Source organism: Haemophilus seminalis (assembly GCF_006384255.1).
Classification (GTDB): Bacteria; Pseudomonadota; Gammaproteobacteria; order Enterobacterales; family Pasteurellaceae; genus Haemophilus; species Haemophilus seminalis.
This window is the reverse complement of sequence record NZ_VCED01000006.1, coordinates 58,557-116,227: the sequence shown is the minus strand read 5'-3', so window position 1 is coordinate 116,227 and position 57,671 is coordinate 58,557. Positions and strand designations below refer to the sequence as shown.

The following is a 57,671-nucleotide window of genomic DNA, read 5'->3' as shown; positions in this document are numbered from 1 at the left end:
CGCGTGTAACCTCTCCATTGGCGAATAATTTTGCACCGTTATAAGCATTCGGTATACCTACCTTTTCTAATTTTGTACCAATTTCAATTGCCCTTTTAGCACGTAGTATTTTTTGACTTTCCAAAAGTGCGGTAATTTTTGGATGCATTTTATTAAAATTTAACCCAACGATATGAATTCCGCGCCCCTCCCAGTTGGTTGAAATCTCAACGCCTGTAATTAGTTTGATCCCTATTTCTTTTGCCGCTAATTGTGCCTCATCAATGCCATCAACTGTATCATGATCGCATAATGCTAGTACATTTACGCCTTGTTCATGAGCACGTAGAACTACTTCACGAGGTGAAAGTACACCATCAGATGCCGTACTATGGCAATGTAAATCAAATATTTTTGTCATTATTTTATGTTTCTTATTAATTCCGCAACCAATTTAGGACCATGATAAATTAGCCCCGAATAAATCTGCAGTAATGTTGCCCCAACGTTCATTTTAGCTTGTGCATCTGATACGCTATCAATACCACCACAACCAATAATTGGGATACGCCCTTGTAATTCTTCATGTAATCGTTTGATAATGGCTGTACTTTTATATTGTAAGGGTTTTCCGCTTAATCCACCTTCTTGTTCTGAATATTTTAATCCAGTGACATTGTCACGGGAAATGGTCGTATTTGTGGCAATCACCCCATCGATTTTATGACGGATTAACCCATCTGCAATTTGGACAAGTTCAGCATCATTCAAATCTGGTGCAATTTTCACTACAATAGGTACGTACTTATTATATTGTTTAGCTAAGACTGATTGGCGAGATTTAATCTCTTTTAATAAATCATCAAAATAATCACCATATTGTAATTGACGCAAATCTGGCGTATTAGGTGATGAAATATTCACTGTAATATAACCTGCATAATTATAAGCCTTATTTAAACAGAAAATATAATCGTCCTTGCCTCTTTCCAATGGGGTCCATTTATTTTTGCCAATATTAATGCCTATCACCCCCTTATAATGGGTGTTTTTTACATTTTCAATCAGATAATCAATACCCTTATTATTAAATCCATTATGGTTAATGATACCCTCAGCTTCTATTAAACGAAATTGACGAGGCTTTGCGTTACCATCCTGAGCAAATGGTGTTACCGTACCCACTTCAATAAACCCAAGCCCCAGCATGCCGAAACCATCAATTGCCTCACCATTTTTATCCGCTCCTGCCGCCAAACCAACAAGATTAGAAAAATTTATTCCCATTACTGTTTTAGATAAACCTTTCGGCGCATCAATGAGTGATTTAAAAAGTGGATAAAATAATGGATGAGCAGTCATTTTTAAACACTGAAGAGTAAAATCATGGGCTTTTTCAGCATCCATTTGGAAAATGGCATATCGAAATAATTTATACATACGCGTTTATCTCTCAGGATAGTTTACTGTAATAAAGAAAGGAGAATTTTTAATAAAGCTTACTTAATCATGTGTATTTTAAGGTTAAGGATAATAATCTGCAAATAAAAAGGGCATATCTCACTATGCCCTACATAAATTATCTAGTATTAGATTGAACGTTTAACTTCAACCACTTCAAATACCTCGATTTGGTCACCGATTTTTACATCGTTGTAGTTTTTCACGCCGATACCACATTCCATACCGTTACGAACTTCAGATACGTCGTCTTTGAAACGGCGAAGAGATTCTAATTCCCCTTCAAAGATAACGACGTTATCACGTAATACACGGATTGGGTTATTACGTTTCACTACACCTTCGGTCACCATACAACCTGCGATTGCACCAAATTTCGGATGACGGAATACATCACGAACTTCAGCTAAGCCAATAATTTCTTGTTTAAATTCAGGCTCTAACATACCGCTCATTGCAGCTTTAATTTCATTCAACAATTCATAGATGATTGAGTAGTAACGTAAATCAATGTTTTCCGCTTCAATGACACGACGCGCAGACGCATCAGCACGAACGTTAAAGCCAACAATAATGGCATTAGATGCTGCAGCTAAAGTTGCATCAGTTTCAGTAATACCACCTACACCAGAACCAACAACTTTAACTTTTACTTCATTGGTAGAAAGCTCATTTAACGCTTGAACAATCGCTTCTACGGAGCCTTGTACGTCCGCTTTCACAATGACGTTCAATTCAGCCACATCGCCTTCAGACATATTGCTAAACATATTTTCAAGTTTCGCTTTTTGCTGACGAGCTAATTTCACTTCACGGAATTTACCTTGACGATATAACGCCACTTCACGTGCTTTTTTCTCATCACGTACAACGGTTGCTTCATCACCCGCTGCTGGCACACCTGAAAGACCTAATAATTCAACCGGAATTGAAGGACCTGCTTCATCCACTTCTTTTCCGTTTTCATCACGCATTGCGCGCACACGGCCATATTCAAAACCACAAAGTACGATGTCACCTTTATGTAATGTACCTGATTGAACCAAGATAGTTGCTACAGGGCCGCGACCTTTATCCAAGTAAGATTCAATGACTACACCACTTGCCATGCCGTCTTTTACAGCAGTCAATTCAAGCACTTCAGATTGAAGTAGGATTGCATCTAATAAATCATCAACCCCTGTACCTTTCTTCGCAGATACTGGAACGAATTGCACATCACCACCGAATTTTTCAGAAATTACATCATATTGTAATAATTCTTGCTCAACACGGTCTGGGTTTGCTTCTGGTTTATCGATTTTATTTACTGCAACCACTAAAGGTGCACCCGCTGCTTTTGCGTGTTGAATCGCTTCGATAGTTTGAGGCATCACACCATCATCGGCAGCAACAACAAGAACAACGATATCTGTTGCTTTTGCACCACGCGCACGCATAGATGTAAACGCAGCGTGTCCTGGAGTATCTAAGAAGGTGATCATTTTGCCATCATCCATTTCTACGTGATACGCACCGATATGTTGGGTAATCCCCCCTGCTTCACCTGCTGCCACTTTCGCTTTACGAATATAGTCAAGTAAAGAGGTTTTACCGTGGTCAACGTGACCCATGATGGTTACAACTGGTGCACGTGTTACTTTTTCTGCGTTTACATCGCGATCGCCTAATACCGCTTCTTCAAGCTCATTTTCATTACGAAGAATCACTTTATGGCCAAGTTCTTCTGCTACTAATTGAGCGGTTTCTTGGTCGATAACTTGGTTGATTGTCACCATTTCGCCCATCTTCATCATCGTTTTGATGATTTCAGTCGCTTTTACAGCCATCTTGTTCGCTAATTCAGCAACGGTGATGGTTTCACCAATGACAACATCCGCTTTTACAGCTTGAACTGGTTTAGTAAAGGCTTGTTGAAGTGCGGCACCTTTTTTGCCGTTTTTACCTTTACCAAACTTAGCGTCTTTTTGATTTTTACGATTAGATTCGCGCTCGTTTTTCAAGTTTTTGCTATTTTCATCGTCACGACCGCCTTTTTTCGCTTTCGCTACTTTATTTTTGCCACGGCCACGATTTTCGTTACGACGATCTTCTTCATCTTCTGCTTCAAGTGCGTATCTTGAACTTAAGTTGTAATCAGAATAGTCTTCAGAAGAAGATTCATTGTCTGAATCATCTGCTTCAGCATAACGTTTCGCTTCTTCTGCTGCACGGCGAGCTTGTTCTTCTGCTTTTTGACGAGCTAATTCTTCAGCCTTACGACGAAGTTCAGCTTCTTCTGCTTTACGTTTCTCTTTTTCAGGATCAATCGATTTAGCTTTAGAATCTACCGCACTTTTTGCTGGCTTAGCTGTTTCTGCTTTCGCTTTTTCAGCTTTTGCTTTTTCATCAGCTTCTTTCTTAGCTGCCGCTTTTTCAGCGTCTAAACGAGCTTTTTCTTCTGCTGCTTTTTGTTCCGCAATTTTTTTCGCTTCCGCTTCTTGCTGCGCTTTTAATTTTGCTTCTTCTTGTTGAGCAATATCAGTTTTTACTGTGCGTTTTTTACGTACTTCTACTTGTACTTCTTTGCTTTTACCGCCAGTTGTTGTGCTGCTAACTGTTGTTTTTGTTCTGCGTTGAATGCTTAATTTTTTTGGCGCATCAGCCTTAACATCTTCAGTCATTACTACTCTCCTTATTCTTCGCCAAACCAACAGATATTACGTGCAGCCATAATTAAATCAGCTGCCTGTTCTGCTGTTAATTCTTCAATATCTGCTAAATCATCTACACCCTGTTCGGCGAGTTCTTCGAGAGTAGTAATTTGTTTTTCAGCTAATTTGAATGCCACATGGCGATTCATGCCATCTAAATTCAATAAGCGATCTTCAATATTTGCTTTTTTTAATGCCTCTTCTTCAGCAACTGCTGCAGCTGTAATCGCATTTTTAGCTCGAGTTTGAAGTTCTTCTACAAGATCTTCATCTTCTAAACCATCAATTGCTGTCAATTCATTCATTGGCACATAAGCAATTTCTTCTAAACTTGTGAAGCCTTCTTCTACAAGGATTTGTGCAAATTCTTCATCAAGCTCTAAGGCATTAATAAATAAATTTAACACCTTATTATCTTCTGCTTGATGTTTTGCATTTAAATCATCAGTGGTCATTACGTTTAGTGTCCAACCGGTTAACTGTGTTGCTAAACGCACGTTTTGACCATTACGACCAATTGCTTGTGCCAGGTTAGCTGCTTCAACTGCAATATCCATAGAATGATTATCTTCATCAACGATAATAGAAGACACATCAGCTGGTGCCATTGCATTGATCACGAATTGTGCCGGATTATCATCCCAAAGTACGATATCAACGCGCTCACCACCAAGTTCATTGGTAATGGCTTGAACACGCGCACCACGCATACCTACACAAGCGCCAACTGGGTCAATTCGTTTATCATTTGATTTCACAGCAATTTTAGCGCGGGAGCCAGGATCACGAGCCGCCCCACGAATTTCAATCATTTCCTCGCCAATTTCAGGCACTTCAATACGGAATAATTCGATCAACATTTCTGGTTTAGAACGCGTCACAAATAATTGTGCATTTTTGCCTTCAGGGTTCACTTTATAAAGCACACCACGTACGCGGTCACCTGGACGGAAATTTTCACGAGGAAGCATATCTTCACGGGCAATAATGGCTTCTGCTTTATTTCCTAAATCTAGGATAATATTATCACGAGTAACTTTTTTCACCGTGCCAGTTACAATTTTACCTTCTTCTGAACGGAATTGTTCAACCACTTTTTCACGCTCTGCTTCACGAATTTTAGTGCTAATGACCTGACGTGCTGTTTGCATTGCAATACGATCAAATTCGATAGATTCGATTTGATCTTCTACATAATCGCCAATTTGAAGATTTGGATCTTCAAATTGTGCCGCTTCCAAAGTGATTTCTTTCGTTGGCACTTTGACTTCGTCAACAATTAACCAACGACGGAAAGTATCAAAATCACCTGTTTTTGGGTTGATTGATACACGAATATCAGTTTCGTATTCGTATTTTTTCTTGGTAGAGAGCGCAATCGCACTTTCTAACGCTTCAAAAATTTTCTCACGTGGTAATAACTTTTCATTGGATACGGCTTCTGCCGCCAGTAAAATCTCTTTACTCATTTTTTCTTTTACTCCTTTTAAAATTTTGCAACAACATTCGCTTTTTGAATGTTACCAAAGACTAAAACTTGTTCCTGACCATCCACGATTAAAATAACCATATCGTTTTCAATACGCTCTAACTTACCTTGCCATTTACGGCGTTCCATCACTGGAATTCGCAAATGCACGGCGATATCTTGCCCAATATAGCGTTCAAATTGTGACAAGGTAAATAGCGGACGATCTAAACCTGGTGACGACACTTCTAGATTGTATTTATCCGCAATTGGATCTTCCACGTCTAAAATTGCGCTCACTTGACGACTTACATCTGCACAATCATCGACAGTCACGCCACCTTCTTTATCAATAAATAAACGCACAGTCATAAAACGGCCTGCACGTTGACATTCAATACCCCAAAGTTCACAGCCTAAATCCTCTACTGCGCCTTGTAGCATTTCTTGTAAATTTTGTTCTAATGTAGCCAATTTCTACTCCTATACTATAGTGTCAGTTTTTAGTCAAAATTACTTCTTTTGATTAATCTAAAAACTTCTACAAAAAATTTTAGGCATAAAAAAAGGGTTAGGTTCACAGGAACCTAAGCCCAGTTTTTATTAAATTTCTTATAGAAAAAAACCCCAATACTGGGGTTCTTTTACTGAACTTATTATTGGTTGCGGGGGCCGGATTTGAACCGACGGCCTTCGGGTTATGAGCCCGACGAGCTACCAAGCTGCTCCACCCCGCGTCCGAAATATGGGTTCCATTATAGTAATAAAAATTTAAAATGCAAGAAGTTTTACAAGTTCCTTAAAAACTTTGTCAAAACTTACCGCACTTTTCATCATCACTAGAATCGAATACCAGAGCCAATCCCTAGTCCTAATCCAACGCCGTTGCTTCCGCCGCCAGCACTGACGCCATCACCTACAGTACAAGCAGCTAATATGCTTGATAATACAATAATAAAAAGTGTTTTCTTCATCATTTTTCCTTTATTAATAAAATTTCAAATAATCGATAAACGGCAATTAAGTCTGTCTTTGCAATAGGTTTAAAAGGTAACAAAAGATAGTAAATCCAGCGAAAACGCTGCAAATATATAATCATATTATGCCAATTTTCGGAATCACAATGCGCTTGATAATACAAGGCAACTTTTTGAATAAAAGTATTCGAAATATCTTCTTCTCGACATAAGCTATCAAAGAAAAATAGCATATCTCGAACGATTAACCAATTTTGATTTTGACTACTTGAACGAGATTCAAAATCAAGAAAAGTAACTTTTCCCTTATCCCAAGTAATATCTCGAATAGCAGGACGGCCATGTACCAGATTTTTAGCATGTAAATCAATCAAAGCGAGACAAGCATCATAAATGATAGAAAATTTTTGCTGATTATTTGCACTCTTATCACATAACCATTGTGATAAAGTGATTCCCGCATCTTCCAATACAAAAAAATCCTCATTATGATAAGAGACTTTTGGAACAGGTGCTTTTTTTTCAGCAAGATTCAACAAAGTTTGTAATTCCTTTTTAAAAGATTGCTTCGGATACGGTTTCAATAGTAGCCAAATCCCCTTCAACTTTTCAGGTTGCTTCAACCAAAATTTCTTGCCTTCATATTGAAAAGGATAAATTCTTTCATCACGATGAGCTATAACTAATTGATTAACATATTCTTTAAATTCAGGGCTCATTACTACATCACTCCATTGCTATTTGTGGTATATTTGTCCACCATTTTATTTTGCTTTTAACTTAACTAAAAATTAAATATGAAAAAAATTAAATTATTATTTCTTACGTTAACGTCTATTTTAGCAGTATCCCCTAATATATCGGCCTCACCTTTTTCAATAACTGAATCTCAAATTAATCAATATCTACAAGAGAAGGGCGCTATTGCGGATAAATTTGGCTTACCCAGATTATTTTTTCTTGATTATCAAGTAAGAAATTTGAGTACCAAAATTGGACAAACTAATGATAAACGCGTAGAAATGAGCGGTACTTTAGAGGGTTTATTTCAATTTGGCAATAAAAAATTGCCCGGGAAATTAAATCTGACCTTCGATACAATTCCTTATTATAATCCTGAAGAAGGCGCGGTTTATTTAAAGAAAATGCGTATTTTACGTTGGTCAGGAGAACCACAGCAATATATGCAACAAATGCAAACAATCATGCCTTTTTTAAATGAGAATATCGCTAGATTACTGGAGAACATTCCTGTTTATACATTAGATAAAAACAATATGCGTGATGTTCTTATCAAAAAATTTGCAAAAAAGATTTTAATTGAACAAGGTAAACTTACATTGGATACAGGAATTTTTTAAATAACAAGTAGTACTCTTTATTAAGAATTTTATTTAACCAATTCCGTTTTCATATACATCAAACGTTCAATATTTGTTAAATAATGCCCTAATTCCTGTTCTTCTGGTTTATGTAAATAAGGTATTTGTCCTAATAAAGGTGCCTCAATGTGCTTCTCTAAAAGACTAATTATTTCGGCATAATGACCTAATAAAGGATTAATACGATTGGCTACCCATCCTAATAAAGGTACGCCTAGCTGTTGAATTGCTTGAACTGTTAATAAAGCATGATTAACACAACCATCTTTAATTCCCACTACAAGCACTAAAGGCATTTTATGGGAAACAATCCAATCTGCAAAACTTTTTTCCTCTGACATCGGAGTCACTAATCCAAAGGATCCTTCTACCGCAACAGACTGATACTGAGAAGTTAAACGCATAAGATCCTGATTAATCTTCTCTAACTTAATTCTCGTTCTATCTTCTGTAAGCATCGGAAAACGATGAGTAAATGTATAGCTATTAATATCTTGATACTTTACATCCTGATTTGTTGAAGCCATCAATGTTAAAACATCAGAATTGCTGAAACTGTCATAATCTGAATCATTTTTCTCAACTTGAACTGTAGGATACCCCCCCTCCTCACCACAGCAGGCAATAGGTTTATATCCTACTATTTGAACACCCTTATTTTGTAAGGCTTGTATAATTGCTCGACAAGCAGTGGTTTTTCCCACATTAGTATCAGTCCCAGCAACAAAAAAGCTACTCATTTCGTTCTCCTTAAAAAAGTGCGGGCGATTTTAAAAGAATTTTTGAAGAAAGAAATTGAGGTAACGCAAACTTTTGCTTTTTAGATTTAAAAATAAACAGATTATTTGATCTCACTCAAACTATTAAATAAACCATCATCCTGTTTAGGTATCTGTAAATAAAATCCCTGTTGTTTAATTTTTTCCAAAATCTCTTGATTATCTACAGAATACAATCTTTTTGAGCCTAATAAATTAAACATCATCACGATTTCAGGTTTACCAAATTGCTCTAACAGTGCTTCTGGCAAAGAAGAAAAATCATCGCGTTTTTCTAAATATAAATAACTTCCTGGTTTCTTTTTACTTTTATAAATTGCACACAACATAAATTAATCTATTCCTTTCATATTAATATATGTTTTTAATGCAATTTTATCTTCTATACTAAGAAATGATGCATTAATAGCATTATTCAGCAATTTTTTTGCTTCAAATTCAGTTAATTGATAATCAGACTCTAATAATTCAAATTCCTGTTTAATTTCAGTTTGCGATACGGTCATATTATCTGTATTTAGCGTTGCCATAATCCCCTTTTGTAAAAAAATTCTAAGTGGATAATTTTTTAAATTATCAATTGCTTTTGTCTGTAAATTACTACAAGGACACATCTCTACTGCAATATGTTTTATAGCTAAATCAGACATAACTTGCTCAGACTCTACCGCTCGAATACCATGTCCAATACGACTAGCACCAAGATTGATTGCCTGTTGCACATTTTCGGCCCCAGCTGCTTCACCTGCATGAATCGTAAAAGGAATACCAAGTTGATTAGCAAGCTGAAATTCTTGGGAAAAATTTTGGGTTGGATAACCTGCCTCTGGTCCAGCTAAATCCACCGCAACGACCCCAGCATCTTTTATAGTCAGATATTTTTTGGCTATATTAATAGTTTCTAAGTTATTTTCTAAAGAGCCAATTCCTCTTAAACAACATAAAATTAAATTTACTTTAAAAAGTGCGGTATTTTTCAGTCCTTGTTTTAAGCCAACTAATGCGGCTTCCACCACTTCTGATTGATTTAATCCCTTTTTTGTATGAAGTTGTGGTGCAAAACGAATTTCAGCATAAACTACACCTTGTTTATCTAGACGTTTTACCAAGTCAAAAACCGCAGAAGAAATGGAATCTTGTGTTTGTAATAAAGAAACGGGAATTGCAAAACAATTTAAATATTGATTTAAATCACTACAATCTTTGGGCGCTGAAATTAATCTAAGAAGTGATTCAATGTCATTTACAGGTAAGTTGATGTTTTGTTTTTCTGCCCACTCAAAAATCCATTCAGGAGAAAGCGAACCATCCAAATGAAGATGGAGGTCTATCAAAGCATATTTTGATATATTTTTCATCATAATGATCCACCAAATAAAAATTGCGCTAGATTTTATTGAGAAACAGTAAGAAGATCAACACAGGAAAAAACGGGCTGCAATTGCAGCCCTAGTCAATTTTTTTATTTTACTTCTTTAAATAAAATCTCACTTGGGATGACGGAACCTTGCCAGTAAAGTTCTGTAGAGACTTTTTCGGCAAGTTGCAGGAACGCTTGTGAAATTTCATTTTCAGGCACTCGCACAACAGTTGGGTTGCCCGCATCTAAATCTTCACGGATACGAATGTGTAAAGGAAGTTGAGCTAATACTTTTACATTGTATTTTTCAGCCATTTTCTCTGCACCGCCTGTACCAAAAATTGCTTCGTGATGACCGCACTCGCTACAAATATGCATTGACATATTTTCCACAATACCCAACACTGGCACGGAGACTCGCTCAAACATTGCAATACCTTTCACCGCATCAAGCAAAGCAATATCTTGCGGGGTTGTCACTACCACGGCACCAGTCACAGGGATTTGTTGTGATAAGGTAAGTTGAATATCACCAGTACCTGGAGGCATATCGATAACAAGATAATCTAAACTATCCCATAGGGTTTCATTTAATAATTGACTTAATGCGCTACTCGCCATTGGGCCGCGCCAAATTGTTGCGCTATCTTCATTCATCAAAAAGCCAATGGAATTTGCAGATAAACCATGTGCTTTAATTGGGGTGATGTGTTGATTATCTGGCGAAGTCGGACGTTGATCCGCTGCGCCTAACATATGTGGAATAGAAGGGCCATAAATATCCGCATCTAAAATTCCGACACGTGCACCTTGTGCTTGTAATGCTAAAGCTAGATTAACAGAAACCGATGATTTCCCTACACCACCTTTACCAGAACTCACAGCAATAATATTTTTCACACCCTTTACAGCAGGTTGATTATTTGCACGTTTAAGTGTAGCGATTTGATACGAGATCGCCCATTTAATTGCTTTGCAATCTGTTGCTTTCAACAACGCATCTGAAACCGCTTGTTTTAACTGTTCTGCACCAGAATTCCATGCAAAAGGTAATTTCAATTCAATGCGTAAAGTATCACCGCCCTTTTCCACTTTTTTCAAAGTATTAAGCGCAATCAGATCCTTTTGCAGAGTTGGATGCTGAAATTGTTGGATAATCTGCTGAACTTGATTTTGCTGCTCGGCAGTCAAATTATCAGAAAAGTATGTTGCCATAATAACTTCCTGTTTAGTAGAGTAAATTTGTCGGGCATATTTAATCACGGAAAGTGCGGTATGTTAAGTTAAAGTTTTTCAAACCGAATAAAAAACCTGTTTCTGATAACCGATTTCAGAAACAGGTATTTACTCAAATAATGGACTAAACTCAAATCATTCCATTATACAAGCTGTTTTTAGCCCTTTATGACAAGCCTGTTTAAATTTTTCTTTTGCCACCCCAAGGTTTTTTGAGATATGTTGTCCGTTATAATATTGCGCTGCAAGATAGAAATCAGCATTTGCACAATTGTTCTCACTCGCCTTAGTAAATAACTTAAAAGATTGATCGTATTTCTTATCTTTATAAGCTGCCACACCTGATTGAAAATCAGATTTAGCTTGTGATGAACAAGTTTCAACATCTAATGCCAAAGGCGAAATCATTGCAGGAAAGGTAATATCTTCATTAGAAGTACAAGCCGATAATACAGAAAGTGTTCCAACCAAAGAAACCATAGCAATCAATTGTTTTTTCATAATATTTTTCCCCTATTTCTTACTTGTAGCTTTTTAAAACTTTACAAGCGCTCTCTAAACCTTGTTTACAAGATTTCTTAAATAATTCTTTGGCTTTCACTTTATTTCCTATATTGTGGTACATGCCACCTAAGTAAAATTGCGCTATTTTATCCCCTTGCTTTGCAGCCTTGCTATACAACTTTATTGCTTCATCTACACCTTCTCCCTTTTCATACATTCCAGCTAAGAAAATTAATCCCCAATTATTCCCCTGCTCCGCTGATTTACGATACCATTTCACTGCTTCAACATAATCTTGCTTAAAAAATTGCCCCTCGTAAAACATTCTCCCCAACATAAATTGTGCCTCGGGATCTCCCATTATGGCTGAGTCTTTCAAAGATTTTGCAGCCTCTGCGTAATCTCCAGCTTGATAGGCTGCCATTCCCAGTTCCACTTGTAAATCTCTAGCTGCCACAGTTGAATGAAAAGAAAGAAAGAATAGATGCACCTAACAATACGCTGGTAAGCAGTGTTTTTGTCAATTTCATATAATAATCTCTTAAGTTGATTTATAAAAAATACCAAATTTTTTGTTTGGCAATATGTTTTGTTAGTTTCTCTGTAAAGAGAAACTAACACCCAGTATACTGGGTGCGAAATGGTTAAATTTTAAGCTTTTAAAATAGGTAATTTAAAATAAAGTGCGGTGGATTTTCCTTCCATTTTCAAACTAGAAAAAATCCCCTATTTAAAGTAAGATAAGCACAATTTTTGTATGCTAAAAAGAGAATAATAAATGACAACTCAACCCCGTAAAATTTTAGTCACTTGCGCCTTGCCTTATGCCAATGGGGCAATTCATTTAGGCCATATGTTAGAACATATCCAAGCGGATATTTGGGTGCGTTTTCAACGTATGCGTGGCAATAAAATCCATTTTGTTTGTGCAGATGATGCGCACGGTACGCCGATTATGTTGAATGCTGATAAACTTGGCATTACACCAGAAGAATTAATTGCTAAAGCAAAAGCCGATCACATTCGTGATTTTGCAGGTTTCAATATTAGTTTTGATAACTACCATTCCACTCACAGCGAAGAAAACAAACAGCTCACCGCAGAAATTTACAATAAATTAAAAGCCAATGGCTTTATTAAAAGTAAAGTTATTTCTCAGTTATTCGATCCTGAAAAAAATATGTTCTTGCCTGATCGTTTTGTGAAAGGCACTTGCCCGAAATGTAAAGCAGAAGATCAATATGGCGATAACTGCGAAGTGTGTGCTTCAACTTATAGCCCAATGGATTTAATTAATCCTCGTTCAGCCGTATCTGGCGCAACGCCTGTTGTAAAAGAATCTGAACACTTTTTCTTTGACTTACCTGCATTTGAAGGGATGTTAAAAGAATGGACACGTTCTGGCTCACTTCAATCTGAAATTGCAAACAAAATGCAAGAATGGTTTGAGAGCGGTTTACAACAATGGGATATTTCACGCGATGCGCCTTATTTCGGTTTTGAAATTCCGGGTGCAAAAGATAAATTCTTCTATGTTTGGTTAGATGCGCCAATCGGCTATATGGCTTCATTTAAAAATCTATGTGAGAGTGAAGGCATTGATTTCAACGAATTTTGGGCGGAAGGCAGTGATGCAGAACTTTATCATTTCATCGGTAAAGACATCGTTTATTTCCACAGTCTATTCTGGCCTGCAATGCTTGAAGGCAGCGGCTATCGTAAACCGACTAATGTATTCACTCATGGCTATGTCACGGTGGATGGGGCGAAGATGTCAAAATCTCGCGGAACTTTCATTCAAGCCAGCACTTATTTGAATCATATCGATCCTGAATGTTTGCGTTATTACTATGCGGCAAAATTAAATGATCGCATTGAAGATTTAGACTTTAATCTTGAAGATTTCGTACAACGTGTAAATACGGATATTGTAAACAAATTAGTGAATTTAGCTTCACGCAATGCCGGCTTTATTGCGAAACGCTTTGAAGGCAAACTTGCAGATAAACTGGAAGATGAAACATTATTTGCAGAATTTACCGCCCAAGCCGAGCAAATCGCCGCTTATTACGAAAGCCGTGAATACAATAAAGCCATTCGTGAAATTATGGCATTAACAGATAAAGCCAATAAATACATTGATGAAAAAGCCCCTTGGGTGATTGCAAAAGAAGAAGGTAAAGATGCCGAATTACAAGCCGTATGTTCAATGGGAATTGAGCTTTTCCGCGTGTTGATGTCTTACTTAAAACCTATTCTTCCAAAACTGGCTGAACGTGCAGAAGCCTTCTTACAAGCTGAATTACGTTGGGATAATATTCATCAGCCATTGCTTGGCCATACTCTTGCACCATTCAAAGCCTTATTCTCTCGTTTAGAGAAAAAACAAATTGATGCCGTTGTGGAAGAAACCAAAGGCTTATTTGCAGCAGCCAATAAAGCTGCAGAAAAAACTGAAGCAAAACCAACCGCACTTTCTGCCGTTGAACCTATTGCTGAAACCATCACCATTGATGATTTCGCTAAACTTGATATGCGTGTAGCAAAAGTGTTGAAATGCGAAGCGGTGCCAGAATCTAATAAACTTTTACGTTTTGAATTAGATCTCGGCGATCATACTCGTCAAGTCTTCTCTGGCATTAAAGCGGCGTACAATAAGCCTGAAGAATTAGAAGGTCGTTTTGTGATTATGGTGGCAAACCTTGCACCACGTAAAATGAAATTTGGTGTGTCTGAAGGAATGATTCTATCCGCAGGAACAGGCGGTAGTGATTTATTCTTGTTATCTGCCGATAGCGGTGTCACTGCGGGTATGCAAGTAAAATAATCAATTCAATCTAAATTAGGGCAACATTACGTTGCCCTTTTATTTTCTTGTTGAAAATAGATGGCTTATAACCTACTATAACACTCAACTATTTATCTGTTTGGAGAATACTATGAAAAACGAATTAATTTGCTATAAACAAATGCCAGTGTGGACAAAAGACAAATTGCCACAAATGTTCCAAGAAAAGCACAACACAAAAGTCGGCACTTGGGGGAAATTAACCGTATTAAAAGGTAAGCTCAAATTTTATGAGCTAACCGAAAATGGCGATGTGATTGCCGAGCATATTTTTACGCCAGAAAGCGATATTCCTTTTGTTGAACCTCAAGCATGGCATCGTGTTGAAGCCCTTTCTGATGATTTAGAATGTACCCTAGGTTTCTATTGCAAAAAAGAAGATTATTTCAGTAAAAAATACAATATGACTGCCACTCACGGCGATGTGGTGGATGCAGCAAAAATTATCTCGCCTTGTAAAGTATTAGATTTAGGTTGCGGACAAGGGCGTAATTCACTTTATTTAAGTTTATTAGGCTATGATGTGACCTCTTGGGATCACAATGAAAACAGCATTGCCTTTTTAAATGAAACCAAAGAGAAAGAAAACCTTAATATTTCTACCGCACTTTATGATATTAACGCTGCCAATATTCAAGAAAACTACGATTTCATTGTTTCAACAGTGGTGTTTATGTTCTTAAATCGTGAACGTGTGCCGTCAATCATTAAAAATATGCAAGAACATACCAATGTTGGCGGATATAACTTAATCGTTGCCGCTATGTCCACTGATGATGTGCCTTGCCCACTTCCATTCTCCTTCACCTTCGCTGAAAACGAATTAAAAGAATATTACAAAGATTGGGAATTCTTAGAATATAACGAAAATATGGGTGAATTACACAAAACCGATGAAAACGGCAATCGCATTAAAATGAAATTTGCCACAATGTTAGCGAGAAAGAAATAATCACTCATTTATAAAAATATGACCGCCTTTATGAAAAAAGAGCGGTCATTATTTTATTTACGTTCTATTATTCTTCAATAGAACGTAGTAATTCGTTAATGCCAACTTTACCTAAAGTTTTTGCATCCACTTTTTTCACGATCACGGCACAGTATAAGCTATATTTTCCACATTTTGATGGAAGGCTACCAGATACCACCACTGAACCTGCTGGTACACGGCCGTAGTGAATTTCACCGGTTTCACGATCATAAATTTTGGTTGATTGACCGATGAATACGCCCATTGAAATAACACAGCCATCTTCTACGATAACACCTTCTACCACTTCTGAACGTGCGCCGATAAAGCAGTTATCACCGATAATGGTTGGGTTAGCTTGTAATGGCTCTAATACGCCACCGATGCCTACACCACCAGATAAGTGAACATTTTTACCAATTTGTGCACATGAACCTACCGTTGCCCAAGTATCTACCATGGTGCCTTCGCCAACGTAAGCACCAATGTTTACATAAGATGGCATTAATACACAGTTTTTAGAAATGTATGCACCTTTACGCACTGTTGCAGAAGGCACAACACGGAAACCTTCTTGAGCAAAACGCTCTTCGGTGTAATCCGCAAATTTTAATGCCACTTTGTCGTAATATTTTGTTTCTGCACCATCAATGATTTGGTTGTCATTAATACGGAATGAAAGTAAAACCGCTTTTTTTAACCATTGATGTGTTACCCATTCGCCATCAATTTTTTCTGCAACACGGTATTTACCCGAATCTAATCCTTCGATCACTTCTTCAATTGCCGCGCACGTTTCTGCATCAACGGTTTTTGGTGTAATTTCTGCACGTTTCTCAAATGCAGCTTCAATAATTGCTTGTAAGTTTGACATTGTATTTCCTATGTTTTATGTGAATAAGATGGAATCTGTTTTATCATATTTTCGCTTGCTTCGCAAAAACACCTAAAAAAATCACCGCACTTTGTATTAAAACAAACTGCGGTGATCCTAAAACATAATTGATTAAAAAATTGAAAGCGCTAAACCACAAACGACTGACATACTCAATACAACTGCAATCATTGCATAACCAAAATCACTCATGTTTTTCTCCTCACTAAAAATGATGCCACATTGTAACAAGATTGTTTTAAGAAAATCACCTCTTTTACAAAAAAATTTCAATAAAAGTAACGAAATTTTTTACAAACCTTTATAATAGGCAAAATTTTTTGGGGATCGAAATATGGCAACAATTAAAGATGTCGCAAAAATGGCTGGCGTGTCCACCACAACCGTATCTCATGTTATTAATAAAACCCGCTTCGTTGCAAAAGATACGGAAGAAGCGGTGTTATTAGCGATTAAGCAACTTAACTATTCACCCAGTGCCGTGGCGCGCAGTTTGAAAGTCAATACCACGAAATCCATTGGGATGATTGTGACGACCAGTGAAGCGCCGTATTTTGCCGAAATCATTCATTCTGTTGAAGAACATTGCTATCGACAAGGTTATTCTTTGTTCTTATGTAATACACAAAATGAACCTGAAAAAGTCAAAAACCATTTGGAAATGTTGGCGAAAAAACGAGTAGATGGTTTGCTGGTGATGTGTTCTGAATATACGCAAGATTCATTAGATTTGCTTTCGTCATTTTCCAGTATTCCAATGGTTGTAATGGATTGGGGCCCAAATGCTAATACCGATGTAATTGATGATCATAGTTTTGATGGTGGATATTTAGCAACCAAACACCTCATTGAGTGCGGTCATAAAAAAATCGGGATTATCTGCGGTGAACTCAATAAAACCACTGCAAAAACTCGTTATGAAGGCTTTTTAAAAGCTATGGCTGATGCGAATCTTGAAGTGCATAAACCTTGGATTTTCGAAGGTGCATTTGAACCTGAAGACGGTTATGAATGTATGAATCGCTTACTGGCTCAAGAGGAATTACCGACCGCCCTATTCTGTTGTAACGATGTGATGGCGCTTGGTGCAATTTCTGCACTGACAGAAAAAGGGTTACGCGTGCCAGATGATATGTCCATTATCGGCTATGATGATATTCATGCTTCACGTTTCTATGCGCCACCATTAACCACCATTCACCAATCGAAGCTACGATTAGGCAGACAGGCAGTGAATATCTTGTTAGAGCGTATTAGCCAAAAAGATCAAGGCGTTCAGCAATATAGCCGTATTGACATTGGCCCTGAGCTTATTATTCGAAAATCCGTTAAATCAATTTTATAAAATTTATTAAAAACAAACCGCACTTTTTAAACAATCTATAAAAAGTGCGGTTCTTTTTTATCTATTTTTTAGCTTTTCTTGATTATCTTCAAGGTTTCTATGAATAGCATTTGCCCTATCTTCCGTTTTTAGCTATATCTATCGTCAACTTGCGAATTTTATTTTTTACTTTTAGGAGTTCCTATGACACAAGAGTACACCACTCTGCGCAATAACATTAGTATGTTAGGGCGTTTTCTCGGAGAAACCATCAACGATGCCCAAGGTGCCGATATTCTCGAATTAATCGAAAATATTCGTAAACTGTCTCGTAATTCTCGTGCGGGTGATGATAAAGCAAGACAAGAATTGCTCGACACGCTCGGTAGTATTTCTAATGAAAATATTATTCCTGTCGCACGTGCTTTCAGCCAATTTTTAAACCTCACTAACATAGCTGAACAATATCAAACGATTTCTCGTGAACATTCTCTAGCACAAAGTTCTTCTCAATCCTTAAGCGAACTTTTCAAACGCTTAAAAGAACAAAAGGCCTCAGTGGAAGAGGTGCATAAAACCGTTGAAAAATTATTAATTGAGCTTGTTCTGACCGCACATCCAACAGAAACAACCCGTCGCTCACTCATTCATAAACATATTGAAATCAATAAATGTTTAAGCAAATTAGAGCATCATGATTTAACGGAAAAAGAACACAATATTATTGAGCGTCTATTACTTCGCTTAATCGCTGAAGCATGGCATACCAACGAAATTCGTACTGTTCGCCCAACACCATTCGATGAAGCCAAATGGGGCTTTGCGATGTTGGAAAACAGCTTATGGCAAGCTGTGCCAGAATTTTTACGCCAACTCAACGAAACTGCCCGTGAATTTTTAGGTTACAATTTGCCAGTAGGATTAAAACCCGTACGCATTTCCTCTTGGATGGGCGGCGACCGTGATGGAAACCCATTTGTCACCGCACAAATCACCAGAAAAGTACTTTATTTTGCCCGTTGGAAAGCGGCGGATTTATTCTTACAAGACATTAGCAAATTAGCCGATGAACTTTCAATGGTGAAATGTAGCGATGAATTTCGTGCTAAATACGGCGAGCATTTAGAACCCTATCGCTTTGTGGTGAAAAATTTACGCAATCAGCTTACGGCAACATTAGCTTATTTTGATGATCGCCTATCAGATCGCACACCTCGCGTATCCGAAAGCGAGATTATTTTAGAAGATAATCAACTTTGGGAGCCGCTTTATGATTGTTATCAATCTTTAATTCAATGCGGTATGCGCATTATTGCAAATGGTTCATTGTTGAATATTTTGCACCGTATTAGTTGTTTTGGCGTGACACTTTCTCAAATGGATATTCGCCAAGAAAGCACACGTCATACCGATGCCATTGCTGAAATCACGCGCTATATTGGTTTAGGCGATTACTCTCAATGGACAGAAGACGATAAACAGGCTTTCTTAATTCGTGAATTAAGCTCACGTCGTCCATTGATTCCGCAAAACTGGACACCATCGCCTGAAACCAAAGAAATTTTAGATACTTGTAAAGTCATTGCTCAACAAAAACAAGGTGTCATTGCGTGTTATGTTATTTCAATGGCGCGCAGTGCCTCTGATGTTTTAGCCGTTCATTTACTCTTAAAAGAAGCTGGCGTGCCATACCATATTCCTGTTGTGCCGCTATTTGAAACCTTAGACGATTTAGATGCAGCCGAAAAAGTGATGACTCAACTTTTCAATGTGGGTTGGTATCGTGGCGTGATCAATAATCGTCAAATGGTGATGATTGGCTATTCGGATTCGGCAAAAGATGCCGGAATGATGGCTGCCTCTTGGGCGCAATATCGTGCACAAGAAGCCTTAGTGAATTTAACGGAAAAACTTGGCATTGAACTCACTTTATTCCACGGACGTGGTGGCACTATTGGTCGTGGCGGTGCGCCAGCACATGCGGCATTACTTTCTCAACCGCCTCGTTCACTAAAAAATGGTTTACGTGTAACAGAACAAGGCGAAATGATTCGCTTCAAACTGGGTTTACCAGCTGTGGCGGTAGAAACCTTTGATCTCTACGCCAGCGCCATTTTAGAAGCAAATCTTTTACCGCCACCAGAACCGAAACCAGAATGGCGCACTATAATGGACGAGCTTTCCTCTATTTCTTGCGATATTTATCGCGGTGTAGTTCGTGGTGATAAAGATTTCGTGCCTTATTTCCGCAGTGCGACGCCAGAACAGGAATTATCAAAATTGCCGCTAGGCTCTCGCCCTGCAAAACGCAATCCAAATGGCGGCGTGGAAAGTTTACGCGCGATTCCTTGGATTTTTGCCTGGATGCAAAATCGCTTAATGCTACCCGCCTGGTTGGGCGCCGGAGCCTCTATCCGTCAGATTATTGAACAAGGCAAAGGCGATATTATTCATGAAATGTGCGAAAACTGGCCGTTCTTTTCAACGCGAATCGGTATGTTGGAAATGGTCTTTAGTAAATCAGATACCTGGCTTTCCCAACAATATGATCAACGATTAGTGAAAAAAGAACTTTGGTATTTAGGCGAAAATTTACGTAAGCAACTTGAAGATGATATTCAAACTGTGCTTTCACTTTCTCACCAAAGTGAATTGATGTCTGATTTACCTTGGATTGCAGATTCAATCGCATTACGTAATATCTACACGGATCCACTCAATCTACTGCAAGTAGAATTGCTTCACCGTTTCCGTGAAAATCCAGAGCAAGTGAACCCCGATGTGGAACAAGCATTGATGATTACTATCACAGGTATCGCAGCTGGAATGCGCAATACAGGCTAGAAAGATGAAAAAGTGCGGAAAATTTTCCGCACTTTTTTTATTCAAATCGATCACTTAATAAAAATTGTAAAACCGCATCCATTCTCAAATGAGGAATGCTCTCCCCTTGTTCTAAAGGCTGAGGTTCAAAACTATCGAAATCAAAGTGCGGTTGTTTTTGCCAAAATTCTGCTCTTGGTAATTTGCTCGGTACAGTGCCTGGATAAAGCGTAATCGGTTGTTTATCAATAGAACGAATCCCTTGAATTGCTTTTATTTCTTTTCCTTGCTGATTCACAATCACTTGCTTTGTGGTACGAACAGCAGCAATGGCAGTGTATTCCGTATTGATTCCTTCAAATTCCACATAGCGACCACCCTCTTGCACAATTTGACGCATTAAACTCACTAAATTAGGAATTTGATCCCGAGTAATATGATCCGCCTTCGTCGCAACAAACATTAATCGATCAATTCGTGGAGAAAACAAACGATGAATAAAATTTCTGCTGCCATAATGGAAATTATTAAATAACTGGTTTAAACCCATTTGCATATCTAAAAAGGCTTGCTGACTGTGATTTAAAGGCGTTAAACAATCTGCCAAAATAACTTGACGATCAAAGGTAGAAAAATAATTTTCGTAAAAACCTTTCACAATTTTATTGCGATAATAATCATAACGTTTTGTCAGTACGGCAAAATAGCTATTCGATTTGGCTGTTTTTTTCAAGGTTTTCCACTGTTCTTCTGAAAGATGAATTAATGGAAAAAATTGTAATGCAGGCGCGCCCTCTAAATCACTTGGCAATACAAATCGCCCAGGCTGAATAAACTGCATGCCTTGCGACTTGCATTGGTGTAAATAATCCGTATAACTTTTCGCTATCTTGGCTAAAACATCTTCATTTGCAACCGCACTTAAATCCAAATCCTGCAACATGGAAAGCCAATTCTGCGCCAATTCTTCACGAACGCCAGTTGTGACCTTGATTTGCTCTTGTGACCATTGTTGAAAATCTAGATTTAATAACGGCAAATCGAGCAACCATTCACCTGGATAATCAAAAATATCCAGATAAAGCGTACCGCGTTCTTTCAAATGACGTAGCAAGCCAGATTGACGTTGAAAACGAATTGCTAAACGTGTTTCACTCACACCTCGAGTAGATTGAAACCATTGCGGCGGATTTTGTGACAAATCATTTAAATTACTTTCATAATCAAAACGTGGCACGCTGAGATCTTGTTGCGATACTCGTTTTACCGCCAAGATCGCACCATTTCTAGCTGCTTCAAATAATGGCAAATGCTGTGATGAATTTTGATTAATGGAGAGAAGTTGATTGATTAAACTTGTAATAAACGCCGTTTTTCCACTCCGACTTAACCCTGTTACCGCCAAACGCAAAGTGCGGTCAAAACCACGATTAATGATTTGATTGATTTCGTTTTGAACCCTATTAAACATTCAATATCCTAGCCATTTTTACTAATATGCCTTACAATTTGGCACATAATTTATCACAATGCATTTGTTATGTTACGCAAAAATCTTACGTTTTTCTGTTTTCTATTTGGTATTGGCTTGAATTCCCAACTTCAAGCGGCTCCGCGCGTACCAGAACACCTAACAGAAAACGGACTAACTTATTGTACTAATGCCTCGGGGTTTTCTTTTAATCCACAAACTGCGGATGCAGGCACCAGTATGAATGTCGTCACAGAGCAAATTTATAACAAACTTTTTGAAATAAAAAACCATAGCGCAAATGTTACGCCTGTGCTTGCTCAGTCTTATACTATTTCACCTGATGGAAAAGAAATATTAATCAATTTGCGTCGTGGTGTTAAATTTCACCAAACGCCATGGTTTACCCCAACACGCGATTTTAATGCAGAAGATGTAGTATTTTCTATTAATCGGGTACTTGGCCATACCACTTATTTGCCACAATTAAGCGAAAATCTTATTACGTATAAAAATCCACAGTATCGTGTATTTCATGAACAAGCTAAGAAGGTACATTTCCCATATTTTGAAAGTATAAAGCTAAACGAAAAAATTAAATCCGTTACCGCTCTTTCACCTTACCAAGTCAAAATTGAGTTATTTACACAAGACTCATCTATTTTGTCACATCTTGCTAGCCAATATGCGATTATTTTCTCACAAGAATATGCGTATCAACTCAGTGCCGATGATAATCTTGCCCAATTAGATACCCACCCTGTTGGTACGGGACCCTATCAAGTGAAAGACTATGTATATAACCAACATGTCCGCTTAGTGCGTAATGAAAATTACTGGAAAAAAGAAGCGAAAATCAAAAATATTGTTGTTGATCTTTCTACTGACCGAAATGGTCGTTTAGTTAAATTTTTTAACAACGAATGCCAAATTGCTTCTTATCCTGATGTTAGCCAAATTGGTTTATTAAAAAGCGATGACAAACACTATTATATGCAATCTACTGATGGAATGAACTTGGCATATTTAGCATTTAATTTTGATAAGCCGATCATGCAGGATCGTACTATTCGGGAAGCTATCTCGCAAAGTTTAAATCGGGCGCGTATTATTCACAATATTTATCATAATACAGCAACTGTTGCGAATAATATTATTCCTGAGGTTTCTTGGGCATCAAATGTGAATAGCCCAGAATTTGAGTTTGATTATAATCCCAAAATTGCTCAAAAAGTCTTAAAAAATAAACATCTTTCACTTAATTTATGGGTCATTAATGAAGAACAAGTATATAATCCCGCACCTTTTAAAATGGCTGAAATGATAAAATGGGATTTAGCACAAACCGGAGTTAAAATTAACGTTCGAGCAGTAACACGTACTTTTTTAAGTGAACAACTTCGTAATAAAACAGAAAATTATGATTTAATTCTTACAGGATGGTTAGCTGGGAATCTTGATCCTGATGGTTTTATGCGACCAATTTTAAGTTGTAATACACAAAATGAAGTAACTAACTTATCTAATTGGTGTAATCAGGATTTTAATCATTTAATGGATAGTGCTATTGCAACAACACACTTAGCAGAACGTGTTCGTTTTTATAACGATGCTCAAAATCTCGTATTACATGAATTACCCATTATTCCCATTGCGAATGTAAAACGCATCTTAGTTGCCAATACTCGTGTAAAAGGTGTTGAAATGACACCTTTTGGTAGCCTGAATTTTTCGACTTTACATTTAAGCAAGGAGAAACCTTAATGTTGTGGTCTGCTATTCGTCATATTATCTGGGTAATCATATTATTATTAGTATTATCCTTAATCAGTTTTATGATCTTATTGCGTGATCCACTCAATGCTGATCTTGTCACACAAAATATCTATAACGCTTATTACATCTATTTAAAAACATTGTTACAGGGTGATTTTGGCATCACTTATAACGGAGGAAAATCCTTAATTGATTTAATTTTAACTGTATTACCTCCTACTCTAGAGCTTTGCTTTACTGCACTCTTATTAGCTTTTATCTTTGGCTTACCTCTCGGTATCATCAGAGCGGTCAGCTCTCAACAAATTTTTGCTAAAAGTTTACAAAGCTTATCCTATTTAGGTTTATCCATTCCTATATTTTGGCTTGCACCTCTTTTACTTTACACCGCATCCATCAATCATTGGGAAATTGCCGCTATAGGACAATATAATTTACTCTATGAAATCATACCGATTACAGGCTTTCCAGTTATTGATGTTTGGTTTGTTAATGAGCCATATCGCACTAAGATTATACAAAACGTCTTACAACATCTAGCATTGCCTACGCTTGTTTTATGTATTTTACCTACAATGGAAATTATTCGTCTTATTCAACAACGGGCTGAATACATTCTTTGTCAAAACTTTGCTAAAGTAGCAACAACACGAGGTTGGTCAAAATGGAAAATTTTACATCAATATGTTTTTCGTAATACCCTTCCATTATTGATACCCCAAGTGCCACGTGTATTTACACTTGTGCTAACGCAATGTATGTTAGTCGAAACCGCACTTGGTTGGCCAGGTATTGGTCGTTGGCTTATTAATGCTGTAGCTGAACAAGACTATAACAGTATTGCAGCAGGAGTTATAGTTATTGGTATATGTATTATTTTAATTGATACCTTAATTAAAAGTATCACTTTTATACTCGATCCATTTAAAAAGAAAGGTTGGTATGCAAGATAAAGAACCTGAAGAATTTCGAGAAAATACCTCAATATTCCAAATTTGGCTACTATTTCGCAAAAATACCATTGCATTGTTCAGCTTTTATTTATTAACGTTGTTAACTCTGACCGCACTCTTCAGCAGTTGGATAGCGCCTTATTCTGATAACACACAGTTTGTTGGGCAAGAATTAATGCCACCATCTTGGGTTGATAAAGGACAAATAGCTTTTTTCTTTGGCACAGATGATCTAGGACGAGATATTTTAAGTCGCTTAATTATGGGTACTCGCTATACCCTGGGCTCTTCCTTATTAGTACTCATTGCCACCGCACTCATTGGGGGGGCCCTTGGCATTATTGCTGGTATGTTAAAAGGGATAAAGGCACGTTTTGTGGGGCATATTTTCGATGCTTTTTTATCTTTACCTATTTTACTTATTGCAATCATCATTTCCACATTAATGGAACCTAGTTTATGGAATGCTATGTTTGCAACGCTATTCGCAATTTTACCTTATTTTATTCATGCTATTTATCGCGCAATTCAAGAAGAATTAAAAAAAGATTATGTCATCATGCTCAAACTTGAAGGGATTTCTAACTGGACATTATTAAAAACCACTATTTTGCCTAATATCACGATTGTGTATATTCAAGAAATCTCACGGGCTTTTATTGTTGCTGTACTAGATATCAGCGCACTAAGTTTTATATCTCTTGGCGCTCAACGTCCTACACCAGAATGGGGAGCGATGATCAAAGATTCACTTGAGCTACTCTATCTTGCGCCATGGACAGTACTCTTACCTGGTTTTGCTATTATTTTCACCATTTTACTCAGTATTATTTTTAGTAACGGCTTAATTAAAGCCATTAATCAATATTATGAATAACTTATGGCACTATTAGATATTCGCAACTTAAATATTGAAATAAAAACACCAAACGGTCGCATTAAAATTGTGGACGGTATTAATTTATCACTCAATGAAGGAGAAATCGGTGGACTTGTGGGTGAATCAGGTTCTGGTAAAAGTTTAATCGCCAAAGTTATTTGTAATGCGGTCAAAGAAAACTGGATTATCACCGCAGATCGTTTCCGATTTGACGATGTAGAATTACTAAAGCTTAATCCAAATCAACGTCGTAAACTTGTCGGTAAAGAAATATCTATGATTTTCCAAGATCCTCTTTCTTGCCTTGAACCAAGTCGAAAAGTCGGTAAGCAGATTATCCAAAATATTCCTAATTGGACATTTAAGGGAAAATGGTGGCAATGGTTCGGATGGAAAAAACGCCGTGCTATTGAATTATTACACCGTGTTGGTATTAAAGATCACCATGATATTATGTCCAGCTATCCAAGCGAACTTACTGAAGGTGAAGGTCAGAAAGTAATGATTGCTATTGCCGTAGCAAACCAACCTCGTCTACTCATTGCAGATGAACCTACGAATACTCTAGAATCTACGACTGCGCTACAAGTTTTTCGATTACTTTCTAGCATGAACAAAAACCAAGGTACGACTATTTTACTTGCAAGTAACGATATTAAAAGCATCAGTGAATGGTGTGATCATATTTCTGTTCTTTATTGTGGACAAAATGCTGAATCTGCCCCAACAGAAATATTATTAGCATCGCCACACCACCCCTACACTCAATCATTAATCAATGCGATACCGGATTTTACTCAGCCTTTAGGATTTAAAACTAAATTAGGTACATTAGAAGGAACAGTACCAATTCTAGAACAAATGCCTATAGGTTGTCGTCTTGGACCACGTTGTCCTTTCGCACAAAAGAAATGTATTGAAAAGCCGAACAAGACCAAAATTAAGCAACATGAATTTTCTTGCCATTACCCCGTTAATCTTCGCGAGAAAAATTTTAAAGAAAAAACCACTACTACACCATTAACGCTCCATCGTAAAGGAAATGAATAATGCCGTTATTAAAAGTAGAAGATTTAACTAAAACCTTCAAAGGTCGAAAACGCTTATTTGGTACCAGCTATTTTAATGCAGTAGAAAATATAAGTTTTTCTCTTGAACGCCAGCAAACAATCGCTATTATTGGGAAAAATGGCTCGGGAAAATCCACATTGGTCAAAATGATCGCGGGTATAATTCCTCCCTCTTCAGGTCGTATTATATTTAATCATCATGAATTACAACATGATGATATCCAATATCGAGCACAGCATATTCGCATGGTCTTCCAAGATGCTAATTCAGCTTTCAATCCACGATTAAATATCGGTGAGATACTTGATACCCCTTTACGTCTGGCTACTAATTGGGATGAGTCGCACCGTAATCAAAAAATCTTTGATACACTTTTACTTGTTGGACTTTATCCTGATTACACCAATTTAAAAATCAAAAACCTTTCTGTAAGCCAGAAACAACGAATTGCATTAGCTCGAGCTCTTATTCTATCACCTGAAATTATCATTATTGATGATGCACTGGGTAATCTTGATGCTTCTGTACGCATACAACTACTCAACTTAACATTAGATTTACAACAACGGCTGGGTATTTCCTATATTTATGTTGGACAAGATCTTGGCATGATTAAACATATTGCCGATCAAGTTATTGTAATGGATGAGGGAAAAATGATTGAATATGGGCCACCAAGAACATTATTTAGCGCACCACAAACTGAAGTTACTCGTCGTTTAGTTGAAAGTCATTTTGGAAAAATTCTTGATGAGAATGCTTGGATAAATAATTAGAAAAAATTGAGTTGGTCGATAAGCCGAGTTCTGTCGTGGACAATCATTCCTCTAGGCGACAAATTACTCTGCCGCTCAAGCAACCTACCCGAATCCTGAGCGGGCCACTCATTGGATTCCTATTTGGTCTTGCTACGAGTGGAGTTTACCCTGCTGCCAACCGTTACCGGAGGCACGGTGCGCTCTTACCGCACCCTTTCACCCTTACCGTTTACACGGCGGTCTGCTCTCTGTTGCACTGGTCGTCGGCTCACGCCGCCCGGACGTTATCCGGCACTCTGCCCTGTGTAGCTCGGACTTTCCTCTCGTTTACTTGTCCCACTAGGTCGTATAAATACGGTTAAGGGCTTCAATAAACCAGCGATTGTCTAACCAACTCGGCGCGTAGTATAGGGGCAATCATTAGTGAGGTCAATAAAATCCCCAATTTTTGAATATTGCTCATCAATCTTATAAACAATAATGTCTAATTTTTCATTCGTATTTTTTTATGATTCCGCTAAAATAACGCCAATTTCAACCGCTCTTTTAGGAAGAAGAATGAACTATCTAAAAATTGCACAGGATTCCCTTGCAGTGGAAAGCAACGCACTTTTGCAACTCAGCCAACGTTTAGGCGAGGATTTTAATCAAGTCATAGATTTAATCCTTGCTTGTGAAGGACGATTAGTCATCGGCGGGATAGGGAAATCTGGTTTAATCGGTAAAAAAATGGTAGCGACATTTGCCTCTACGGGCACGCCAAGTTTCTTTTTACATCCGACAGAAGCCTTCCACGGTGATTTAGGTATGCTGAAACCAATTGATATCGTGATGTTAATTTCCTATAGCGGTGAAACTGATGATGTCAATAAACTAATTCCAAGTTTAAAAAATTTTGGTAATAAAATTATTGCCGTGACGAGTAACAAAAATTCCACGCTCGCACGTCATGCAGATTATGTTCTAGATGTTACTGTTGAGCGAGAAGTGTGTCCAAATAATCTCGCGCCAACAACGTCCGCACTTGTAACGCTTGCGCTTGGCGATGCACTCGCTGTGTCGCTCATTACGGCACGCAATTTCCAACCTGCTGACTTTGCCAAATTCCATCCAGGTGGCAGTCTTGGTCGCCGTTTACTCTGTAAAGTAAAAGATCAAATGCAAACTCGTTTACCAATTATCAAACCGGAAACCAATTTCACTGATTGCTTAACTATAATGAATGAAGGCCGAATGGGCGTTGCATTAGTCATGGAGAATAATCAATTAAAAGGCATTATTACGGATGGCGATATTCGTCGAGCATTAACAACAAATGGCGCTGATACCTTAAATAAAACTGCACAAGATTTTATGACAAACTCACCTAAGACTATTCACCAAGATGAATTCCTAGCAAAAGCAGAAGACTTTATGAAAGCGAAAAAAATTCACTCGCTAGTCGTTGTTAATGATGAAAATCACGTAGTGGGTTTAGTGGAATTTTCAAGCTAAGGAATCCCAATGCAACAAAAATTAGAAAACATTAAATTTGTCATTACTGATGTAGATGGCGTGCTCACTGATGGACAACTTCATTATGATGCCAATGGTGAAGCCATCAAAAGCTTTCATGTACGAGATGGTTTAGGCATAAAAATGCTAATGGATGCGGGTATTCAAGTGGCAGTGCTTTCTGGTCGAGACTCCCCTATTTTACGTCGTCGCATTGCCGATCTTGGTATTAAATTATTCTTTCTTGGCAAACTTGAAAAAGAAGCCGCTTGTTTTGATCTTATGAAACAAGCAGGCGTCTCTGCCGAACAAACCGCTTATATTGGCGATGATAGTGTAGATCTCCCAGCTTTTGCAGTGTGTGGAATTTCTTTTGCTGTGGCAGACTCCCCTATTTATGTGAAAAATGCCGTTGATCATGTACTTTCCGCCAATGGTGGCAAAGGTGCTTTCCGAGAAATGTCCGATATGATTTTACAAGCTCAGGGAAAATCTTCTGTGTTTGATAGCGCCCAAGGTTTCCTAAAATCAGTGAAAAACATGGGACAATAAAATACCTAAAAATAAACCGCACTTAGGCAACCCCAAGTGCGGTTATTTTTATGCGTGTTTTTTATAATGCTTTTAAGATATCTTCAACACGATCTTTTGCATCACCAAAGAGCATTTGCGTATTCTCTTTGAAGAATAATGGGTTTTGTACGCCAGCGTAACCCACTGCCATTGAACGTTTGAACACAATCACATTTTGTGCTTTCCATACTTCTAACACAGGCATTCCCGCGATTGGGCTATTTGGATCTTCCATCGCAGCTGGGTTTACCGTATCGTTCGCACCGATAACCAATACCACATCGGTATCAGCGAAATCGTCGTTGATTTCATCCATTTCAAGTACGACATCGTAAGGCACTTTTGCTTCAGCTAAAAGCACGTTCATGTGGCCAGGTAAACGTCCTGCAACAGGGTGAATACCAAAACGAACGTTCACACCACGTTCACGCAATTTAGCCGTAATATCAGCGACTGGATATTGTGCTTGTGCAACAGCCATACCATATCCCGGAGTGATAATGACAGAACTTGCATTTTTCAACAATTCAGCCACTTCTTCTGCCGTAGTTTCACGGTGTTCGCCTTGTTCTTCGCTTGAAGAAACTTGAACATCATTACCAAAACCACCCGCAATTACGCTCACAAATGAACGGTTCATCGCTTTACACATGATGTAAGAAAGAATTGCACCAGAAGAACCAACAAGCGCACCAGTTACGATAAGCAAGTCATTATTCAACATAAAACCTGCCGCCGCCGCTGCCCAACCTGAATAAGAGTTAAGCATTGATACCACAACTGGCATATCTGCCCCACCGATTGATGCCACTAAGTGCCATCCAAATGCAAGCGCAATCGCTGTCATTAATAACACAGGGAAAATGCTTTCTGGATTATTTAAGAATGCAACCATCAATAATGCAGATACCACAAGTGCAGCTAAATTTAATTTATGGCGATGCGGCAACATTAATGCTTTTGAATTAATTTTTCCGCTTAATTTACCAAATGCAACAACAGAACCAGTGAAAGTTACTGCACCGATAAAAATACCTAAAAATACTTCAACATTATGAATATTTGTTAATACCGCTTGCTCTGCTACAAATGCGGCTTGTGCTGCTGCATCTAATCCTTCTGGCATTAATGCTTCATGGTGTAAACCATAGCTATTAAAGCCGACGAGTACAGCCGCTAAACCGACGAAACTGTGAAGAATCGCAACAAGTTCTGGCATTTCAGTCATTTCTACTTTTAATGCACGTTGAACACCGATTGCACCACCGATGATCATCGCAATAATGATCCAAAATGTTCCTTCAGAATGAGGTCCAAAAATTGTTGCGATAAGGGCAATTGTCATACCAACAATACCGAACCAACAACCTGCTTTAGCAGTTTCATGTTTAGAAAGTCCTGCCAAGCTCATAATGAAAAGTAATGCTGCTAAAATATACGCAGCCTGTACTAAACCTTCAGACATTGTGCGCTCCTTAACCTTTTCTAAACATTGCTAACATACGTTGTGTGACACGGAAACCACCAAAAATATTGATGCTTGCAACCAAAATCGCCACAAAAGCTAACGCATCGATAAATAGATTGCCTGTTGGCTGACGAATTTGTAATAAGGCGCCTACAATAATAATGCCTGAAATTGCATTTGTTACTGCCATTAGTGGTGTGTGAAGTGCATGGCTAACATTCCAAACCACGTAATAACCCACCACGCAAGCTAAAACAAATACGGTGAAATGTGATAAAAATGCAGCGGGCGCAACAGAAGCTAACCAAAGGAATAACACGCCAACACCTGCCATCACACCGTATTTCACACGAGGATCTGTTGGTTTAGATTCTTTTTTCTCTGCTACTGGTGCAGCTTTGGTTTCTTGTTTTGGTTGTGCAGACACTTGAATTTGTGCTGGTGGAATTTCTTCCCCATCACGAACAACGGTTACACCACGAAGAACCACATCTTCAAAATCAATATTGATATTGCCATCTTTCTCTTTGCACAAAAGTTTTAATAAATTGACTAAGTTTGTGCCATAAAGTTGAGACGATTGCGTTGGTAAACGGCTCGGGAAATCCGTATAACCAATCACTTTCACTTGGTTTTCAGTTGTAACAACTTTCCCTGCTTGCGTATATTCACAGTTACCGCCTGTTGCAGCTGCTAAATCCACAATCACCGAACCTGGTTTCATTGAATCCACCATTTCTTTGGTGATTAAACGAGGCGCTGGTTTACCCGGAATAGCTGCTGTAGTAATAATAATATCGACTTCTTTAGCTTGTTCTGCATAAAGCTCCATTGCACGACGGTTAAATTCTTCCGACATTACTTTCGCATAACCATCACCACTGCCGCCTTCTTCTTTGAAATCAATTTCTAAGAAGCTTGCCCCCATACTTTGAACTTGCTCTTTCACTTCAGGACGAGAGTCAAAAGCACGAACAATCGCCCCAAGGCTATTTGCTGCACCAATTGCCGCCAAACCAGCCACACCCGCACCAATCACCAACACTTTTGCTGGTGGAACTTTACCTGCAGCAGTAATTTGCCCTGTAAAGAAACTACCAAATTCATGCGCAGCTTCAATAACAGCACGATAACCAGAAATATTCGCCATAGAAGAAAGCGCATCCAATGCTTGCGCACGAGAAATACGAGGCACCGCATCCATTGCTAACACATTAATTTTCTTCGCGGTGAGTTTTTTCATTAACTCAGGATTTTGCATACGCCAAATAAAGCTCACAAGCGTTGCGCCTTCCTTCATTTGAGCGATTTCTTCATCTGTCGGTGCATTTACTTTGAAGATAATATCCGATTGCCAAATTTCAGCCGACGTACCGATCTTCGCGCCTGCCTCTAAAAATGCTTGATCTTCAAAACTAGCTTTAAAACCTGCATCGTGTTCCACGATCACGTCAAAGCCCAATTTCAATATTTGCTGAACCGTTTTCGGCGTTGCCGCTACACGGCTCTCATTCTCAAGCAACTCTCTAGGTACACCAATTAACATACTGTTTCCCTCTGATTGATGATTGGGTTGATGGATTAATGAACAAACCTTCGCCTATTCATCGTTAAAATGACAAAAAGTCAAACGGATACAACTGTATCATTGATTGAATGAAAATAGGTAACGTTTTTAAGTGGTTTTACAAGATATTGTGATAGGGATCACGAAAAATATCATATAAAAAACACCTCAAAATTTACCGCACTCTAGCGGAATAGCAGCTACTCTTCATTAAACAACTCTAATTTACCACTTTGACTTAGTGCAAGCTCTGTTGTGATATCTATTTTAATCGCAGCAATCACTTCTTCCATGTGGTTCTGCCTGTACGTTTTAACTGATCTGCTTTATCTTTAATAATGATATTTTGTGTACGGCAAAGTCGAAGTAAATGCTCATCGCCTTTTAGATGTCTTACTCGCTCGTGATAGTACTGGGGAAAAAGCATTAGAAAAAGTAGAACGAGCTTACGCAAAGTTGGAGGTGAAATTATAAGGTTTGCTTAATGTAAGTATTGTTGAAGATACAAAAAGTGCGGTCAATTTTTGAGAGGTTTTAAAACTCTTGGAAAATTGACCGCACTCTATTTAAATAATAAATTCAATGCTTTATAAATTACATTTTCCCTTATCCCACTTAGGATCTTGATAGCCACATTCAGCGGGAGAAAGATATATATACCCCTTAGTATTCATACATTCATCAAGATTTTTATATCTTTTGTCATTTATTTGATAGTTTTGCGGATAGTAGTGTAGATTTATATCACCATACTTTCCTCCACAAGAAACAAGATCTTTCCATCGTTGTTTTGAGTTTGTATGTCCTAGTAGTTCTTTTTTTTGATACCCTGCAATTAATGGATATTCTTTCCCCTTATCAACACAATTAACCATTTGTGGAGTATAAAAACATCCGTTTGAATACCAACATCCGTTTAATATAAAACAAAGAAAAAATAAGGTGTATCTCATTTTATTTACCTCCTATTTTCATTAAAAGTTCAAACATATCTGATGACATTACATCGGATAAAGCCCCAGATAGTGCGCGTTTCCTAACGCGTGCCAAAAACATCCGTTTTGTTTGATTCAGGTTTTCACTATTTTTATTAACAACTTCATTCAGTCTGTCTATTTTAGTTAGATTCAAGCACGCATCAGGAGACGCGCTCTATCTAAGGGTGTTGGCGTCCCCCAGTTTCCCATTCCTTGACATATTTCATTCATTACATAAGCCTTTATTCATTCTTTTCGGACTTTTTAATCCACATTCATTTGAGTTAAAAATAACATATCCCTTTTGAATCATACACTTATCAAAAATCAAACTATGATCCACGGGATATATAATGCTAGATAAATGTTTATCTCTATATTTAGAACCACAAGAAAAGGCATCTTTCCAACGTTGTTCTATATCAGTATTACCGACAGAAAGCTTTTTTTGATAATATGCAATCGAGCTAAATGCTATTCGAGGTTCATCACAAGTCACTAATTGTGGAGAATGAAAACACCCATCTTTCCAGTAAAACAAACAGCCATTTAAGAAAAACAAATAGATAAGTAACATAAAATATTTCATTTTATTTACCTCCTGTTTTCATCAAAAGTTCAAACATATCTGATGACATGACATCGGATAAAGCAAATGGTGCGGATACCAGTATTGCAATAGCAATTGTTACTTAGTAGGCTATTCATTACATATCCCCTTATCCCATTTGGAATTTTTATAACCGCATTCTGCGGGCCAAAATCTTTTATATCCTTTCCTTTCCATACAAGATTGAAATTCTTCGTATTTACCAGTTTTATTAATGTAGTAAAGTTCTTGATCTCCATATTTACTACCACAGCTAACAGCATCTTTCCAACGCTGTTGCTGATCAGTTTTACCTATACTATAAGGCTTTTGATAATGAGCTATTGATGAGAACACTTCTCCTTTTTTATAGCAATTACTTGAGACAACCTGAATGATTGGTCTAAAACATTCACCCTCAAAAGAATATAAACAACCACTTATCAAAAACACTGAAATAATTAATAAGATTATTTTCATATTAATTACCTCCTAATTTAAAAAGTACTTCCATCATATCCGAACTAATTAGATCAGATACAGCAAATGGTGCGGAAATAGGAATTGCTATTTCTGTTGTTCGATCTGATAAAAATTGTTAGATATTATTTTTCTGAGAAGTATTACCTTGTTTGTCATACCATCCCCACATTTGTCCACCTAATAGATCGTGAGTACCTGCAAAAGATTCAACCAAATGATCAGAGATATTACCTGGTTTATAAGGAGTGATTACTTTTCCGTCAGAATACCAACCGCCTTCAACGGATTGAAATCCACCTGTAGGACCATATAAGTCTTTTGCCTTTTGATTTTTATTTGGATCTATAGCATCATCCAATGACAATCCATTTTCACCTTTAAATACAACTAACCCATCTGCATTTTTTTCACAGGAACCGACTCCTTGAGTACAAATTGCATTGATATCAATTCGAACACCACCTAATTTTACTCCATCAAAATAACCGCTATCATAACTATCATTACGAAGAATTTTCCCCGTCTTAGCATCTTTAATACCTTTAAATAATCTTGAATTAGCTAAAGTCTCCTCTCTCATCTTCGTCGCGGCTAATTGCAAAGTTCCTTGTGTTATTGCAACATCAGGCGAACCCGATACGATGCCTACCACGGTTTCAAGCAAACGTTTTTGATATTGCAATTTATAAATTTCTCCATAAAGTGCGGTCTTTTCCTCTTCCGTTTTGGCCTCCTTGATTTGTTTTCTCAATTCAGCCTGTTTTGGAATCACATAGGCATCAATCATTGATAAGGCATTTTTACGAAAATCTTGAGTAACTTTCACTTGAATGTTGAGCTCTTTCATCACTTTGTCTTTATCAAAGTGATTTTCTAACTTGCCGGAATGCTGCGCTGCATTATCCGTAGTCACATCGGTTCTAATGCTATCTAGAGTTTGCTCAACCGTTTCTCCAGTTTTCGCCAGTTGTTCCGCTTGGTCTCTAATTTCAATATTCGAAGTATTAATACCACTTTTTGTCACGCTACTTTGACTTTCTTTATCTCGCCCAACACCTAATCCTGTTGAGGTTTCTAAAGAATCCCAACCTGTAGCAAGTTTTTTTGCGTTGTCTTTACCCTGTGCATTTTTGGCTTCTGTGGTCAATTCTCCTCGGTCGTTTCTATAAATCAGATTACCATCTTTATCCGTGGCTTGTTTTGTACTTTGAGCTGCACCATTTTCGCCAAATGGTGTTTCAAAGTTAGCTGACACACTGCCACTTACACCAAAACTGCTGCCACTATAATTTGAGTAATTTTCAATATCTGAATGAGTAATGCTGCCAGTGCTAAAATGGTTTTCCCTTCAGTATGAGTTCTGGATTAGCTATTTTTAAGCTATTAATAAAACTTACAATGTTGCATCAAATTTTGCTTAAAAACACTACAAAGCCTATATTTAAAACACAAAAAGTGCGGTCAGTTTTTAAGAGGTTTTAAAACCCTTTTAAAATTGACCGCACTTTAGCTATGTCAAAGCATCTAAAGTGTTTTACAAAAATTTACTTATATCTCCATTTATTGGAATTACAATGTCTAAAGGTGGATTTCTAGAGACAATCTGAGCTAAATACCCTATTCCAAGAATAAAAACTCTTGTTGATAAAGCGGAAATATCATCTAATTTATCTAGCGCTAATAGCAAATTAGTTTTAAATATTGGAACATCGTTTATATCTGCTAAAACATAAACATTTTGGTTAATTATTTTCTTTTCAATTAATTCAATTAACCTATCAGGATTCAATATTTTTATTTTCTTACTATCTTTATCTATACATCCATATTCAAATGGATATTTATAAAACTCTTTTAGAACTTGCTCCTTTTCATCTTCAGACAGAAGGTGGAAATCCTCCGACAAAGCCTCTTCACATTCATCAAATAATGTCATATGAATCCTTATTAAGTATCAAACAGCGCTGGTATCTTTAGTCGAACTTAACATTCTTTGAGCATAGTTTTCGAAGCTGCCAACTGATTAATATTCTCAGAAAAAACCACCTCAAACTTATCATCTTTTGAGCAAAAATTTAAGAATTCTATAGCCTTATTACAGTCATCACTTAAAGAAATACAACCATACCCAATATCTTCATGCGGATATAATGCTATTTTTAATGTTGGATTAATTAGAAAACAATGATCTCCTACTACCTTATTATATTTATACGCCATAGATAATTCACAAAAACTCAATATATCCTTTTTATCAAAACTCAATGACATTATATTAGCTGGAAATGGATATTTATTATCTTCATAAAAATCTTCAATAAGCCCATTATATGGAATTAACACTCCCATTTCTTTAGCCTTATTATAAACACTTTCATAATAAGAAACCTCTAAATCAGAAAACTCAGGGATAGAAGCACTATCGTCATATGCTAATGCAGTTAGTAGAAAAAAGTCATTGATAGAGTCTTTAAAAAAGGACTCTATCATTTTAGATGACATTTGTATTACTGATTGCATAGTAAGATCTCTTGCATAAAAGTAGCCAACCCAACCTGGGCTACTACTAAAACTATTAAAATTTATTTTATTAAAAGATATAACGCTATTTGTTGTCGAATTTAATGATTTTTCCATCACTTTTACCTATTGTAATCTTTCTTCTTACTTCTGGAGCATTCCCTTTTAACCCAACTTTCCACTCACCATTTTTATCTGAGTGAGAGGTATGACTTTCTGACCAAATTTCACCAGTATATTTATTTTTAAAATTTTTACCTCCTTTTAATTTAATGAAATCATCCGGATGTGTTGTTGGTGTTCTTACTATATCACCCACACTTGCACTGTTGACCTTTTGTTTTGGCATATCAAGGAAACAATCATTATGCACCCACACCCCATCAAGGTCAGAATTTGCTCCTTTGATAAAGTAAGTGTGATCAATCTCAACTGTCAGGTTATATGCACTTAACTTCTCAGCCTTGATGCTAACACCTTTCACCGTTTGCCAGTGATTATTTTCCGATAACAGTTTATAACCCGCTTTCAGATTTTGTGCATCTACCCATTGGGCGTTTTGGATTTCTCCGTTGTAGTGATGCCCCTCAGAACTCGGTACTAGCTCACCTTGATTTACCTGGGTAAAGAATGGATGAATTTTGTTTGAAACAATGGTTTGCTGTTTACCCTGTTCATCAATCACTTCTACATATACTGTAAAGTCATACGGGTTATTGTAGTGCGCTTGTACGCGCTGATAGGTCATTTGTCCTGTCAGTTCATTTTTCGCATAAACCTTATCTCCGACTTTAATAGACGCTATCGGCTTATAACCTTGCTCTGTTTTCACTTCCATGTCACCACGGAAAGAACAAGTTTTGGGTTTAATTTTCGCAACATTAACACTGGAATGGGCTACATCAATCGTGCCATTTTTTAATTTGGCAATAGACTTAGCTATCCCCAATCCCGCACCACTCAGAACCACGCCTCCAGTTGAAACACCTTTCATTTTACCTTGGCGGTAACCTTGCATTTCTCCCGCGAGTTTTGGATTCTCTTGAAGGGCAAGCGCATAAGCCTCATCCCAATCTTTCAACGAGACCACAACATTATTATAGGTTTTCTCTGGATTTGAGATTGCTTCCCATAAAGACACAACGGTATCATCTAAATTAACAACTGCATCCGCTGTTTCTTTAACACTATCAATTTGACCTTTAGCCTCTGCAAGCTCTAGACCTTCTTGATATTCTTTAGCTTTATCTTCATCTCCATTGAATAAAACCTTGGCATACATTTCAATGTTTTGCTTACGCTCATCACTAGGATGAACGTCATCAGCCATGCTGTTATTCTCCACAGAGTCTTTCGCTGTTTTAGCTGCAATAATCGCCCCATCAGAACTATCTGATAAACTACCACCCGCAATACCTGCTGCTACTTGGCTTAAAGACGATACCGTACGTTTTTCTTCGTCGCTGAGCTTTTCAGGTGATTTATTATAAAGTGTTGACGCTAAGAAATGAGCCGCCACCTCTCCGCCCGCTGCACCTGCCGCACCCGCAGCAACATTACGGTTACCCGCATAAGCCTCTACCGCTCCCCAAAGTGCATGAGCAGTCAAATTGAGCGCGGTATTCACATTGCCTTTTGCATCTGTCGTCGCTTTCTTAATTTGATTATTCACCACAGGTGATAATCCTGAAGCCACCACTTCCGCTGCCGGTCTGCCGGCTAAAGCGGTGCTGATAACATTTAATGCTGAATCAATGATAAGACGTTGACTTCCACCCGTTTCCCATTCTTTGGCTTTGCGACTCGCTGTCTCAAAATTATCTCGTGCTTGTTTTACTAAAGCTTGGTTAGTTTCGTTGTTGTTTTCTGCCTTGGCTTTTTCTGCTTCTTCTAACGCAATTGCGGCTTCATGACGTTTCGCTTTCGCTTCTTCGCCAAATTTATTAGCAAGCAAACTTCCTGCTTCCGCGACATTTGGTCCAAATTTCTCTGTCACCTCACGTTGGAAATCAAGCTCTTTTTGAACATCATCTTTATTAAAACGGTTCTCTAATTTACCACTTTGACTTTGTGCACTCTCTATAGTGATATCGGTTTTAATCGCAGCAATTTCTTCTTGTACCGTTTTACCTGTACGTTTTAATTGCTCTGCTTCATCTTTAATAATGATATTTTGTGTATTAATACCACTTTTTGTTGTGCTAGATTGACTATCAGAATCTTTACCATAGCCCATGCCATAGGAGAATTGGAGAGATTCCTTGCCTTCAGCCAATTTCTTGGTGTTCTCTTGTCCATTTACTCCTTTAGAATTAACAGTTGTGTTGCCATTTTTGTCAGTATAAAGCAGATTACCATCTTTATCCGAGGCTTGTTTTGTACTTTGAGCTGCACCATTCTCTCCAAATGGTGTTTCAAAGTTAGCTGACACACTGCCACTCACACCAAAACTGCTGCCACTATAATTTGAGTGATTTCCAATATCTGAATGGGTAATGCTGCCAGTGCTAAAATGGTTTTTCCTTCAGTATGAGTTCTGGATTAGCTCTTTTTAAGCTATTAATAAAACTTATAATATTGCACCAATATTTTGCTTAAAAACTCTACAAAGCCTATATTTAAAACACAAAAAGTGCGGTCAATTTTTGAGAGGTTTTAAAACTCTTTGAAAATTGACCGCACTTTCAAACATTAAATTCTACGAATACTTTTTCATTAATTCATAAATTGGTTTTAATTGAGGCTCATTCTCTGTAGGTTTATAACTTTCAAGAATAGTTTCATCCTCATTTACTAAGTAATGCACATTTGCCCCTTTTTGAAGCATAAGCTCTAAAACATCCAATCTCTCTGGGATATATCCAATCATAGACAAAGGGATTAAACCATCTTGGTTCGGTAAATTAGGATTTGCTCCTGCTTTGAGCAACGCTATCGCCGCCTCAGCATTTTTACTTCGTAATGCATAATGCAAAGGAGTCATTCCGTATATATCTTGAGCATTAACATCGACGCCATTATCAATATAGAATTGTATTAATTCTACTTTAGGTTCCGAATAGCAAAGTATCCTATGTAGATAATTCCATTTATCTAAGCTAGTAATTTTTTTTATATCTGATAATTTATTTTCTAAAAATATTTTTCTTAATAGTTGAATATCATTATTAAAATTACTCTCTACAATTTTTTCTTCCAAATCCAAGTCATTAAATTTAGAAAGATTCATCTTATTTTCCTCCATTCATAAAATTTCTCATATCTTGTTTTATATCTAAGATATCACCTTTACCAGGCATCTCATTTCTATGACTCCGATTTTCAGACATATTTTCTAACCTAAATTTATTAGGTCTTGCATTTACATAATCATTAAATTGTTTTTGACTCCAATTTAATTCTTTAGCTGCAAGAGATAATCGTCTATGCTCCCAACCATAAGCATGTCCTATATCGATTGGTCCTTTGATTATCGTACGAGCAATCTTATCTCGGTAATTACCATTAGGTAGAGCCTCGTATTGTTCAAAGATTTTCTTCATGGTATCAGAACGAAGATAGGAACGATTATAAAATTGATCTACAGGTTTATCTGTCGATAAATAACGTCCTGTTTGTTCATCAATTCGTTGAGATAGTCTATTAAAATGAGGATCTGTCCCTGCGTTGTGATTCACTGTTTCAAAACGATTTAAGTCTTTTTTGATCACAGTAATTTCTTTTCCATCCTGATTTTTAAACTTATAAGCATGATATCCATCAATATCTTTTATTCGTTTAGCCCCATCAGGTAAAGCATGCCAACAATCATTATGCACCCACACCCCATCAAGGTCAGAATTCGCTCCTTTGATAAAGTAAGTATGGTCAGTCTCAACTGTCAGGTTATATGCACTTAACTTCTCAGCCTTGATGCTAACACCTTTCACCATCTGCCAGTGATTATTTTCTGACAATAACTTATAGCCGGCTTTCAGATTTTGTGCATCTACCCACTGAGCGTTTTGAATTTCACCTTTATAGAAATGCCCCTCCGAACTTGGCACTAATTCACCTTGACTTACTTGTGTAAAGAATGGGTGAATTTTGTTTGAAACAATGGTTTGCTGTTTACCCTGTTCATCAATCACTTCTACATATACCGTAAAATCATATGGGTTGTTGTAGTGCGCTTGTACACGCTGATAGGTCATTTGTCCTGTCAGTTCATTTTTCGCATAAACCTTATCTCCGACTTTAATAGACGCTATCGGCTTATAACCTTGCTCTGTTTTTACTTCCATGTCACCACGGAAAGAACAAGTTTTAGGTTTTATCTTCGCGACATTAATACCTGAATGAGCTACATCAATCGTGCCATTTTTTAATTTGGCAATAGACTTAGCTATCCCCAATCCCGCACCACTGAGAACCACGCCTTCAGTCGAAACACCTTTCACTTTACCTTGGCGGTAACCTTGCATTTCTCCCGCAAGTTTTGGGTTCTCTTGAAGGGCAAGCGCATAAGCCTCATCCCAATCTTTCAACGAGACCACAACATTATTATAGGTCTTCCCTGGATTTGAAATAGCTTCCCATAAAGACACTACGGTATCATCTAAATTAACAACTGCATCTGCTGTTTCTTTAACACTATCAATTTGCCCTTGAGCTTCTGCAAGCTCTAACCCTTCTTGATATTCTTTAGCTTTATCTTCATCTCCATTGAATAAAACCTTGGCATACATTTCAATGTTTTGCTTACGCTCATCACTAGGATGAACGTCATCAGCCATGCTGTTATTCTCCACAGAGTCTTTCGCTGTTTTAGCCGCAATAATTGCCCCATCAGAACTATCCGATAAACTACCACCCGCAATACCTGCTGCTACTTGGCTTAAAGAAGATACTGTACGTTTTTCTTCTTCGCTCAGCTTTTCAGGTGATTTATTGTAAAGTGTCGAGGCAAGGAAATTAGCCGCAACCTCACCACCTGCTGCACCCGCCGCGCCCGCAGCAACATTACGATTGCCCGCATAAGCCTCTACTGCGCCCCAAAGTGCATGAGCTGTCAAATTGAGCGCGGTATTCACATTGCCTTTTGCATCTATCGTCGCTTTCTTAATTTGATTATTCACCGCAGGCGATAATCCTGAAGCCACCACTTCCGCTGCTGGTCTGCCGGCTAAAGCGGTGCTGATAACATTTAATGCTGAATCAATGATAAGGCGTTGACTTCCACCTGTTTCCCATTCTTTAGCTTTGCGACTCGCTGTCTCAAAATTATCTCTTGCTTGTTTTACTAAAGTGCGGTTCGTTTCGTTGTTGTTTTCTGCCTTGGCTTTTTCTGCTTCTTCTAACGCAATTGCGGCTTCACGACGCTTCGCTTTCGCTTCTTCGCCAAATTTATTAGCAAGCAAACTTCCCGCTTCCACGACATTCTGTCCAAATTTCTCTGTCACCTCACGTTGGAAATCCAGTTCTTTTTGAACATCATCTTTATTAAAACGATTCTCTAATTTGCCACTTTGGCTTTGTGCACTCTCTGTAGTGATATCTGTTTTTATCGCAGCAATTTCTTCTTGTACCGTTTTGCCTGTACGTTTTAATTGCTCTGCTTCATCTTTAATAATGATATTTTGTGTATTAATACCACTTTTTGTTGTGCTAGATTGGCTATCGGAATCTTTACCATAGCCTATGCCATAGGAGAATTGGAGAGATTCCTTGCCTTCAGCCAATTTCTTGGTGTTCTCTTGTCCATCTACTCCTTTAGAATTAACAGTTGTGTTGCCATTTTTATCGGTATAAAGCAGATTACCATCTTTATCCGAGGCTTGTTTTGTACTTTGAGCTGCACCATTCTCGCCAAATGGTGTTTCAAAGTTAGCCGATACACTGCCACTTACACCAAAACTGCTGCCACTATAATTTGAGTGATTTTCAATATCTGAATGAGTAATGCTGCCAGTGCTAAAATGGTTTTTGCCATCTGCTTCTGCTTTTTGGGTAGAGGTAATCAATGCACCTTTAAGATCGGTATGTTTATTAACATTAATATCATAACCTTCATCTCCGGCATAAATTCCAGCCTGTTCATTGATGCTGGCGTGGTCGGCATTGATTTTCGATTTATTGAAACTGCCTCCAACGGATGCGCCATAACCCACCGTCACACTCCCACTCACGTTCATTTGTTTGCCTTTGTACGTGGCGGTGTCTTGCAAGCTTTCGATGTTGAGGTTTTGGGCATTGACTTCTACACTTTTACCTTTTACTTGGCTACCAATAATATTGGCATCACCACCTGCATGAATCACGGTTTTGCTTTGACTATCACCTACATGGCTAGCAACATAAGTAGTTTCATCACCATTGCCATAGCCTTTCCCGTAATTACCGCCTAAAGTAGCCCCAGCAACCGCACCATTACTCACTTTAATGGCTACCCCTGCATTAAAACCACTCGATTTATTCGTGCTACGTTCTTGGTGGTTTTGTTCTGTGGCTTTAATATTGACTTGGTTATCTGCAATCAATGTTGTGCCTTGTTTGCCTGAGATATCCGAACCTTTAATATTAATGTCAGAATTCTTTCCAGCACCCGTTGCCACAATATTCACCTTGCCGCCTGCATTAACTTGAGATTTGGCTGCGGTTTTTCCTTCAGTATGAGTACGTGATTCGCTCTTTTGTTGGCCGTAAGTGATTTGCACTCCAATCACAGAATCTACATTTCCTGTGTCACTCATAAATTTTCCGACATCATTTGCAGCTTGTCCGACTGATTGAGCTGCCCGATAAGCATCAAAACCAGCATTAGCTGCCGCCATCGCATTCACACGACCATGCTTACTCTCACCTACTTGTCGAGTTGATTGCACCACGCCTTGTGCTGCTTGAATAGCAGAAATAACAGGAGAGGTAATAGCAATAGTTAAACCTTTTTGTTCAAAGGTTTGTTTGGTATTGGTTTCATATTTATCATCAGCCGCTTTAATATCGACTTTTTTCGCCAGAATATTCACATCGCCGTCTTTGATTGCACTCACCTTGCTAGCAGTTTGAGTATAAGTGTTTTCCGCAATCATCGTAGTATTGCCGTTTAAGCTCCCTACTTGACTGCCTTGTGCATAAAGCTTAGTCTGATCACTTTCCGTGGTTTGTTTTTGAGAACCAAAGGTTACGCCAATACCACCTCTAAGCGCTCCAGATCTTTTTTTGCTGTAATAATCATCGGAGTAGACTCGGTTCTCAGCCTCACGAATATCAATATTTTTGGCCTTCACCGTCAAACCATTACCTGCTGCCACATTTGAGCCCTGAATAGTGACATTACCTTTGCTTGAATGAAGATAAATCTTATCTGCATCTAAATTTGAGGCTTCCGCAATATCATAATCGTGTTTATGTCGATAAACTTCTGTCGTTGAGCTTGTTAAACCTCTAGATTTACTTTTTGAACCACTAGAAAGCTGCTCTTTATAACGAGCTTCTTGGATATTAATATTCCCCTCAGACATCACATTCATGGTGCCATTACTGGTTACAGAAACGCCTCGCATTTCAACCGCACTTTTACCTACAGCATCAAGATTTCCAGTGACATTTAACTGACTACCCACTTCTTGTTTTTGATCTAGCTTGTAATAATTATCAGCATTAGAGACATAATGTTCTTTGTTTTGGGTTTCAATCGTGTCGAGATTTAATTTATCACCCGCTTGCAATGCCACATCACCTTTAATATTAAAGTTAGCGCCTTTTACTGTGATATTTTCCGTTGCCATTAAAAGAGCAGTGCCTTTTTGCCCCTTGTCAGCTGCATCTTTTCTACCCATATTAATTGATGCTTTCTGAACAAGGGATTTGCGGTAAAAATTGCCAGTATCCTCGGTTTCACTCGTGCGACTTTCTATGTTGATGTTTTTAGCTTGAGCCACTAAACGATTTTCTGCATTGAGTTCTCCACCGAGATTATTAAGCGTTTCTTTCGCTTTTAAGTAAAGCTCACGCCCTTGCAATCTCCCGCCTAGGTTTTCTATATTATTTGCCGCCAAATGGGTCAAATTACGCCCTGCAATCACGCCACTGTTTTTAATGTCGCCTTGAATATTCACAATCACATCATTGGCTGAAATCACTGCGCCTCGGCTATCAATATCAGCATTACGACCCACTATATAAACCTGTGGTGCAAGTACTTCTGTTTTCGAACCATCTTTTAACGTCACTTCACGTTTTACCATCCACACCATATCAGATGTCAGTTCTTTCATCTGCTCTGATGTTAATGCTACGCCTGGAATCAAATTTAAACGCTTAGCATATTGTGCACCATTATCCATCAGGGCTTTATATTGATCATAATCTGATAAATACCCATCAAGGAAACGTCTGCCTGTCAGCTTATTCACTTGCTCGTTCACCAAGCGTTGCTCATAGAAACCATCGCCCAAACGTTTAAGCATATTTTGTGGATCGTTTCGCAGCTGCTTGAGCATATAATCATAACTGAGCCACTTAGATTTCTGTGTAAAACGCGGATCTGTTTCAATCAAAAACTGTCCTGATACTGCGGGGTTGATTTTATAAAGGCTCGCCTGTGGCAATGAAATATCTGGTAAATGCGTTTTGATATCAAGGTTATCTTTATTTTTCATCACTCCAGACGTGATTGCTTCTAGATTAACGCGGTGAACATTTAAATCTGTATTTAAAGGTGTTTTCTCCACTAATGAAATGCCTTGGGAACCTGATTTATCCCCAACAATTTTGCCTGTAGACTCCACCGGCTCACCTATTTTTAAAAGTTCCAGCCCAAATTTGAACGGTTCGACAGGTAAGAGGCGGTCAATTTGTTGTTCATTTCGGCCATACACAGCCCAAACTTTTTTACCTCTCGCACCATGACGATGCCTTTCTTTTTTAATGTCTTTTTTCAAACCGATATCTCGACGATGAATTTCACCATCAACATCAATATTATCAAGTTTTAGTAATCCTTGACTTACTGTACTAACGGGTTCCTTAATCGCTTTATCTGCTAAATATAAAGTGTCACCAATCATAATTCGGGAGTATTTATTCGTATATTCCCCCCTTCCAAATGTAAAGAATGCCCGATAAGCAATTTACCTGAGTCTTGATGTTCAATGGTATTAGTATCGGTGGTTCGAATGTAATCTTGTTTCAACCAATTTTGAGCTGCCACCGCTTGACGTCCATCATTGAAACGAAAATATTGATTGTTATTATGACGGCTATTATTAACATGATCTAAATAGCCCTCACCTTTTTCCCCTTCATTACCATAATAAGTCGCACTACTATTAAATGGGGAATAAGTAACAAAATGATTTTTAGTATATTTATGTCCTAACGTTAAATGTAAATCAGTGTTTAGAAAATTAGATGTATTAATCCATGCATTACCTAGCACTTCAATAGTTGCACTGGCATTTTCAATTTTTTGTGATTGACCGATTGCTTGATTATTTTCATCAAGTTTTCCACCGATATAGAGATTACCAAGGCTTAAAATTAAGGAATGATTGTGATTGATAAGATTCCCCACACCTAAATCAAGTCTCTCGCGAGCAGCAATAGTGGCTGCAGTTCCATCAGCATTCTCAAGATTATTTAAATTATTTGCTTGAATCGCAAGATGACTACCATAAATACGTGCAGTACCGATATTATTGACATTATTGGCTTTAATCACTGTGGTATCACCATCTATTAAACCAAAGTTATCCAGTTTATTAGCTTGAATGCGAGTGTTTATCGAGGAAATTTCTGCATTAGCATTATTTTGAATAGTCGCGCCTTCAACTGAGGCTGAATGACCTACCACAAGGTTAGAATTATTAACAAAATCACCTTTTGTTTTAAAAGTAAGATTATTGCCTACACTAAAGGTTTTATTTAGGATAAGGCTATCATTTAACTCAATACCCAAATCTCCTTTTGTACTAATAGATCCCTCATCAACTAATGTTTTAGCTTGCAATGTTGTGCCAATCACTGATTCAATTTTTCCTAGTGCATTATTTACAACTAAGGTCAAATCTGGATTTACAATATCAACTCGACCAGCCGATAAGATCTCACCTTTTTGATTATCAAGAGATTGATTAATTGTAAGCTTTGCTGATTTTCCAACATAAATACCGCCAGATTGGTTTTCAATATGATCCGCATTCATTACTAAATTAGCTGTTTGAATACCTTGAATCGGACTCTCTTGCTTAGCTTTTGTATTTTTATTATTTACATTTGTAATATTTAACACTAAACGATTTGTTGCACTAACCAAAGAGCCTTTATCACCTTCAGCTTGGTTATCAAGTGCGGTCAAATTTAATGTTGAATTTGCACTTTGAATAATTCCACCTTTGTTATTTAAATCTGAACCAGATAATGTTAAATCCTGAGATGAAATTACACCTTGTGCATTATTTATTGCAGCAGAAGAAATCGCTGCTGTTTTCGCTGAAATATCACCTTGTGTATTATTCAAATTTTGGGTTTGAATCGTTAAATCAAACTCGCCCTGAATCACGCCTTTAAGGTTGTTTAAATCATTTGCAAGCAATGTCGCACGAGAAACAGATGAAATAATGCCATCTTGGTTATGTAAATTTTCTGTTTTTAATGCTAGTTCATCTTGGCTATAAACAATACCACGCTGATTATTAAATTGATTAACTGATAAATCTGCGCGATTTCTGGCAATTAACTTTCCTTCCTCATTATTAACTTGCTGTGAAGCCAATAAAACCTGTCCACCTAACATTTCACCTTTTTGGTTATTCAAGGTTGAAGTACTAATATCAAGACTATTTTTTCCAAATAAATAACCTGATTGAGAAGAAATATGCCCTTTAGCTGTATTAAGTTGTAAACCTTGATTTGACCAAATCACACCTTGGTTATTTTGAATTAATGGCGTTTGAACAGAAAGCGTACCTTCTGCGACAATTTTTCCTTCAGTATTGTCTAATCCCTTTTGTAAATTTAATGCAAAAGCTTCGGCGCCACGCTGAACCCAGCTACTCTTCTTATTATTAAGTTGTGCGGTATCTATCGCAAAATGCCCTGCATTTAGGTTAGCATTCTCCGCAAAAATAGTATCAGGACTGCTTAATGCAGTACGCCCCTTACTGTATAATGTTGCTTGATTCAAATTTAAAGGTGATTGAGTAGATTGGAAAGCAATACTATCAGCTGTTGATTGACTTTCAGATAAATCAAGGGTACCTGCTTTAGCATTAATTTGGCCACTCGCTAGATGCTGAGCTTTAGATGAAACAGAATTTTCAGCTGAGAGCGTAATGCTAGCACCTTGGGCACTTTGACTATCTAATGAACGAGTCTCACCCTGTGTTGTTTCTTGAGCAGTTACACCTGCAGCAATTAACGCACCTTTACTAGCCTCAATATTCTTCGCTCGGTAAGTAACATTACCCTTCACCACAGTTTCGCCTGTTTGAGTAACTTTATCCTTAGCTTGAACAAAGCTCCCCCCTTGACGTGAAACTATCAAACCATGTTGTGCTACATTAGCCTCAGAGCGTAATGATACATTACCTTTCTTTGTTTCAATTTTACCTGCATTTTCAATGGATTTTTTGGCGTTAATCTCAGCTTGTTGTGTCGAACTGATAGTACCACTATTGATAACTTTTCCTTGGCTATCAATCTTCACCTCACCCGCTGATGCACCAATATGCCCCGCATTACGTACACCAAGGCCTTGACCGTTATCCACTAAATGGATTTTCTCAGCATACATCCCACCCAATTGGCTCACATCCACACTGTAGCTTTGGTTTTCACTTTGCGTATTAGGAGTGCGGTCAGTGTTGTCGGTGTTTTTATCACCTATGTACACAACCGAATCATTAGTGCGGTCAACGTTATTTTTACCTGTGGTAACTTTAATGCCTTTCTTCGACCAAACCCCACCTTTGATTTCGGCTTTATCAGCGATAATATCGGTGTAATCAGATTGACTGTTATCCATCCCTTTTTGGCCAACAGTCACCTTACCGCCTTTTACGCGATAGCCTTTCAGCTCGCCATTTTCTACTTCTGCTTTGCCTGTTGTCAGCGTTGTGCGCCCCGCATTAATCACACCACAGCCATCACACTGAATACCACTTGGGTTGGCAATCACCACATCTGCTTTTTTGCCTGCGACTTCCACATAACCTTTTAAACGGCTTGGGTTCGCTGAATTGACCTCGTTAAGAATGACTTTCGCTTCACCGCGAGCAAGATTCGGGTTACCTTGCACCAACCCGCCATTTGCGTTTGTGCCGCTTTACGAGCATTGTTTAGCACAGCGCCTTTTTCTGCCACATCAAATTGTGAATATTGGTTACGTGATACCCCACCTGCACTTGGTGTTTGAATATTCACTTGCGGTAAACCATTCGCTGTTTGAAGCACCGTGGGTTGTTGATTACCCGGTGAAGATTTATCTGCACGAATGGCCATATCTTCTGCATGAACAGATGGAACCAAAAAGACAAAGCCTAATGCTAACATTAAGCTGAAATGAATGGAGTTGAGGGAGAAGGAAAGTGCGGTTGAAAATAATCTTGTTTTTTCTTGTTCTGAACTCACATTTTCACTTTGTGTTTTACCTTGAGATTTTGCCAGCTCAGAGACCACCACAAGCTGATTTAATACACGGCTAAAAATCACTTTATAATGACGTTTATTCATTTTTTAATTTCCTTTAAATTTTAAATTCTGTTTGGTTTTAATCAATTTATTCATCTAAAAGCGTGAGCATTAAAAACGGTAGCTTACATTAAATCCGGTTGTCACATGACTGGTTCTAAATCCTTCCGGTTTTTTAATTGGAACACCTACGAAATAATCATAGTTAATGCCCCATAGTTTGCCGCGAAGTCCAATTGAACCACCCATTAAACTATCACCAATTTGAAGCTCTTCTTGGCTAGAGTTCACTTTACCTCGGTCAATCCCTAAATAAAGCTCATGTCCCTTATTGGCGATATTCCAACCTAACTCATTTCGCCATAACCAACCTTTTTCACCGGAAAGCGATAGCTCACCATCAAATCCGCGTACGGTATAACGACCACCAATACTAAATTTATCTTGTTGTGTTAAAGGTGTACCGTTCCATTGCCCATTCCAGCTGGTGTTAAAGCGGAAAGGCTGATTGCCGATAGTGAAAGGATAGGTAAAATCAACGCCAGCAGTAAAAATCTGCATGCGGGAAGTGCCTTCGCCAAACTCTTCTTCCGGAGCGGGTAAGGATTTATTCCCACCCGTACCACGTTTATAGTTCGCAAACAGTTGTAATACGGTTTCACCAATGTATTGAGTGTGATTTAAGCCTACTTCCCAACCTGCTGTTCGACGACGCTGTACTTCAATTTCGGTGTCATTGATGTAGTTATGGGATTTTTTCGTCCATAACGCGGCATTCACATAGGTTTTATAAAGACTTCCACGCGATAATAAACGGCTTAAATTCGCTTTCATTTGCTGGCTTTCGCCCGAATAGGTATAAGACTCAAATGCACCCGCCACCGTTTGGTGATAAGAATATTTTGAACCCGAAAGGGTTAAGAGGTAATTCTTCCAAGGAATAGAATAATAAAGACTGATGTTTTTGCTGCCATAATCCCCTTCCGCATCATCGCTATCACGTTTAAAGCTGCGCGTACCGCTGATATAGAACATATCATTAAGTGTTAGCACGTTATCCCAAGAAAACGTGGCTGAACCCTGTAAACGCCCCGTAGCTTTACTGCCTGAATCATCTAAGCCCAAGGTTAAATGAAAAGGTAAGCTTTGCTTATAAGCAATCACCACATCGGTTTCACCTACCGCATCCGTTGGTACTAGCTCCATATTCGCATCAGCACTCGGTACACGTTTTAAGTTTTCTAAACCTTGTTCAATATTGCGAATATTTAATATATCCCCTTGCGCCATTGGCATGGCAAACCACAAGGTACCACGGGTCGCAAATGGAATTGCACTTTGGTCTTGTAATTGAATACGGCCTACTTTACCTGGAATCACGGTTAACACGAGCATGCCTGAACGTAAATCCTGCGGCTCGACCACCACGCGTGTAGTGACATAACCCAAATCAATTAAGCGATTTTGAATACGACGAAGTAATACATTAATCCCCTCAGAGCCAATACAAGCAGGCAGCGCAAAATCACGCCCAGCATAAGCAGACTTTAATGTCCAAGAAAATTGGCTTGGTTGGATTAATTTAAGGGAAGAGGCTGATGGATTTTCTTCAGCTTGATAATCGGTCAGCACCAATTGATTGATAGGAAAACATTGCGCTTCATTTTTTGGAAAACCACGAGAGGCTTCTTTTTCACCCTCTAAACGCACATTCGCGGATTGCGTTTGCTGCGCTAAAATAGCCGCATCTTGTTCGGCTTGTTGCCTCTTTTGTTTAGCATCGATTTGTTTTTCTAAATTGGCATTTGGTGAGCTTGGCGCCGAAAAACCAAAAGGTGAAATAAATAATAAACTAGAAAGAAAAAAGTGTGAGGATTTTTTAATTGTTACCCTAAAGATGAAGTTATTAATAAATTATAGTTGATAAGATATCAAAACATATTTAAAAAGACCATAAATTTTACATCGGTAATTTCTGTTATTTTTCATTAGTTTAAATATAAAAAATCTGCATCAAACTCGGGCTTGATGCAGATAATTTGTTTATTGGCTATTAATATAAAATTAATCACCTAATTGAACAGGCTCAACTTTCCAAATTCTCTCTGCGTACTCTTTAATCGTGCGGTCAGATGAGAAGAAGCCCATATTCACGATATTTTGAATGGTGCTTTCAATCCATTTGTCGCGTTGTTTGTATTTTTCATCTACGGCTTTTTGAGTTTCTACATAACTACGGAAATCAGCGAAAGCTTGATAATAATCGTGATATTGCAATCCTTGTAATAGTTGATGATAACGTTGAGGCTCTTCTGGTGAGAATTTACCCTCAATAATTTGATCCACGACTGTGCGTAATTGAGTATCATTTTGATAGTATTCAAATGATCGGTACCCTTCACGACGAAGTTGCTCAACTTGTTCCACAGTGTTACCGAAAATAAAGATGTTATCTTCACCCACGTTTTCCAAAATCTCCACGTTCGCACCATCAAGTGTACCAAGTGTTAATGCGCCATTTAAGGCAAACTTCATATTACTGGTGCCAGAAGCCTCTGTGCCTGCAAGTGAAATTTGCTCTGAAATATCAGCTGCTGGAATAATTAACTGGGCAAGGCTTACGCTGTAATTTGGAATAAATACAACTTTTAAACGGCCTTTCAAACGCTCATCATTATTGATGACATTAGCAACATCATTAATTAAATGGATCGTTTGTTTCGCTGCATAATAAGCCGAAGCGGCTTTACCAGCTAAAATAAATACGCGCGGTTGCCAATCTTGTTCAGGATGAGCAAGCATTTCATTGTAGCGAGCGATAATATGCAACACGTTCAACATTTGGCGTTTGTATTCGTGAATACGTTTGACTTGAACATCAAATAACGCATGTGGATCAAGTTCAACACCTAATTCAGATTTCACGTATTCCGCCAATTTCACTTTGTTCGCAAATTTAATATCCGCAATCGCTTCTTTAAATGCTTTTTCTTGCGTAAATGGTTTAAGTTTTTCGATTTGACTTAAATCACAACGCCATTCTGAACCAATATATTTATCGAATAAGTCTGCTAATTGTGGATTCGCAACGGCTAACCAACGACGAGGGGTAATACCGTTCGTTACATTGGTGAAACGTTCTGGGAAAATACGAGCAAAATCTGCAAAGGTTGAAGTCACCATTAAATCGGAATGAATTTCTGCGACACCGTTAATTTTGTGTGAACCTACAACGGATAGCCAGCCCATACGCACTTTGCGTTGGTAGCCTTCTTCGATAAGAGAAACTCGACGAATAAAATCGTTATCCGTGGTGACGTAAGAACGAACATACTCTAAGAAATGATCATTAATTTCAAAAATCATCTGTAAATGACGTGGCAAGATTTTTGCCATCATTTCCACTGGCCAAGTTTCTAATGCTTCTGACATTAAAGTATGGCAGGTGTAAGAGAAAATGTTACGCGTCATCTCCCAAGCTTTTTTCCATTCAAAACCTTCATCATCCACTAAAATTCGCATTAACTCAGGAATGGCTAATGCTGGATGTGTGTCATTTAAATGAATTGCCACTTTATCCGCCAAGTTTTCAAGGCTATCGTGGGTGCGTTTGTGACGGCGTAAAATATCTTGAAGTGATGCAGAGACTAAGAAATACTCTTGACGTAAACGCAATTCACGACCATTCCAAGTAGAATCATCAGGGTAAAGCACGCGAGATAAGTTTTTATTTGCGGAGTGTTCTTCTAATGCCGCTAAGTGTTCACCGCGGTTAAAGTCTGCAAGATTAAATACTTCACCCGCATGAGCAGACCATAAACGTAATGTTGCTGCAGAATTGTTTTGATAACCTGGAATCATTTGGTCGTAAGCAAGTGCGGTCACTTTTTCGGTATCTTGCCAAATACATTTTTTGCCTTCGAAATGAATGTTTCCACCAAATTCTACGGTAAAACGTTTAGATGGACGAATAAACTCCCAAGGTGCACCTTTTTCAAGCCATGCATCTGGGCGCTCGACTTGCTGACCATTTTCAATTTTTTGGCGGAACATACCATATTCATAACGAATACCGTAACCCATACCTGGTAAACCAAGGGTCGCAATAGAATCCATAAAGCAAGCGGCTAAACGACCTAAACCGCCATTACCCAAGCCAGGATCAACTTCTTTTTCTAAAACTTCTTCTAAATCGACATTTAATTCAGACAAGGCTTCTTGTGCTAATCCATAAATACCTTCTGCAATCATGGCATTAGAAAGCGTACGTCCAATTAAGAATTCCATTGAAAGGTAATAAACACGGCGAGAATCTTCTGCTCGAGTTTGGCGAGCTGTGGTAATCCAACCTTCTGTCACTAAATCTCGAACAGCATGCAAAGTCGCATTTAACCAATCGCGTTGGCTCGCTTCACGCGGTGATCGACCAATTAAAAAAATAAGCTTATAAACAATTGATTTTTTGATTGCCTCAACAGTCATTTGTGGGCGATTGTATAGGAATGGAGAATCAAAATTATCCATTATCATAAGTAAAACCTCGGTTTGAATGTTAAAAAATTATCTATAATAAAAGAGATGTTGATTTAAAAATTCACGCACATTTCAAAAAATCAATCGAAATAGACCGCTCTTTGTATCCGAGAACCTTTATACCTCTAATAAATTCGTTCAAATTTTATGCTTATCTTGTCGAAAAACAAGCATAATCACAGAGCTTGCAACAATAATCTACAAACAGACTGTTGCTCTTAACGTTTATAAATAAAACTACAAACGTTCATAAAGTGCACGATATTGTTCTGCTGCTTTACGCCAGCTGAAATCTTGTGTCATCGCATTCGCTCGCAATGCTGACCAGACTCTCGGTTTTTGCCAAATATCAAACGCTTGTTGAATGCTTCTGCGTAAATCTTCAGCTGTCGCTTGCTCAAACACAAAACCAGTTGCCGTGCGATCTTTAATATTTTCCGGTGTGCTATCTACCACCGTATCGGCTAAACCACCCGTTTTACGAACAAGAGGAAGGGTGCCATATTGCAAACCATAAAGTTGTGTTAAGCCACAAGGCTCAAAACGGCTTGGCACTAAAATCACATCACCACCTGCCACTAATAAATGTGACAGTGTTTCATCGTAACCAATTTTGACTGCAACATTTTTTGGATAGCGTTCAGCAAGCTCACGAATACCTTGTTCAAAGTGCGGTGCGCCTGAGCCCAAAATCATCAGCTGGCCATTTTGTTTTACAATTTCATCCGCACTTTCAATCAATAAATCCACGCCTTTTTGCTCGGTTAAGCGGGTTACCATCACAAATGCCAATGCATTTTCCTCTTGCGGTAAATTAAAATAAGCTTGCAGTTCAGCTTTATTCTGTTTTTTACCTGCCATATGTTTCAATTTGTAACGATGCTGAATATATTGATCGGCATTTGGATGCCAAATATTTTCATCTACCCCATTAAGAATCCCCACTAAACGCCCTTGAGATTTTAAACCAGAAAGTAAACCTTCCAAGCCATAGGCAAATTCAGGTGTTGTAATCTCTTTGGCATAAGTCGGGCTCACTGCTGTGCTCGCATCGGAGTAAAATAAGCCTGCTTTTAAATAGGAAATCTGTCCAAATAACTCTAAACCATCAACATTAAACATGCCTGCTGGTAAGCCAATTTCAAACAAATGCTGATAATGAAATTGTCCTTGATACGCTAAATTGTGGATCGTAAATACGGATTTTGCTGGGCGACCTTTATTAAATAAGTAAGCGGCACATAAACCTGCATGCCAATCATGAGCATGAACCACATCTGCACGCCACCAGCTATCTAAACCAGTAGATAATTCAGCGCCAACCCAACCAAGTAAGGCAAAACGTTTATAGTTATCACCATAATCATTATAGTAACAATCGTGATATGGATTCCCCTCCCGCGCATATAAATGTGGCGCATCGATTAAATAAACGCCCACACCATTATATTCGCCATAGCGCAACACAACGTGTCCCGCAAAATTATCAAATTCGGCCACAACTTGTGTATTAGAAATACCTGCTGAAATCGCTGGATAAGCTGGCAATAAAATGCGTGCATCAAGCCCTATTTGATTTTGCGCTTGTGGCAAAGCACCTAAAACATCGGCTAAACCGCCTGTTTTGAGGAGCGGATAAAATTCTGAGCAAACGTGTAAAACTTTCATTTAATTTTTATTTTCCCTATAAAACATAAATAATGCCCGATCCCCCCCCCTCTTTAGAAAAGAGGGGTTGGGGGAGATTTGATTACGATGCTTGAAATTCTAATGAGGTTGATTTCACTTCTACCAAATCTCCTCTCTTCCTCTTTGCTAAAGAGTGGCTATAAAGTGCGGTCAAAATTCACCGCACTTTTCATCATTAATCTAAATGCTCTTCAGATACGACTTCTTCCCCTTCTAATTTTTTCAGCATTTTCGGGGTAACTAGAATCACTTTACCAGTTGAACTGATACGGAATCGTTTTTTATCTTCTTCCATATTCACACCAATTTCCATGCCATCTGGAATAATACATTCACGGTCGAGAATACAGTTTTTCAATATACAATTCTTACCGATTTTAACTTGTGGCAATACCACGCAATGATCCACTTTTGAAAAAGCATCAATTTTCACGCGATCGAATAGCACGGAATTACTGATAGAAGCATCAGTAATCACGCAACCGCCGCCAATTAAAGAATTATCGACTGGGTGAACGTTTGAATTTTTGTAGAAGAATTTTGACGGGTAAGCTTGAATTGGATTACCTCGAATTGGCCAACTTTGGTCATAAATATCAAGCTGTGGATTTTCAGATACTAAATCGATATTAGATTGCCAGAAGCTATCTAATGTCCCCACATCACGCCAATAAATTTCACCTTCAGTATTACGTCCCATGCAAGAACGGCTGAAAGGATGCGCATAAAGGGTTTCTTCTGCTAAACATTTTGGTAATACATCTTTACCGAAATCGTGGCTAGTTTGTGGTGTATTGACCTCTCTCTCCAACATTTTGTAAAGATAGTCAGCATCAAATACATAAATCCCCATTGATGCGAGTGAAACATCAGGTTTACCTACCATGGCTGGCGGATCTTTTGGTTTTTCAACAAAGGCTTTGACTTTTAAATTTTCGTTTACCGCCATTACACCAAATTCATGTGCTTCAGAGCGAGGTACTTCAATACAACCCACCGTACATTTTGCACCGCTGTTCACATGGTCCATCAACATGACGCTATAGTCTTGTTTGTAAATATGGTCACCTGCCAAGATCAAAACATATTTAGGGCGATAATGATCACGAATAATCGCCATATTTTGATAAACCGCATCCGCCGTACCACGATACCAAGTTGAATCATCAATTTGTTGACGAGCAGGAAGCATATCAACAAACTCCCCTTTTTCTTGTGGTAAGAAAGACCAACCTGTTTGCAAATGACGAAGTAAAGAGTGTGCCGCGTATTGAGTTACTACCCCAATTCGGTTTAAACCAGAGTTAATACAATTAGAAAGTGCAAAATCAATAATACGGCGATTGCCACCAAAATAAAGGGCTGGTTTTGCACGCTTATCCGTAAGTTCATGCAAGCGTGAACCACGTCCACCCGCAAGAATAAGCACCAAAGTATTTTTAACTAAATCATATTTGTTAAGGTCGCCAGCTTTCATAAGGATCTCCATAGTCTT

Annotated in this window: 43 protein-coding genes, 1 tRNA gene, 1 other RNA gene and 2 pseudogenes (1 of these 47 only partly in view); 13 read left to right on the top strand and 34 right to left on the bottom strand. The window is 38.1% G+C overall.

Translation table 11 applies throughout. From position 1 onward, the window contains the following. The 8 genes from FE813_RS08605 to FE813_RS08570 all read right to left on the bottom strand — a co-directional run. Window positions 1-400, bottom strand: partial view of a PHP domain-containing protein gene (locus FE813_RS08605; RefSeq protein ID WP_139990236.1) — the start only. 425 nt of this gene lie to the left of the window's left edge; only the first 400 of its 825 coding nucleotides appear in the window; it begins with the start codon at window positions 398-400; the stop codon falls past the left edge of the window. After that, window positions 400-1,419, bottom strand: a complete 1,020-nt coding sequence (pyrD, locus tag FE813_RS08600) for a quinone-dependent dihydroorotate dehydrogenase (protein WP_139990235.1) — start codon at window positions 1,417-1,419, stop codon at window positions 400-402. Before pyrD ends, FE813_RS08605 begins: the two co-directional genes overlap by 1 nt. Before the next feature lie 149 nt (window positions 1,420-1,568). Beyond that, window positions 1,569-4,103 (bottom strand): translation initiation factor IF-2, encoded by a 2,535-nt coding sequence (gene infB / locus FE813_RS08595; RefSeq protein WP_139990234.1) that lies wholly within the window; start codon window positions 4,101-4,103, stop codon window positions 1,569-1,571. 11 nt (window positions 4,104-4,114) lie between these two features. Then, window positions 4,115-5,602, bottom strand: coding sequence for a transcription termination factor NusA (gene nusA, locus FE813_RS08590; RefSeq protein WP_139990233.1), 1,488 nt, complete (start codon window positions 5,600-5,602; stop codon window positions 4,115-4,117). Window positions 5,603-5,619: 17 nt separating this feature from the next. After that, window positions 5,620-6,075: a ribosome maturation factor RimP gene (gene rimP, locus FE813_RS08585; protein ID WP_139990232.1), complete on the bottom strand. Its 456-nt coding sequence runs from the start codon at window positions 6,073-6,075 to the stop codon at window positions 5,620-5,622. Window positions 6,076-6,261: 186 nt separating this feature from the next. Next, window positions 6,262-6,338: transfer RNA gene (locus FE813_RS08580), tRNA-Met, on the bottom strand. A gap of 102 nt (window positions 6,339-6,440) precedes the next feature. After that, window positions 6,441-6,578 (bottom strand): hypothetical protein, encoded by a 138-nt coding sequence (locus FE813_RS08575; RefSeq protein WP_139990231.1) that lies wholly within the window; start codon window positions 6,576-6,578, stop codon window positions 6,441-6,443. After that, window positions 6,575-7,297 (bottom strand): BUD32 family EKC/KEOPS complex subunit, encoded by a 723-nt coding sequence (locus FE813_RS08570; RefSeq protein ID WP_139990230.1) that lies wholly within the window; start codon window positions 7,295-7,297, stop codon window positions 6,575-6,577. The genes FE813_RS08575 and FE813_RS08570 overlap by 4 nt, the downstream gene beginning before the upstream one ends. A 78-nt stretch (window positions 7,298-7,375) precedes the next feature. Here FE813_RS08570 and FE813_RS08565 point away from each other — a divergent pair, with 78 nt between their 5' ends. Beyond that, on the top strand, window positions 7,376-7,939 hold the full coding sequence (locus FE813_RS08565; protein ID WP_139990229.1) for a YceB family lipoprotein: 564 nt from the start codon (window positions 7,376-7,378) through the stop codon (window positions 7,937-7,939). Between the two features lie 29 nt (window positions 7,940-7,968). Here the strand turns inward: FE813_RS08565 and bioD are convergent, their stop codons facing one another. From bioD to FE813_RS08535, 6 genes are all read right to left on the bottom strand, one after another. Next, window positions 7,969-8,700 carry a dethiobiotin synthase gene (gene bioD / locus FE813_RS08560; protein WP_139990228.1) on the bottom strand — a complete coding sequence of 244 codons (732 nt, stop codon included), beginning with the start codon at window positions 8,698-8,700 and terminating at the stop codon, window positions 7,969-7,971. Window positions 8,701-8,801: 101 nt separating this feature from the next. Continuing rightward, window positions 8,802-9,068 (bottom strand): YcgL domain-containing protein, encoded by a 267-nt coding sequence (locus FE813_RS08555; protein ID WP_139990227.1) that lies wholly within the window; start codon window positions 9,066-9,068, stop codon window positions 8,802-8,804. A gap of 3 nt (window positions 9,069-9,071) precedes the next feature. Next, window positions 9,072-10,100: an adenosine deaminase gene (add, locus tag FE813_RS08550; protein WP_139990226.1), complete on the bottom strand. Its 1,029-nt coding sequence runs from the start codon at window positions 10,098-10,100 to the stop codon at window positions 9,072-9,074. 101 nt (window positions 10,101-10,201) lie between these two features. Beyond that, a complete protein-coding gene (apbC, locus tag FE813_RS08545; RefSeq protein ID WP_139990225.1) occupies window positions 10,202-11,314 on the bottom strand; it encodes an iron-sulfur cluster carrier protein ApbC in 1,113 nt (370 codons plus the stop codon). 156 nt (window positions 11,315-11,470) lie between these two features. Then, the gene (locus FE813_RS08540) at window positions 11,471-11,836 is read right to left on the bottom strand and encodes an SEL1-like repeat protein (RefSeq protein ID WP_139990224.1); all 366 of its coding nucleotides are present in this window, start codon (window positions 11,834-11,836) and stop codon (window positions 11,471-11,473) included. A 19-nt stretch (window positions 11,837-11,855) separates the two neighbouring features. Next, entirely contained in the window at window positions 11,856-12,263 is a 408-nt protein-coding gene (locus FE813_RS08535) for a tetratricopeptide repeat protein (RefSeq protein WP_235898326.1), read from the bottom strand. A gap of 354 nt (window positions 12,264-12,617) precedes the next feature. On the opposite strand from FE813_RS08535, the gene metG reads away from it, so the two are divergent. Both metG and tehB read left to right on the top strand, forming a co-directional pair. Then, entirely contained in the window at window positions 12,618-14,666 is a 2,049-nt protein-coding gene (metG, locus tag FE813_RS08530) for a methionine--tRNA ligase (protein ID WP_139990223.1), read from the top strand. 112 nt (window positions 14,667-14,778) lie between these two features. Continuing rightward, window positions 14,779-15,639, top strand: a complete 861-nt coding sequence (tehB, locus tag FE813_RS08525) for an SAM-dependent methyltransferase TehB (protein WP_044233312.1) — start codon at window positions 14,779-14,781, stop codon at window positions 15,637-15,639. A 67-nt stretch (window positions 15,640-15,706) separates the two neighbouring features. Here the strand turns inward: tehB and dapD are convergent, their stop codons facing one another. Then, complete coding sequence (gene dapD, locus FE813_RS08520; RefSeq protein ID WP_139990222.1) at window positions 15,707-16,534, bottom strand: 2,3,4,5-tetrahydropyridine-2,6-dicarboxylate N-succinyltransferase; 828 nt, start codon at window positions 16,532-16,534, stop codon at window positions 15,707-15,709. A gap of 355 nt (window positions 16,535-16,889) precedes the next feature. On the opposite strand from dapD, the gene purR reads away from it, so the two are divergent. Both purR and ppc read left to right on the top strand, forming a co-directional pair. Next, window positions 16,890-17,900 (top strand): HTH-type transcriptional repressor PurR, encoded by a 1,011-nt coding sequence (gene purR / locus FE813_RS08515; RefSeq protein WP_118800328.1) that lies wholly within the window; start codon window positions 16,890-16,892, stop codon window positions 17,898-17,900. 183 nt (window positions 17,901-18,083) lie between these two features. Beyond that, complete coding sequence (gene ppc, locus FE813_RS08510; protein ID WP_139990221.1) at window positions 18,084-20,723, top strand: phosphoenolpyruvate carboxylase; 2,640 nt, start codon at window positions 18,084-18,086, stop codon at window positions 20,721-20,723. A gap of 37 nt (window positions 20,724-20,760) precedes the next feature. Here ppc and FE813_RS08505 read toward each other — a convergent pair whose 3' ends face one another. Next, the gene (locus FE813_RS08505; RefSeq protein ID WP_139990220.1) at window positions 20,761-22,173 is read right to left on the bottom strand and encodes a YcjX family GTP-binding protein; all 1,413 of its coding nucleotides are present in this window, start codon (window positions 22,171-22,173) and stop codon (window positions 20,761-20,763) included. Between the two features lie 69 nt (window positions 22,174-22,242). On the opposite strand from FE813_RS08505, the gene FE813_RS08500 reads away from it, so the two are divergent. The 5 genes from FE813_RS08500 to FE813_RS08480 are packed head-to-tail and all read left to right on the top strand — an operon-like array spanning window position 22,243 to window position 27,629. After that, a complete protein-coding gene (locus tag FE813_RS08500) occupies window positions 22,243-23,937 on the top strand; it encodes an ABC transporter substrate-binding protein (protein WP_139990219.1) in 1,695 nt (564 codons plus the stop codon). Further along, window positions 23,937-24,902 (top strand): ABC transporter permease, encoded by a 966-nt coding sequence (locus FE813_RS08495; protein WP_139990218.1) that lies wholly within the window; start codon window positions 23,937-23,939, stop codon window positions 24,900-24,902. Before FE813_RS08500 ends, FE813_RS08495 begins: the two co-directional genes overlap by 1 nt. Then, the gene (locus FE813_RS08490; protein ID WP_048953253.1) at window positions 24,892-25,779 is read left to right on the top strand and encodes an ABC transporter permease subunit; all 888 of its coding nucleotides are present in this window, start codon (window positions 24,892-24,894) and stop codon (window positions 25,777-25,779) included. The genes FE813_RS08495 and FE813_RS08490 overlap by 11 nt, the downstream gene beginning before the upstream one ends. Before the next feature lie 3 nt (window positions 25,780-25,782). Then, the gene (locus FE813_RS08485; RefSeq protein ID WP_065264853.1) at window positions 25,783-26,832 is read left to right on the top strand and encodes a peptide ABC transporter ATP-binding protein; all 1,050 of its coding nucleotides are present in this window, start codon (window positions 25,783-25,785) and stop codon (window positions 26,830-26,832) included. Continuing rightward, window positions 26,832-27,629 (top strand): peptide ABC transporter ATP-binding protein, encoded by a 798-nt coding sequence (locus FE813_RS08480; RefSeq protein ID WP_139990217.1) that lies wholly within the window; start codon window positions 26,832-26,834, stop codon window positions 27,627-27,629. Before FE813_RS08485 ends, FE813_RS08480 begins: the two co-directional genes overlap by 1 nt. Window positions 27,630-27,632: 3 nt before the next feature. Here the strand turns inward: FE813_RS08480 and rnpB are convergent. Then, window positions 27,633-28,009, bottom strand: an RNA gene (gene rnpB, locus FE813_RS08475) — RNase P RNA component class A. A 160-nt stretch (window positions 28,010-28,169) separates the two neighbouring features. Between rnpB and FE813_RS08470 the strand changes: the two genes are divergently transcribed. Together FE813_RS08470 and FE813_RS08465 are read left to right on the top strand one after the other, a co-directional pair. After that, window positions 28,170-29,105 carry a KpsF/GutQ family sugar isomerase gene (locus tag FE813_RS08470; RefSeq protein WP_180978723.1) on the top strand — a complete coding sequence of 312 codons (936 nt, stop codon included), beginning with the start codon at window positions 28,170-28,172 and terminating at the stop codon, window positions 29,103-29,105. A 9-nt stretch (window positions 29,106-29,114) separates the two neighbouring features. Further along, entirely contained in the window at window positions 29,115-29,657 is a 543-nt protein-coding gene (locus tag FE813_RS08465; protein ID WP_118867119.1) for a KdsC family phosphatase, read from the top strand. Between the two features lie 61 nt (window positions 29,658-29,718). Here FE813_RS08465 and pntB read toward each other — a convergent pair whose 3' ends face one another. Together pntB and pntA are read right to left on the bottom strand one after the other, a co-directional pair. Next, on the bottom strand, window positions 29,719-31,143 hold the full coding sequence (gene pntB, locus FE813_RS08460) for a Re/Si-specific NAD(P)(+) transhydrogenase subunit beta (protein WP_005637794.1): 1,425 nt from the start codon (window positions 31,141-31,143) through the stop codon (window positions 29,719-29,721). Window positions 31,144-31,153: 10 nt separating this feature from the next. Then, a complete protein-coding gene (gene pntA / locus FE813_RS08455) occupies window positions 31,154-32,692 on the bottom strand; it encodes a Re/Si-specific NAD(P)(+) transhydrogenase subunit alpha (protein ID WP_005631652.1) in 1,539 nt (512 codons plus the stop codon). 369 nt (window positions 32,693-33,061) lie between these two features. Here pntA and FE813_RS08450 point away from each other — a divergent pair, with 369 nt between their 5' ends. Beyond that, window positions 33,062-33,187: a phosphoribosylglycinamide formyltransferase gene (locus FE813_RS08450; RefSeq protein ID WP_139990215.1), complete on the top strand. Its 126-nt coding sequence runs from the start codon at window positions 33,062-33,064 to the stop codon at window positions 33,185-33,187. A 113-nt stretch (window positions 33,188-33,300) separates the two neighbouring features. Here the strand turns inward: FE813_RS08450 and FE813_RS08445 are convergent, their stop codons facing one another. The 15 genes and pseudogenes from FE813_RS08445 to glgC all read right to left on the bottom strand — a co-directional run bounded on the left by FE813_RS08445 (window position 33,301) and on the right by glgC (window position 57,653). Further along, window positions 33,301-33,666 carry a hypothetical protein gene (locus tag FE813_RS08445; RefSeq protein WP_235898325.1) on the bottom strand — a complete coding sequence of 122 codons (366 nt, stop codon included), beginning with the start codon at window positions 33,664-33,666 and terminating at the stop codon, window positions 33,301-33,303. A gap of 247 nt (window positions 33,667-33,913) precedes the next feature. Further along, complete coding sequence (locus FE813_RS08440) at window positions 33,914-34,279, bottom strand: hypothetical protein (RefSeq protein WP_139990214.1); 366 nt, start codon at window positions 34,277-34,279, stop codon at window positions 33,914-33,916. 111 nt (window positions 34,280-34,390) lie between these two features. After that, the gene (locus FE813_RS08435) at window positions 34,391-34,759 is read right to left on the bottom strand and encodes a hypothetical protein (RefSeq protein ID WP_118805286.1); all 369 of its coding nucleotides are present in this window, start codon (window positions 34,757-34,759) and stop codon (window positions 34,391-34,393) included. A gap of 1 nt (window position 34,760) precedes the next feature. Continuing rightward, a pseudogene (locus FE813_RS10560) lies at window positions 34,761-36,107 on the bottom strand (hemagglutinin repeat-containing protein); the annotation flags it as partial. Between the two features lie 189 nt (window positions 36,108-36,296). Further along, window positions 36,297-36,698, bottom strand: coding sequence for a CDI toxin immunity protein (locus tag FE813_RS08425; RefSeq protein WP_139990213.1), 402 nt, complete (start codon window positions 36,696-36,698; stop codon window positions 36,297-36,299). Between the two features lie 47 nt (window positions 36,699-36,745). Further along, window positions 36,746-37,399 (bottom strand): hypothetical protein, encoded by a 654-nt coding sequence (locus FE813_RS08420; protein WP_139990212.1) that lies wholly within the window; start codon window positions 37,397-37,399, stop codon window positions 36,746-36,748. Beyond that, window positions 37,368-39,713 carry a polymorphic toxin-type HINT domain-containing protein gene (locus FE813_RS08415; RefSeq protein ID WP_139990211.1) on the bottom strand — a complete coding sequence of 782 codons (2,346 nt, stop codon included), beginning with the start codon at window positions 39,711-39,713 and terminating at the stop codon, window positions 37,368-37,370. Before FE813_RS08415 ends, FE813_RS08420 begins: the two co-directional genes overlap by 32 nt. 267 nt (window positions 39,714-39,980) lie before the next feature. After that, entirely contained in the window at window positions 39,981-40,511 is a 531-nt protein-coding gene (locus tag FE813_RS08410; RefSeq protein ID WP_048953242.1) for an ankyrin repeat domain-containing protein, read from the bottom strand. Window position 40,512: 1 nt separating this feature from the next. Further along, on the bottom strand, window positions 40,513-46,332 hold the full coding sequence (locus FE813_RS10830) for a hemagglutinin repeat-containing protein (RefSeq protein ID WP_373366636.1): 5,820 nt from the start codon (window positions 46,330-46,332) through the stop codon (window positions 40,513-40,515). After that, complete coding sequence (locus FE813_RS10825) at window positions 46,329-48,737, bottom strand: autotransporter outer membrane beta-barrel domain-containing protein (RefSeq protein ID WP_373366637.1); 2,409 nt, start codon at window positions 48,735-48,737, stop codon at window positions 46,329-46,331. The genes FE813_RS10830 and FE813_RS10825 overlap by 4 nt, the downstream gene beginning before the upstream one ends. Before the next feature lie 134 nt (window positions 48,738-48,871). Next, window positions 48,872-49,996: pseudogene (locus FE813_RS10820) on the bottom strand (two-partner secretion domain-containing protein); the annotation flags it as partial. A gap of 69 nt (window positions 49,997-50,065) precedes the next feature. Next, window positions 50,066-51,838 carry a ShlB/FhaC/HecB family hemolysin secretion/activation protein gene (locus tag FE813_RS08390; protein WP_139990210.1) on the bottom strand — a complete coding sequence of 591 codons (1,773 nt, stop codon included), beginning with the start codon at window positions 51,836-51,838 and terminating at the stop codon, window positions 50,066-50,068. Between the two features lie 180 nt (window positions 51,839-52,018). After that, entirely contained in the window at window positions 52,019-54,484 is a 2,466-nt protein-coding gene (locus FE813_RS08385) for a glycogen/starch/alpha-glucan phosphorylase (protein WP_111696874.1), read from the bottom strand. 240 nt (window positions 54,485-54,724) lie between these two features. Then, window positions 54,725-56,155, bottom strand: a complete 1,431-nt coding sequence (gene glgA / locus FE813_RS08380) for a glycogen synthase GlgA (protein ID WP_114892268.1) — start codon at window positions 56,153-56,155, stop codon at window positions 54,725-54,727. A gap of 196 nt (window positions 56,156-56,351) precedes the next feature. Next, the gene (glgC, locus tag FE813_RS08375) at window positions 56,352-57,653 is read right to left on the bottom strand and encodes a glucose-1-phosphate adenylyltransferase (protein ID WP_005627058.1); all 1,302 of its coding nucleotides are present in this window, start codon (window positions 57,651-57,653) and stop codon (window positions 56,352-56,354) included. Between the last annotated feature and the right edge of the window lie 18 nt (window positions 57,654-57,671).

Coding starts and splice junctions, on each gene's coding strand:
- pyrD (WP_139990235.1), bottom strand. CDS start 1,419: ATGTATAAATTATTTCGATATGCCATTTTCCAAATGGATGCTGAAAAA.
- infB (WP_139990234.1), bottom strand. CDS start 4,103: ATGACTGAAGATGTTAAGGCTGATGCGCCAAAAAAATTAAGCATTCAA.
- nusA (WP_139990233.1), bottom strand. CDS start 5,602: ATGAGTAAAGAGATTTTACTGGCGGCAGAAGCCGTATCCAATGAAAAG.
- FE813_RS08575 (WP_139990231.1), bottom strand. CDS start 6,578: ATGATGAAGAAAACACTTTTTATTATTGTATTATCAAGCATATTAGCT.
- FE813_RS08570 (WP_139990230.1), bottom strand. CDS start 7,297: ATGAGCCCTGAATTTAAAGAATATGTTAATCAATTAGTTATAGCTCAT.
- FE813_RS08565 (WP_139990229.1), top strand. CDS start 7,376: ATGAAAAAAATTAAATTATTATTTCTTACGTTAACGTCTATTTTAGCA.
- bioD (WP_139990228.1), bottom strand. CDS start 8,700: ATGAGTAGCTTTTTTGTTGCTGGGACTGATACTAATGTGGGAAAAACC.
- FE813_RS08555 (WP_139990227.1), bottom strand. CDS start 9,068: ATGTTGTGTGCAATTTATAAAAGTAAAAAGAAACCAGGAAGTTATTTA.
- add (WP_139990226.1), bottom strand. CDS start 10,100: ATGATGAAAAATATATCAAAATATGCTTTGATAGACCTCCATCTTCAT.
- apbC (WP_139990225.1), bottom strand. CDS start 11,314: ATGGCAACATACTTTTCTGATAATTTGACTGCCGAGCAGCAAAATCAA.
- FE813_RS08540 (WP_139990224.1), bottom strand. CDS start 11,836: ATGAAAAAACAATTGATTGCTATGGTTTCTTTGGTTGGAACACTTTCT.
- FE813_RS08535 (WP_235898326.1), bottom strand. CDS start 12,263: ATGGCAGCCTATCAAGCTGGAGATTACGCAGAGGCTGCAAAATCTTTG.
- metG (WP_139990223.1), top strand. CDS start 12,618: ATGACAACTCAACCCCGTAAAATTTTAGTCACTTGCGCCTTGCCTTAT.
- tehB (WP_044233312.1), top strand. CDS start 14,779: ATGAAAAACGAATTAATTTGCTATAAACAAATGCCAGTGTGGACAAAA.
- dapD (WP_139990222.1), bottom strand. CDS start 16,534: ATGTCAAACTTACAAGCAATTATTGAAGCTGCATTTGAGAAACGTGCA.
- purR (WP_118800328.1), top strand. CDS start 16,890: ATGGCAACAATTAAAGATGTCGCAAAAATGGCTGGCGTGTCCACCACA.
- ppc (WP_139990221.1), top strand. CDS start 18,084: ATGACACAAGAGTACACCACTCTGCGCAATAACATTAGTATGTTAGGG.
- FE813_RS08505 (WP_139990220.1), bottom strand. CDS start 22,173: ATGTTTAATAGGGTTCAAAACGAAATCAATCAAATCATTAATCGTGGT.
- FE813_RS08500 (WP_139990219.1), top strand. CDS start 22,243: ATGTTACGCAAAAATCTTACGTTTTTCTGTTTTCTATTTGGTATTGGC.
- FE813_RS08495 (WP_139990218.1), top strand. CDS start 23,937: ATGTTGTGGTCTGCTATTCGTCATATTATCTGGGTAATCATATTATTA.
- FE813_RS08490 (WP_048953253.1), top strand. CDS start 24,892: ATGCAAGATAAAGAACCTGAAGAATTTCGAGAAAATACCTCAATATTC.
- FE813_RS08485 (WP_065264853.1), top strand. CDS start 25,783: ATGGCACTATTAGATATTCGCAACTTAAATATTGAAATAAAAACACCA.
- FE813_RS08480 (WP_139990217.1), top strand. CDS start 26,832: ATGCCGTTATTAAAAGTAGAAGATTTAACTAAAACCTTCAAAGGTCGA.
- FE813_RS08470 (WP_180978723.1), top strand. CDS start 28,170: ATGAACTATCTAAAAATTGCACAGGATTCCCTTGCAGTGGAAAGCAAC.
- FE813_RS08465 (WP_118867119.1), top strand. CDS start 29,115: ATGCAACAAAAATTAGAAAACATTAAATTTGTCATTACTGATGTAGAT.
- pntB (WP_005637794.1), bottom strand. CDS start 31,143: ATGTCTGAAGGTTTAGTACAGGCTGCGTATATTTTAGCAGCATTACTT.
- pntA (WP_005631652.1), bottom strand. CDS start 32,692: ATGTTAATTGGTGTACCTAGAGAGTTGCTTGAGAATGAGAGCCGTGTA.
- FE813_RS08445 (WP_235898325.1), bottom strand. CDS start 33,666: ATGAGATACACCTTATTTTTTCTTTGTTTTATATTAAACGGATGTTGG.
- FE813_RS08440 (WP_139990214.1), bottom strand. CDS start 34,279: ATGAAATATTTTATGTTACTTATCTATTTGTTTTTCTTAAATGGCTGT.
- FE813_RS08435 (WP_118805286.1), bottom strand. CDS start 34,759: ATGAAAATAATCTTATTAATTATTTCAGTGTTTTTGATAAGTGGTTGT.
- FE813_RS08425 (WP_139990213.1), bottom strand. CDS start 36,698: ATGACATTATTTGATGAATGTGAAGAGGCTTTGTCGGAGGATTTCCAC.
- FE813_RS08420 (WP_139990212.1), bottom strand. CDS start 37,399: ATGGAAAAATCATTAAATTCGACAACAAATAGCGTTATATCTTTTAAT.
- FE813_RS08410 (WP_048953242.1), bottom strand. CDS start 40,511: ATGAATCTTTCTAAATTTAATGACTTGGATTTGGAAGAAAAAATTGTA.
- FE813_RS10830 (WP_373366636.1), bottom strand. CDS start 46,332: ATGATTGGTGACACTTTATATTTAGCAGATAAAGCGATTAAGGAACCC.
- FE813_RS08385 (WP_111696874.1), bottom strand. CDS start 54,484: ATGATAATGGATAATTTTGATTCTCCATTCCTATACAATCGCCCACAA.
- glgA (WP_114892268.1), bottom strand. CDS start 56,155: ATGAAAGTTTTACACGTTTGCTCAGAATTTTATCCGCTCCTCAAAACA.
- glgC (WP_005627058.1), bottom strand. CDS start 57,653: ATGAAAGCTGGCGACCTTAACAAATATGATTTAGTTAAAAATACTTTG.